54 protein-coding genes and 2 tRNA genes (1 of these 56 running past the window's edge) are annotated in these 57,371 nt (G+C 53.2%); 31 read left to right on the top strand and 25 right to left on the bottom strand.

From position 1 onward, the window contains the following. The 9 genes in view from OGX97_RS19005 to OGX97_RS18965 are tightly spaced (at most 45 nt apart) and all read left to right on the top strand, a layout consistent with a single transcriptional unit that may run on beyond the window. Positions 1-1,761: the 3' portion of a sensor domain-containing phosphodiesterase gene (locus tag OGX97_RS19005; protein ID WP_008785653.1), read on the top strand. The gene continues 450 nt to the left of window position 1, outside the view; the window shows 1,761 of its 2,211 coding nt (coding positions 451-2,211); its start codon lies off the left edge, out of view; it ends in the stop codon at positions 1,759-1,761. 45 nt (positions 1,762-1,806) lie between these two features. Further along, positions 1,807-3,897: a methyl-accepting chemotaxis protein gene (locus OGX97_RS19000; RefSeq protein ID WP_008785652.1), complete on the top strand. Its 2,091-nt coding sequence runs from the start codon at positions 1,807-1,809 to the stop codon at positions 3,895-3,897. Next, positions 3,894-4,961, top strand: coding sequence for a chemotaxis protein CheB (locus OGX97_RS18995; RefSeq protein ID WP_218658983.1), 1,068 nt, complete (start codon positions 3,894-3,896; stop codon positions 4,959-4,961). The genes OGX97_RS19000 and OGX97_RS18995 overlap by 4 nt, the downstream gene beginning before the upstream one ends. Next, entirely contained in the window at positions 4,958-6,370 is a 1,413-nt protein-coding gene (locus OGX97_RS18990) for a CheR family methyltransferase (protein ID WP_218658984.1), read from the top strand. The genes OGX97_RS18995 and OGX97_RS18990 overlap by 4 nt, the downstream gene beginning before the upstream one ends. Positions 6,371-6,381: 11 nt before the next feature. Next, positions 6,382-8,514 (top strand): hybrid sensor histidine kinase/response regulator, encoded by a 2,133-nt coding sequence (locus OGX97_RS18985; protein ID WP_208743790.1) that lies wholly within the window; start codon positions 6,382-6,384, stop codon positions 8,512-8,514. Positions 8,515-8,536: 22 nt separating this feature from the next. Next, positions 8,537-8,896 (top strand): response regulator, encoded by a 360-nt coding sequence (locus OGX97_RS18980; protein ID WP_100271971.1) that lies wholly within the window; start codon positions 8,537-8,539, stop codon positions 8,894-8,896. Between the two features lie 17 nt (positions 8,897-8,913). Continuing rightward, on the top strand, positions 8,914-10,590 hold the full coding sequence (locus tag OGX97_RS18975) for a diguanylate cyclase (protein WP_279850965.1): 1,677 nt from the start codon (positions 8,914-8,916) through the stop codon (positions 10,588-10,590). Positions 10,591-10,601: 11 nt separating this feature from the next. Further along, entirely contained in the window at positions 10,602-11,126 is a 525-nt protein-coding gene (locus tag OGX97_RS18970) for a chemotaxis protein CheW (RefSeq protein ID WP_008785646.1), read from the top strand. Next, on the top strand, positions 11,110-11,469 hold the full coding sequence (locus tag OGX97_RS18965; protein ID WP_003825861.1) for a hypothetical protein: 360 nt from the start codon (positions 11,110-11,112) through the stop codon (positions 11,467-11,469). Before OGX97_RS18970 ends, OGX97_RS18965 begins: the two co-directional genes overlap by 17 nt. Before the next feature lie 59 nt (positions 11,470-11,528). On the opposite strand, the gene OGX97_RS18960 is transcribed toward OGX97_RS18965, so the two are convergent. The 6 genes from OGX97_RS18960 to OGX97_RS18935 form a co-directional block, all read right to left on the bottom strand. After that, a complete protein-coding gene (locus tag OGX97_RS18960) occupies positions 11,529-13,151 on the bottom strand; it encodes a serine hydrolase (RefSeq protein ID WP_191215466.1) in 1,623 nt (540 codons plus the stop codon). A 94-nt stretch (positions 13,152-13,245) separates the two neighbouring features. Then, complete coding sequence (locus OGX97_RS18955; RefSeq protein ID WP_279850962.1) at positions 13,246-13,968, bottom strand: cysteine hydrolase; 723 nt, start codon at positions 13,966-13,968, stop codon at positions 13,246-13,248. A gap of 163 nt (positions 13,969-14,131) precedes the next feature. Beyond that, entirely contained in the window at positions 14,132-14,983 is an 852-nt protein-coding gene (sitD, locus tag OGX97_RS18950) for an iron/manganese ABC transporter permease subunit SitD (RefSeq protein ID WP_032944764.1), read from the bottom strand. After that, positions 14,980-15,837 carry an iron/manganese ABC transporter permease subunit SitC gene (gene sitC / locus OGX97_RS18945; RefSeq protein WP_008785642.1) on the bottom strand — a complete coding sequence of 286 codons (858 nt, stop codon included), beginning with the start codon at positions 15,835-15,837 and terminating at the stop codon, positions 14,980-14,982. Before sitC ends, sitD begins: the two co-directional genes overlap by 4 nt. A gap of 2 nt (positions 15,838-15,839) precedes the next feature. Beyond that, positions 15,840-16,655, bottom strand: coding sequence for an iron/manganese ABC transporter ATP-binding protein SitB (gene sitB, locus OGX97_RS18940; RefSeq protein WP_149384682.1), 816 nt, complete (start codon positions 16,653-16,655; stop codon positions 15,840-15,842). Next, positions 16,652-17,569: a metal ABC transporter substrate-binding protein gene (locus OGX97_RS18935; protein WP_008785641.1), complete on the bottom strand. Its 918-nt coding sequence runs from the start codon at positions 17,567-17,569 to the stop codon at positions 16,652-16,654. Before OGX97_RS18935 ends, sitB begins: the two co-directional genes overlap by 4 nt. Before the next feature lie 187 nt (positions 17,570-17,756). On the opposite strand from OGX97_RS18935, the gene OGX97_RS18930 reads away from it, so the two are divergent. Continuing rightward, positions 17,757-18,101, top strand: a complete 345-nt coding sequence (locus OGX97_RS18930) for a nitrous oxide-stimulated promoter family protein (RefSeq protein ID WP_048236638.1) — start codon at positions 17,757-17,759, stop codon at positions 18,099-18,101. Positions 18,102-18,223: 122 nt separating this feature from the next. Here the strand turns inward: OGX97_RS18930 and OGX97_RS18925 are convergent, their stop codons facing one another. The 7 genes from OGX97_RS18925 to hypA form a co-directional block, all read right to left on the bottom strand. Beyond that, the gene (locus OGX97_RS18925; protein WP_003825890.1) at positions 18,224-18,652 is read right to left on the bottom strand and encodes a TOBE domain-containing protein; all 429 of its coding nucleotides are present in this window, start codon (positions 18,650-18,652) and stop codon (positions 18,224-18,226) included. Positions 18,653-18,696: 44 nt separating this feature from the next. Further along, complete coding sequence (gene flhA, locus OGX97_RS18920; RefSeq protein ID WP_032944751.1) at positions 18,697-20,775, bottom strand: formate hydrogenlyase transcriptional activator FlhA; 2,079 nt, start codon at positions 20,773-20,775, stop codon at positions 18,697-18,699. 219 nt (positions 20,776-20,994) lie between these two features. Further along, positions 20,995-22,005, bottom strand: a complete 1,011-nt coding sequence (gene hypE, locus OGX97_RS18915) for a hydrogenase expression/formation protein HypE (protein WP_235126902.1) — start codon at positions 22,003-22,005, stop codon at positions 20,995-20,997. After that, entirely contained in the window at positions 22,002-23,123 is a 1,122-nt protein-coding gene (hypD, locus tag OGX97_RS18910) for a hydrogenase formation protein HypD (protein WP_003825899.1), read from the bottom strand. Before hypD ends, hypE begins: the two co-directional genes overlap by 4 nt. After that, complete coding sequence (hypC, locus tag OGX97_RS18905) at positions 23,124-23,396, bottom strand: hydrogenase 3 maturation protein HypC (RefSeq protein WP_003037411.1); 273 nt, start codon at positions 23,394-23,396, stop codon at positions 23,124-23,126. Then, the gene (gene hypB, locus OGX97_RS18900) at positions 23,387-24,259 is read right to left on the bottom strand and encodes a hydrogenase nickel incorporation protein HypB (protein WP_003037409.1); all 873 of its coding nucleotides are present in this window, start codon (positions 24,257-24,259) and stop codon (positions 23,387-23,389) included. The genes hypC and hypB overlap by 10 nt, the downstream gene beginning before the upstream one ends. 103 nt (positions 24,260-24,362) lie before the next feature. Beyond that, positions 24,363-24,734, bottom strand: a complete 372-nt coding sequence (gene hypA / locus OGX97_RS18895; protein ID WP_008785634.1) for a hydrogenase maturation nickel metallochaperone HypA — start codon at positions 24,732-24,734, stop codon at positions 24,363-24,365. Between the two features lie 198 nt (positions 24,735-24,932). Between hypA and hycA the strand changes: the two genes are divergently transcribed. The 9 genes from hycA (at position 24,933) to hycI (ending at position 32,811) form a co-directional block, all read left to right on the top strand. After that, on the top strand, positions 24,933-25,391 hold the full coding sequence (gene hycA / locus OGX97_RS18890) for a formate hydrogenlyase regulator HycA (RefSeq protein ID WP_008785633.1): 459 nt from the start codon (positions 24,933-24,935) through the stop codon (positions 25,389-25,391). Between the two features lie 143 nt (positions 25,392-25,534). After that, positions 25,535-26,146 carry a formate hydrogenlyase subunit HycB gene (gene hycB, locus OGX97_RS18885; RefSeq protein ID WP_003825909.1) on the top strand — a complete coding sequence of 204 codons (612 nt, stop codon included), beginning with the start codon at positions 25,535-25,537 and terminating at the stop codon, positions 26,144-26,146. Continuing rightward, positions 26,143-27,969 (top strand): formate hydrogenlyase subunit 3, encoded by a 1,827-nt coding sequence (gene hycC / locus OGX97_RS18880; RefSeq protein ID WP_003825912.1) that lies wholly within the window; start codon positions 26,143-26,145, stop codon positions 27,967-27,969. Before hycB ends, hycC begins: the two co-directional genes overlap by 4 nt. 2 nt (positions 27,970-27,971) lie before the next feature. Then, positions 27,972-28,895 carry a respiratory chain complex I subunit 1 family protein gene (locus tag OGX97_RS18875; RefSeq protein ID WP_003825914.1) on the top strand — a complete coding sequence of 308 codons (924 nt, stop codon included), beginning with the start codon at positions 27,972-27,974 and terminating at the stop codon, positions 28,893-28,895. A 17-nt stretch (positions 28,896-28,912) separates the two neighbouring features. Next, positions 28,913-30,622, top strand: coding sequence for a formate hydrogenlyase subunit HycE (hycE, locus tag OGX97_RS18870; protein WP_003037393.1), 1,710 nt, complete (start codon positions 28,913-28,915; stop codon positions 30,620-30,622). A gap of 9 nt (positions 30,623-30,631) precedes the next feature. Beyond that, on the top strand, positions 30,632-31,174 hold the full coding sequence (gene hycF / locus OGX97_RS18865; protein WP_125363113.1) for a formate hydrogenlyase subunit HycF: 543 nt from the start codon (positions 30,632-30,634) through the stop codon (positions 31,172-31,174). Beyond that, a complete protein-coding gene (gene hycG, locus OGX97_RS18860; protein WP_003037388.1) occupies positions 31,174-31,941 on the top strand; it encodes a formate hydrogenlyase subunit HycG in 768 nt (255 codons plus the stop codon). The genes hycF and hycG overlap by 1 nt, the downstream gene beginning before the upstream one ends. Beyond that, the gene (locus OGX97_RS18855) at positions 31,938-32,348 is read left to right on the top strand and encodes a formate hydrogenlyase maturation HycH family protein (protein ID WP_003037385.1); all 411 of its coding nucleotides are present in this window, start codon (positions 31,938-31,940) and stop codon (positions 32,346-32,348) included. The genes hycG and OGX97_RS18855 overlap by 4 nt, the downstream gene beginning before the upstream one ends. Further along, entirely contained in the window at positions 32,341-32,811 is a 471-nt protein-coding gene (gene hycI / locus OGX97_RS18850) for a hydrogenase maturation peptidase HycI (RefSeq protein ID WP_003037382.1), read from the top strand. Before OGX97_RS18855 ends, hycI begins: the two co-directional genes overlap by 8 nt. A gap of 56 nt (positions 32,812-32,867) precedes the next feature. Here hycI and OGX97_RS18845 read toward each other — a convergent pair whose 3' ends face one another. The 3 genes from OGX97_RS18845 to ascF form a co-directional block, all read right to left on the bottom strand. Further along, positions 32,868-33,107, bottom strand: a complete 240-nt coding sequence (locus OGX97_RS18845; protein ID WP_008785630.1) for a SymE family type I addiction module toxin — start codon at positions 33,105-33,107, stop codon at positions 32,868-32,870. A gap of 172 nt (positions 33,108-33,279) precedes the next feature. Next, entirely contained in the window at positions 33,280-34,704 is a 1,425-nt protein-coding gene (locus OGX97_RS18840) for a 6-phospho-beta-glucosidase (RefSeq protein ID WP_186413062.1), read from the bottom strand. A 22-nt stretch (positions 34,705-34,726) separates the two neighbouring features. Beyond that, positions 34,727-36,181: a PTS cellobiose/arbutin/salicin transporter subunit IIBC gene (gene ascF, locus OGX97_RS18835; RefSeq protein ID WP_235126908.1), complete on the bottom strand. Its 1,455-nt coding sequence runs from the start codon at positions 36,179-36,181 to the stop codon at positions 34,727-34,729. Positions 36,182-36,445: 264 nt separating this feature from the next. On the opposite strand from ascF, the gene OGX97_RS18830 reads away from it, so the two are divergent. The 3 genes from OGX97_RS18830 (at position 36,446) to hypF (ending at position 40,534) form a co-directional block, all read left to right on the top strand. Next, positions 36,446-37,459, top strand: coding sequence for a LacI family DNA-binding transcriptional regulator (locus OGX97_RS18830; protein ID WP_048215688.1), 1,014 nt, complete (start codon positions 36,446-36,448; stop codon positions 37,457-37,459). Positions 37,460-37,604: 145 nt separating this feature from the next. Then, the gene (gene hydN / locus OGX97_RS18825; RefSeq protein WP_003037366.1) at positions 37,605-38,150 is read left to right on the top strand and encodes an electron transport protein HydN; all 546 of its coding nucleotides are present in this window, start codon (positions 37,605-37,607) and stop codon (positions 38,148-38,150) included. A 143-nt stretch (positions 38,151-38,293) separates the two neighbouring features. Beyond that, on the top strand, positions 38,294-40,534 hold the full coding sequence (gene hypF, locus OGX97_RS18820; protein WP_235126909.1) for a carbamoyltransferase HypF: 2,241 nt from the start codon (positions 38,294-38,296) through the stop codon (positions 40,532-40,534). A gap of 161 nt (positions 40,535-40,695) precedes the next feature. Here hypF and norW read toward each other — a convergent pair whose 3' ends face one another. Both norW and norV read right to left on the bottom strand, forming a co-directional pair. Next, entirely contained in the window at positions 40,696-41,829 is a 1,134-nt protein-coding gene (gene norW / locus OGX97_RS18815) for an NADH:flavorubredoxin reductase NorW (protein ID WP_235126910.1), read from the bottom strand. Further along, positions 41,826-43,274, bottom strand: coding sequence for an anaerobic nitric oxide reductase flavorubredoxin (gene norV, locus OGX97_RS18810; protein ID WP_008785624.1), 1,449 nt, complete (start codon positions 43,272-43,274; stop codon positions 41,826-41,828). Before norV ends, norW begins: the two co-directional genes overlap by 4 nt. Positions 43,275-43,465: 191 nt before the next feature. Between norV and norR the strand changes: the two genes are divergently transcribed. Next, positions 43,466-44,986, top strand: a complete 1,521-nt coding sequence (norR, locus tag OGX97_RS18805) for a nitric oxide reductase transcriptional regulator NorR (RefSeq protein WP_182315723.1) — start codon at positions 43,466-43,468, stop codon at positions 44,984-44,986. On the opposite strand, the gene gutQ is transcribed toward norR, so the two are convergent. The 7 genes from gutQ to srlA all read right to left on the bottom strand — a co-directional run bounded on the left by gutQ (position 44,983) and on the right by srlA (position 49,904). Beyond that, the gene (gene gutQ, locus OGX97_RS18800) at positions 44,983-45,948 is read right to left on the bottom strand and encodes an arabinose-5-phosphate isomerase GutQ (protein WP_003825938.1); all 966 of its coding nucleotides are present in this window, start codon (positions 45,946-45,948) and stop codon (positions 44,983-44,985) included. The genes norR and gutQ overlap by 4 nt on opposite strands. Further along, a complete protein-coding gene (gene srlR / locus OGX97_RS18795) occupies positions 45,941-46,714 on the bottom strand; it encodes a glucitol operon DNA-binding transcriptional repressor SrlR (RefSeq protein ID WP_003037350.1) in 774 nt (257 codons plus the stop codon). Before srlR ends, gutQ begins: the two co-directional genes overlap by 8 nt. A gap of 70 nt (positions 46,715-46,784) precedes the next feature. Then, positions 46,785-47,144: a transcriptional regulator GutM gene (gutM, locus tag OGX97_RS18790; protein WP_235126913.1), complete on the bottom strand. Its 360-nt coding sequence runs from the start codon at positions 47,142-47,144 to the stop codon at positions 46,785-46,787. Between the two features lie 55 nt (positions 47,145-47,199). Continuing rightward, the gene (gene srlD, locus OGX97_RS18785) at positions 47,200-47,979 is read right to left on the bottom strand and encodes a sorbitol-6-phosphate dehydrogenase (RefSeq protein WP_003037345.1); all 780 of its coding nucleotides are present in this window, start codon (positions 47,977-47,979) and stop codon (positions 47,200-47,202) included. A 17-nt stretch (positions 47,980-47,996) separates the two neighbouring features. Beyond that, positions 47,997-48,359, bottom strand: a complete 363-nt coding sequence (gene srlB / locus OGX97_RS18780; RefSeq protein ID WP_008785621.1) for a PTS glucitol/sorbitol transporter subunit IIA — start codon at positions 48,357-48,359, stop codon at positions 47,997-47,999. A gap of 13 nt (positions 48,360-48,372) precedes the next feature. Beyond that, on the bottom strand, positions 48,373-49,344 hold the full coding sequence (srlE, locus tag OGX97_RS18775) for a PTS glucitol/sorbitol transporter subunit IIB (protein WP_008785620.1): 972 nt from the start codon (positions 49,342-49,344) through the stop codon (positions 48,373-48,375). Continuing rightward, the gene (srlA, locus tag OGX97_RS18770; RefSeq protein WP_003037339.1) at positions 49,341-49,904 is read right to left on the bottom strand and encodes a PTS glucitol/sorbitol transporter subunit IIC; all 564 of its coding nucleotides are present in this window, start codon (positions 49,902-49,904) and stop codon (positions 49,341-49,343) included. The genes srlE and srlA overlap by 4 nt, the downstream gene beginning before the upstream one ends. Before the next feature lie 264 nt (positions 49,905-50,168). On the opposite strand from srlA, the gene mltB reads away from it, so the two are divergent. The 8 genes from mltB to OGX97_RS18730 all read left to right on the top strand — a co-directional run bounded on the left by mltB (position 50,169) and on the right by OGX97_RS18730 (position 57,370). Next, complete coding sequence (gene mltB, locus OGX97_RS18765; RefSeq protein ID WP_003037336.1) at positions 50,169-51,248, top strand: lytic murein transglycosylase B; 1,080 nt, start codon at positions 50,169-50,171, stop codon at positions 51,246-51,248. Positions 51,249-51,439: 191 nt separating this feature from the next. Continuing rightward, complete coding sequence (gene pncC, locus OGX97_RS18760; RefSeq protein ID WP_048225249.1) at positions 51,440-51,937, top strand: nicotinamide-nucleotide amidase; 498 nt, start codon at positions 51,440-51,442, stop codon at positions 51,935-51,937. 92 nt (positions 51,938-52,029) lie between these two features. Next, positions 52,030-53,094 carry a recombinase RecA gene (recA, locus tag OGX97_RS18755; RefSeq protein WP_003037330.1) on the top strand — a complete coding sequence of 355 codons (1,065 nt, stop codon included), beginning with the start codon at positions 52,030-52,032 and terminating at the stop codon, positions 53,092-53,094. Positions 53,095-53,180: 86 nt separating this feature from the next. Beyond that, positions 53,181-53,681: a recombination regulator RecX gene (gene recX / locus OGX97_RS18750; protein WP_048225248.1), complete on the top strand. Its 501-nt coding sequence runs from the start codon at positions 53,181-53,183 to the stop codon at positions 53,679-53,681. A 128-nt stretch (positions 53,682-53,809) separates the two neighbouring features. Further along, positions 53,810-56,437, top strand: coding sequence for an alanine--tRNA ligase (gene alaS / locus OGX97_RS18745; protein WP_234103170.1), 2,628 nt, complete (start codon positions 53,810-53,812; stop codon positions 56,435-56,437). 238 nt (positions 56,438-56,675) lie between these two features. Beyond that, a complete protein-coding gene (gene csrA, locus OGX97_RS18740; RefSeq protein ID WP_000906486.1) occupies positions 56,676-56,861 on the top strand; it encodes a carbon storage regulator CsrA in 186 nt (61 codons plus the stop codon). Between the two features lie 336 nt (positions 56,862-57,197). After that, positions 57,198-57,290 (top strand) — tRNA-Ser (locus OGX97_RS18735). A 3-nt stretch (positions 57,291-57,293) separates the two neighbouring features. Continuing rightward, positions 57,294-57,370, top strand: a tRNA-Arg gene (locus OGX97_RS18730). Position 57,371 lies beyond the last annotated feature (1 nt).

The raw sequence follows: 57,371 nt of genomic DNA, 5'->3' as shown, positions 1-57,371 counted from the left end.
CGCCCCGATGTGGATAACATTCCGGCGTTGAGTCTGGGCATGCTGGTACGTATTCAGGGGATCATCAACGGTTGCCTGACGGGGATCCCTTTATTTTACAAGATTTACCGCATCATTCGTCGACCGTCTTTCCTGCTGACCTTTCTGCGGGCCATTGCTGAACAGTGTAAAGGCAATATCGGCGTCTACGGCGTTATATCCTGGTGCATCTTGCTGTTTTTTCTGATGTTCTTCTTAACATCACCGGATAATTTGGATGTTTTTTTCTCTATCTATAGCCTGATCCTGTTATTTCCGTTGATGTTGTGGGGAGCAATCAAGATTGGCCACTTGTTCACAATGCTGGTGTGGACGATCGTATTAATCATCTTAGGCAAACATAACGACAGCTATATCGCCAGCGATGTTAACTTCATGCTGCATCAGGCGCTGGTTTCGACGTTGATCTTTGTCTTTTCACTCACCATTGTGATCATGGGGGTACTGGCAAAATTTACCCGTCAGCGCTTTAACCAGGCGCTGCTGTTGGGGCTGACTGACCCGATGACAGGCATGGCAAATTTACGGGCGCTGAAGACGGAGCTATTTACCACTGAACGCGCGACTGTATGTCTGATACAGATCCCCGAGCTGGAGCTTTTTTCGCGTCGTTATGGTTTTCATTTCCGCGCCCGCTACCAGAAGATCCTTGCTGAGCATTTGCGCAGACATCTGGTGAAAAGCGAGAAAGTCTATTACCACGCGGGTTATGATCTGCTCATCCGGCTGGAAAATGGCACCTGGGAGCGGCTATGCGATCTGTATCAGGCCGCCAACAGTTTTCGTCTCTTTTACAACAACCATCGGTTGGGTTTTCGCAGTGGTTTGGGCTATTGCCTGATTAACGATCTGAGCGATGACATTTATCAGTTGGTGGGGAAACTGGGCATGGTGGCGGGTTTATCACTCACCAACGGCAGGCCGGAAAACCTTGAGGCGCAGCATAGCCGAATCCTTGGCAACCACATTGTTGATAAAACGGAAATTCGCACTGCGCTGCAAAATGCGCTGGATAACAATGCGTTTGTCCTGATGGCACAGCCGATAGTCAGTACCCACGGTGAAGCGCCGTATCATGAAATATTGATCCGTATGCTTAACGAACGGGGAGAATTTATTCCACCGAACAGTTTCCTGCCGGTTGCTCATGATGCGGGGCTGGCACCGGATATCGATCTCTGGGTTATCGAAAATACCCTCAAATTTATGCGTAACCACCCGCAGCATTGTTTTTCTATTAACCTGGCACCGGTGACGGTGTGTCGTTCAAATATTGTCATGAAGATCACCCAACTCCTGCACGACTACGCAGTGGAGCCACAGCGGATTATTTTTGAAATAACGGAAGCAGATACGTTATCAGACAAAGAACAAACCGTGGAAACGCTACGTTTAATACGTCAGCTGGGATGTCGGGTGGCAATTGATGACTTTGGCACCGGGTTTGCGAGTCATGCGCGCTTGATGAATATCGAAGCAGATATCCTGAAAATAGATGGCTCTTTTATTCGACGGATCACCGAAAGTGAAATTAGTTACTACATCGTTGAGTCATTCTGCCGCGTTGCTGAAATGAAAAAAATGCAGGTGGTCGCTGAATTTGTCGAGAACGCCACTATTCAGGCCTGTCTGGAAAAAATGAATGTGGGCTGGTTACAGGGATATCACATTGGCAAACCTACGCCGCTGTTCACGCTCGAATCACAGGGCGCTAGCTCCTGATGACCAAAAAAAGAGTAATTTCTTCTCAGGTAGAGAATAAAAATCATGAGTGACATTATTAAAGTAAAAAATCGAACGGCGAATACCACCAGTGAGGGACCGCGCGCTCGACTATTGTCCTGGCTGCACAACATCCATCCCGGTGTGGCGATGAAGCTCGGTATGATTTTGGTTGTTTGTATCGCAACGTTGCTGATTGGCGCCTCTTTTATATTATCGTCTTATCTTTCCAGAGAATTGCAGGTCAATGCGCTGGAGATGATTAAAACCAACACGCGGATATTCCACAACAGTATTTCTAACGAGTTTCAGCGTGTGACTCGTGATGCGGAACATTACAGCAATGTTTATATTAATAATTATCAAAACGTTGCCAATAAACCGCTGCGTTATATGGACTCTACTGAATTAAAAGCGGTGCTGAGCAACCCGAACACCAACGCGCACTTCACCGAATTAACCAGCGTATTTGCCAGTACGTTTATTCTGCAAGGCGAGCAATTTGTACGTGTCAGCAGTACGTTACTGGCGAGTTCAGGCAATACGGCAACAGCAACAGCGCTAGGGCATGATAATCCTGCGTTGCCGCTGCTTTTGAAAAATAAACCCTTTTCCGGTGTGGTCACACTGTTCGGTAAACAGTTTATTAGTCACTACGAACCGATTGCCGACAAATATGGTCAGGTCGTGGGGGCCGTCGCGGTGGGTTTCGACGTCAAACAGAGTTTGCAACCAATCATTCAGCGTTTGTTGAATGTGCATATTGGTAAAGATGGCTACGCCTATGTGCTGGATGCCGGATTTGAACCCGGTCGTATGCTGGTCCATCCCTCGTTGAGCAACCAGCAGGCAATTAATATTACCGATGCTAATGGTTTTAAGCTGTTTGCCGACATGCTCGAACACAAGAATGGCATCACTTACTACAACTGGGTGAGCGGTTATGGCGCATTGCCGAAGACCAAAGTTGCCGTTTATGAATACGTTGAAGGGATTAACTGGATAATCGCCACCACCAACTATGTTGATGATGTCGCCAAGAGCAGCAATCTGGTGCGTAACGGTCTGCTGCTGTTCACCGCGCTGCTGCTGCCCATCATTTTACTGCTGATTGCTGTGGCCAGCCGTTTCCTGATTTCCCGGCGCTTAAACCGTGTCCTGGGGATTGCACAAACCATTGCCGAAGGCGACTTAACGGTGGATGTTCAGGTCGATCACCACGATGAGATCGGCGAACTGCTGAGTGCGGTGGAGATGATGCGTCAGCGTCTGCACTCGTTGGTAGGCGGTATGGTTTCTCATGCAAATTCGGTACATCAGGCATCTTTGCATATTACCGAAGCGGTCGATGGGCAGGCATCAACCAGCGTGGAAACCTCATCTTCAGTGGCTGAAATTACCTCCACCATGGAAGAGCTGTCTGCCTCATCGACACAGATAGCCGAACACTCACGGGCGGTTGTGGATATTGCCAACCAGACGCTCGAGGACTGCAATAAAGGCTCCGAGTCGATGTCGCAATTGCTGATGCGTATGACGGATATTGATACCGACAATCAGCAAAATATGCGTGAAATCATGATGCTTGGTAATAAGTCGACGGAAATCAGTCGCGTGATGGTGATCATTAACAGCGTCGCGGATCAGACGAAACTTATCGCCTTTAACGCAGCGCTCGAAGCTGCCAGCGCCGGGGAAGCCGGTAAGCGTTTCTCGGTGGTGGCGGCTGAAATCCGCCGTCTGGCGGATTCGGTGACGGAATCGACGGTTGAAATTGAAAATAAGATCAACGAGATCCAAAACGCGATTAATCGTCTGGTGCTGAACGCGGAAAAAGGCGGCGAGAGCATTAAAGCGGGCGCAATAGCCTGTAAAGTCAGTGCTGAACATCTGAACGATATCGTTGTTACGGCTGAGCAAACCTCGACGGCGGCGCTACAAATATCGCTATCAACACAGCAACAGAAAACGGCGAGTAATCAGGTGGTCATGGCGCTACGTGAGATCGTTGTTGCCAGTAACTATACCTCGCAATCTATCAAAGACATTCTGGTTGTCAGTCAGGATATGACACAACTGTCGAAAGCGCTGAAAGAGGCTTCGTCCTCATTCACACTGACGGAAACAGATGCATGAATAGCAGCAACATTCGGGTGCTGATCCTCGACCTGGGCAGCGCATCGCGTAATGAGCTGGTCAGGCAACTGGAGGATCACCCGCACATTAAGGTGGTGGGGCAAGCAGCCCATCGCAGACAGGCGATCCGACTGTTGCAACAGCTGATGCCGGACCTGCTGATTCTGACGCTGGATATTTCGAGCGCCGATAACGTCGAGATCGTGGAAACGATCATGGCAACCAGCGCAATCCCGATCCTTGTCATGAGATTTTGTCCAGAGAATCAATGGGATGATGACTACATTTCCCGTGGTGCGTTGGCGGTGTTGCACCATAGCAGTGATTCACCACTCTCAACGGATGCCTTGCATCGTAAAGTAGAATTACTGGTCGGTGTGAAAGTCATTCGACATATCAAGGGATTACGCTATCCAAGCGAACCAGTAATCCCCACTGTACGACCAATGATGGACGTTGCAAAGACGCCGCAGGACTGGCCCTTTGTGCTGGCGATTGCCTGTTCGACGGGCGGGCCGCAGGCGCTAAGTAAGCTGTTACAGGATCTGCCCGGTACGTTTCCGTGCCCGGTGCTTATTGCCCAACATATTGCCGATGGCTTCGCGAAAAATATGGTGCATTGGCTGGATAGCGTGACCGATCTGAAGGTGCGACTGGCGCAGGAGGACGATCGGGTGGAAGCGGGGTATGTGTATATATTGCCGCCGGAGCAGCACCTGATCGTCAAAAGCAACCAGCGTTTAGCGGCGATCCCAAGACAGGAAAGCGACGTTTACCATCCCAGTTGCAACCTGTTGCTGGAGTCGGTGGCTGAGGTGTTTCGCGAAAAAGCCGTCGGACTGATTATGACCGGCATGGGCAGCGATGGCTGCCGCGGCATTGAGCTTATTGTCCGCCGTGGTGGTACAACGCTGGCGCAGGACGAAGAAAGTTCGGTGGTATTCGGTATGAATAAGAACGCGATCGACAAGCAACTAATACACCGCACGATCCCTCTGGATGGCCTTGCTGCGGTACTGCTTTCGATGGCCTGCCACGGGCATGTTGAGAGTATATTGCCATGATCCCTAATCTTCCTGACTATGCGCGCCTGATCAAAGAACGGGTCGGTTTGCACTTCGATAACGCCATGGAAGCATTGCTGAAAACGGCGCTGGGTCGGCGAATGGCCGAGCGAAAAATCAATGATTACTATGAATACTATGAACAACTGCGTAGCTCGCAGAATGAGTTTGATAGTTTCATCACGCTGATTACGATTAACGAAACCTATTTTTTCCGTGAAAGCGATACGCTGGATTTAATCTGCGATAAATGGATCCCGCGTCTGTTGCAACAGCGCAGCGGCCCGGTGCGAATTCTGAGTGCCGGATGCTCTTCCGGAGAGGAAGCCTACTCGTTGGCGATCAAGCTGCATGAGAAATACCTCGGCGGGATGGCCCAGCGCATTGAAATTTACGGCTGTGATATTGACCCGGCAATCCTGGCAAAAGCCCGCAACGCCTGCTATTCAAGCTACTCGTTTCGTGGCGTCGACCCGAGTATTCAGCAACGCTACTTTACCCGCTCGGGAAACCTCTACCGGCTGCATGATGAGATCCGTGAGAAGGTCACCTTCCATCGCACCAACATTATAAAAGAACAGTTACTGCCGGAAGTGGACATCATTTTGCTGCGCAATGTGTCCATCTATTTTGATACGCCAACGCGTCGAGAGCTGCACGGTAATTTGCTGAAGATGTTGCAACCGCAGGGAGCCTTATTTTTTGGCAATGCGGAAACGCTGGCTAACAATTTCGACATTCTGAAGCTGGAGCAGGAAGAGGGGATTTTCTATTTTTGCCACCATCGTGAAGCGGCAAGGGTTGTGCCTGTCCCCAGAGCTGCGGTGCGCATTCCGCAGTCGAGAGCGGTAGTTGAACAGGTTCCTCTGGAGCCCACGGCGCAGCAGAGTAATGACTGGCTGAAGAAAGCACGCGCCAGCCTCGATGAAAAATGTTTTTCTGAAGCTGAAAAGTGTATCGCCTGTGTATTACGTGACGATCCCCGTAATCAGGATGCGCTTTTGATCCAGGGCGTTATTGCCCTCGAACAGCGTGAGTTTTCTCAAACAGCCGGAAACGCACAGCAGATCCTCGCCCAGGATGAGTGGTCGGCAGAGGCCAAAATGCTGCTCGGCCTGGCGATGATGTGGCAACACCAGACCCAGCAGGCCATCGCCTGGTTCAAACAGGTGGTTTATCAGGAACCTGGCTACTGGCCTGCACACTATTATCTGGCTGAAATGTACCGGCAAAGCGAGTTATACCAGCCTGCTCAACGGACTTATCGTGTGGTGATGCAGTTACTGAACGACGAGATAAACAATCCGTCCTCGGTTTGTCGTCTGCGTTTGCCAATGGTATTTCCAGGCAATACGTTTCGTTTCTTGTGTGAACATCAACTGGCGCAATTCGCCCATCAAAGTGGCTAATAAGAGCGATTATGGCTATCGATCTGAAAAAATTCGTTCTGCGCTTTATTGATGAAGGGAGAGGTCATTTGCAGACGATCAGCGAAGGGGCTTTTCTCCTCTCCGCTGATGAGCATACCGACGCCTGGATAGGTGAGATGTTTCGCGCTGCGCATACCCTGAAAGGGGGGGCGCGGATGCTGAAGCTGCAAAGTATTGCCGATGTCACGCATCATCTTGAAGATGTATTGAGTGAACTGCGTGACAACAAACTGACGCCGGACAGGGCGCTGGGCAATCTGATCCATGAGTCTGTGGAGTATCTTTCTGGTCAGCTTACCCAGCTTTTTGTCAGCGAAGGGGATAATCAGTTGCCACCGGCGGATGCCGGGCTGTGCGAACGCCTTGCCCGCGCCAGTCGGGGAGAGGATATCACGCTGGCTGTCGAAACTGCCGGGGCAACAGAAAAACCGGTAGTCCCAGCGCCTACGACACCTTCCAGCATGGATGCCGGTATTAAGCAGGCGGATTTCGTTCGGGTAAAGCTGAACAAGCTCGATGGACTGATCGACATTCTGGGGGAGGTGCTCGCCGGACATGATCGCCTGGAACAGCAGATACAAAACCTGAGTCAACTGGTACCACGGTTACCGGGATTGAGTGCTGAACAGCTTCGCCAGCAGATCCACGACTTTAGCGCCCAGTTAAAAGAAAGCGTTCAGCTCCAGCATTTGCAGATGTTTGAACTGTACGATGTGGCGGCGCGGATCCGTATGCTGCCACTTTCAACATTGTTTGAACCCATTTCGCTGCAGGTCAGCGAACTGGCTTCCACACTGAACAAGCAGGTGGTGTGCCGCTTTGTTGGCGGAGAAGTGGAAATCGACCGCCAGCTCATTGATCGGCTTTCGGAGTCGCTGACGCATCTACTGCGTAATGCCGTCGATCACGGGATTGGTGAGATCGACGAACGTCTGGCGCTCGGTAAATCCACTCGCGGCACGATTACCATCACTACTCAGCAGGACGGCAGCGGGATACTACTGCGTATCGAAGATGATGGCCGTGGTCTGAACTATGAGGCCATCAGCGCGAAGGCGGTCAGTAAAGGTCTTGTTCCCGCTTCAATGGTCGGGCAGCTCTCCGAGCAAGAATGTAATGAGCTGATTTTTCATCCCGGCTTTTCGACCAGCAAGATAGTCTCCGAGCTTTCTGGTCGCGGTGTTGGTCTTGATGTGGTGCGCAAAACGGTGGTGACCGACCTGCAAGGCGATTTGCAGGTTTATAGCCGTCCGGGAGTCGGGACCAGCTTTAACCTGCGGTTGCCTGTTTCGTTAACCATGATGCGGATTTTGCAATTTGAAGAGCAGGGGCACCTGTTTGGACTGGCTGCGCAGTATGTGGTTGAGGTAGTGGAATGCACGCCACAGGGGATCAGCGATATCGCCGGACGTCCTGCCATTATCTTGCATAACGAGTTTATCCCGGTGGTTTGCGTAGGCAGCTTACTGGGCATTCATGAACGCCAGAGCAGCTTTTCAACGCCCGGACAGCGATTAATCGTGGTGCAGAACCAGTACAGCAAAATGGCGCTGCAAGTGGATAAGCTCCTCGATGAACGCAAGATGATGATCAAACCGTTACCGAAGCATATGCAACAGCAGTCGCTGGTCTCCGGGATGGTACAAACACCGGATAACCAACTGGTCAGCATCCTGCACGTTCCCGCGCTGATGGCGATGGCGCAACAATCACGGCAAACCAGTACACCAGCGCCCGCCACGAACGTAACGCAGGATGCCTGGCATGTGCTGGTGGTTGATGACTCACTGAATACCCGTGAGATAGAAAAGAACGTGCTGGAAGCGCACGGCTATCAGGTGACTCTGGCAGAAGACGGGCTGTCGGGGCTGCAAAAAGCGAAACTGACCCAGTTTGATGCCGTACTGACGGATGTCGAAATGCCGTTTATGGATGGTTTCACCTTCACCAAATCGTTGCGTGGGGAGAAAAACTACCAGCATACGCCAATTATCATCGTGACGTCCCGCGCGAAGGAAGAGGACCGGCGACGGGGGATTCAGGTGGGTGCGGATGCCTACATCGCCAAGGGCGATTTCGAGCAGGACAGTTTGATAAAAACATTAAAAATGCTTTTGTGCTGATGGCGCAAAATCGAGAGAGAAAATGCGAATTTTATTAGTTGATGATGATCTTTTTGCGGCTGAACTGGCATCCATATTTTTGCAAATGGACGGCTACGATGTGGTGATTGTGGAAAGCGCGATTTCCGCCCTGGCGTGCCTGGACTCGGATAACAACATCGACCTGGTGATTAGCGATCTGCATATGCCAGAGATCAGTGGGTTGGATTTGCTGGCGCTGTTACGCGCTCAGGATTGGACTAAGCCTTTTATTTTACTGAGTGCCAATGAAGTAACGGGCAGCGACGCTCTGTACGACCGTTGGGTGAAAAAAGATGAAAACCTCGCGGAAAATCTGGGGGCTGCTGTTAATGCGCTACTGCAACCATCTGCGATTAACTGAATAAGCCTACGTGTTTGATGAAACAAGAAAATAAGCATATAGCGATGGCGGCAGCGCAGGAAAAAATAGCGCGTTTGCGGCAGGGATTTCTACGCCGAATTCCCGACATGCTGGCACAAGCGGAAAGATTACTCGTTCAACTGGTCGCAGAGCCTAGCGAAGCCTGTCGCAAACAGCTACATATCCTGCTGCACAGTATTCACGGTTCGGCAGGGTCCTTTGGCTTTAGCCCGCTGGCGAATGCCTCAGCAGAAGGTGAGCGTTTACTAACAGAGCCGGAAACAGAGCAAAGCACATTGCATTACGATGAGCTGCGGCGAATCATCAGGTGGTTGTACACCCTGACCCAGGAGCAGCTCAATCTTGAACATCGTATCAGCGATACGGAGTTCACATTACCGATCACCGCGCAGCGCCCGGAAGAGGGATATGTTCGGCGGGCCAGTAAGCCTATCTACCTGTGTGATGATGATATTGACCAGGTCGAGCTTCTCGCGACCCAACTGCGCTGTTTTGGTTTTACCTGCCATGTGTTCGCGAACACGCAGGATTTCACTCAGGCCGTATTGTCGCAACCGCCCGCCGTGGTGATTATGGATGTTAGCTTTCCGGACAACGCCTACGGTGGACCGCTGGCGATGTCGGATTTGAAACAAAAAGTGGGCAAACCTTTCCCTGTACTGTTCCTCTCGTGTCATAGCGATTTCAATGCCCGCGTCAACGCCATCAAATCCGGCTGTGATGGCTACTACGTAAAGCCTGCGTCTATCACCGATTTAGTCCAGGAACTTCATCGCCTGACTCAACCGTCGCTGAAAAAGCCTTACCAGGTATTGTTGATCGATGACGAACCGGCGGTGGCGGAATACAACGCGGAGATGCTGCGCTTGGCGGGCATGGAAGTGCATGTGCTGGAAAAACCTCACTATCTACTGCATGTACTGAATGCGCAGCCGATCGATCTGGTGTTGATGGATTACCACATGCCGGAATTCAGCGGTGAGGAACTGACAAAACTGATTCGCCAAATACCGCAGCATATTGGCCTGCCTATCGCCTATCTCTCCAGCGAGACCAACAAGCATGCGCAGTTGGGAGCAATGAGCATCGGCGCGGAGGATTTTATCCTCAAACAGAGCGACCCAGAGGAGCTGATCCGCGCCGTATCGATTCGCGCGGAAAGAATGCGCGTCTTGCGTGCACGCATGTCGCAGGACAGTCTGAGCGGGTTATATAACCACTCAACGACCACCCATTTTCTCAAAAGCGCGATTGCCGAGTCGAACTACAGCGGCAACCCGTTTTGTATGGTGATGGTGGACCTGGATCGCTTCAAAAGCGTTAACGATACCTACGGTCATGCGGTCGGTGACCAGGTAATTGTCGGTATTTCGCAGTTGTTCTCCCATCGCTTACGCAGCACCGATATCGTTGGCCGTTACGGTGGTGAAGAGTTTGTCATCATTATGCCCAACACCAGCAGTGACAAGGCCGCGCGCGTGGTCGAACGATTGCGCAGGGATTACGAGCAGGTCACATTTTCCGTTAACGACGCCAGTTTTCACAGTACGTTCAGCGCGGGTATTGCCCAGTGGCAGTTTGGCGATCGGATTGAAACGCTACGCGAACGTGCCGATCAGGCGCTGTATGCCGCGAAACAAAATGGCCGTAACACTTTCTGCATTGCCGAGTAAAAGGAGTCAATATGAGCCAACAGCTGGAGCAGATTCTTGCGCTGAACCATGGTGAAAAGCCGGAGTGTGAAAACGTTGATGAACCCCAGCGTACGCTGGTGTTATTTCAACTGGCGGGTAAAAATTTTGCCTTCTATGGGGCGCAAATTAAAGAGATCCTTGCAGAGCGCCCGATCTCCTGGGTTCCCTGCTGCGCGCCAATGCTTGAAGGGGTCATCAACTATCGTGGACGGGTGGAATCGGTGATGAGACTGGACAGCCTGATCGATAAACCTACCGTTAATTCGGCAGGTAAGCGCACTATTCTGATTGGTTGCGCCGAGAAAATGCAAAGTGGGATCCTGATAGATAAACTGATTGATGTGTTGGAAGTCGCCGAAAGCCAGATTCATTTGCCAGGAGATTCGTTGCCCCCGGCGTTACAAAGCATCGCTGTGGGGGTGGTTAACGTGATAGAAACCTGGTACACGCTGCTCGATCTGAATCTGGTCTTTGAGCGTTATCAGGAGACCAGCGGTTATGACGGCACCCACTAATCTGGCGGCGGTACGTATTACTTTGGGAGCGCTAACGTTGTATATACCGGCAAACCAGGTTGGTGTGTGTTCGTTAGTGACTCAGGTTGTGCCTGAAATCCCCCGATTTAGCCAGTGGCTGGGGATTGCTGATGAGCCGCAGGAGGGATGGCATTTGCATTTACGCGTCCCGGACAGTGGCGTTGAAACCGGCTGGTACCTATGGGGACAACTTGAGAATGTGATGCTCTCCGGCGACATTATTTTTGCCGTACCTCCGCTTCTGGCGCGTAACTGTCATCTGCCTGCGCTTCGTGCCCTGGTGGGACGTGAGGCGTTTAGCCCGCTATTAAGCTGGCGCTGACACGCTGCGGGAGCTTTAACGGTCCCGCAGCATGAGAAGGCTGGGAGTGCTAAATCCCGTTACTGGATATAAGCATCAACAGCCCGACTGACCAGCTTAGTCATAAAGTTGTCAATCTTATCAATGGTCTGCTTGTCCTGAAGATCGTAGGTTTTTGCTACGTCATCCAGGTTTTCATAACCGACCCAAACTCGCCCGATCTTATCCTGCCATACGGAGACACGTAACGGCAGATCCAGCGCGACACCCTGTTTATCCTGCATCAGTTTTGTGCCGACTTTAGGGTTACCAAATACCAGGACTTTCGTTGGCCTCAGGTTCATTCCCGCGCCCTCGGCATTTTTCTCGTGATCAATTTCAGTGAATACCGGAACGCCTTCGCTTTTCAGAATGGCTTTCAGACGGGAGACCGTCTCATCGACAGAGAATTTACTTTCCTGGTTTTTGATCTTCTCTGAATTTAACCCAGAACCCAGCCCGATTTTATAGGCTTCAGCGATATCACGAGCCACCTGAGTCATGTCTACGCCTTCTTTGTTGGTCAGCATTGTCACGCAAACCAGTTCATCACCGGCGGTAAAGCGGCTCAGATAGGCACTAAAGCCACCTGTGGTTCCTTTGATTTCCAGAAAACCAGGATGGCGGGTAAATTCCCAGCCGGCCATGGCAGGCACGACTTTGCCATTTTTCAGTTTTGCCGGGCTATAGATAATGTCGCGTAGCTTTTTGTCTTTAACCAGCGTGCTGCCGGCAAGACCGATATCCCACTTACTGATGTCTTCCGCTGACGACCACAGACCACCGTAGGCGAACAGATTATCAGTGGCGATCGCGCTAACAGGCGCCAGTTTGTCACCCGCTGCGACGTAACCTGTTGCAGGCTCAACAGGGTTGATCCAGTCAATTTCTGACTTAAATTTCGAATGCTGATTATGTTGCTTATCAGGCGTCGGGCGATCAAGGAATGCTTTTGTTGGCATGTCTTTTGCGAACATGGTGCTTTGCAGACCTAACGGCGCAATTTGGTATTTGTTGACGAAGTCTACGTAACTCATTCCGCTGACTTTCTCGATAGCCATTCCTAACAGGATAAAGTCAGTTGCGCTGGAGTTGATATCCGTGCCGTTTTTAAATTCGAGCGGTTTATCTTTAACAAGATCAACCAGCTGCGCAGGTGTATATTTTTGCTCTTGTTTATAGCCGAAAGATCTGAAATCAGGGATCCCGGATGAGTGCTGCATTAATTCCAGAATCGTAATGTTATGCCAGCTTTCCGGCAGGCCAGGCAAATAAACACTCACAGGAGTATTAAGATCCAATTTACCTTGCTCTACCAGTTGCATTACTGCGACTGCAGTAAAAGCTTGCGTGATAGGGCCAATTCCCCACATGGTTTTGGTGGAAGCAAGCTCATCATTGGCAGCCGTTGCCAGACCGTATCCCGCTGAGCGCGGAATATAAGGCGCCTGAACAATCGCCATGGATAAACCCGGCAGATTATTTTTCGCCATTACCTCGGCAATGATCTGATCGATATATTTGCCGTTGACCTTTAATTGTGGATCACCACGGTTAACTAAGTAAGTTGTCTCATTTGTACTGGCAGCGGCCAATACCTGAGTAGCTGAAACAGACATGGAAAGTAAAATACATGCCGAAATAACCTTTAACTTAAGATTCATGGAAAAGCTCCGCGCTTTATGAAATTTATTTTGATGGCTAATGGATGAGCGATGTTGTACATACAATTACCCTCGGTAACCGTACTCATAGCTATTACTTAGCTGCTGCCTTTACCTTTTCAACCGTGGTGTCGGTGTCCCATAAATCATTGGCAATGATGCGGTAGTTGGTTAGAGCGGCGAGATAACCGTCACCTTCCGGAATGTGCGGACCCGCTGTCGCATCTTTTACGACGACAACTTCAAAACCTTGCTCAATCAATTCACGCATATGGGATTCAATACACAGATTGGCAGCCATACCGGCGAGAATGACCTGTGAGACACCGCGTTTTCTTAATTGCAGTACCAGGTCGTTGGTTTCTGGTCCGAAAATCTTATGCGGTGAGGCAATGACCGTTTCGCCATCATAAATATATGGCTTAAACTGCGGTAAAAAGTCTGCGCCGGAATTTTCAAAATTCTCCATCGTCAGTGGACCTTTACGACTGAACATTCCAGTGCCGTGCATAAATGTTTCTCCCGGTGCGGTAGATTGCCATTTATGGTCGTGCGGAAAGTAATAATGTGGAGAAATAAAAACAGGCATTTGTGCTTCTTTTGCCATTTTGAACAACGTCTCGAGATTTTCTACAGTATTATTTTCAATAATGCTGTCTTTAAAAACCTCCCAGCCAATACCCTGAGGACTTAAAAAATCGATCTGTGGATCGACTACCACCAACGCAGCTTCCTTATTATTAAGTGTTATACCTTTGCGTGGTAAGCCATAGGCCTCTGGTTCAGAATAGATTTCTGACATGCTCATCTTGCTCATAAAATTTACCTGTATTTTTATCTAATGTGATAGTGACTATCTGATTATTAAATAGCGCTGGTAAATATGGCATGGTTTCAGAACGGGGCATTTGTTCAGGACGCTGGGAATATTGTCATTACGTATTCTAATAACGATAGTGGGCATATCACTGCCCACTCCGTTAGAGGTCGTATTGCTGGCGTCGCCGTTCTAAACGACGGTCGCGCAGGGTGGAATAAATAAAGGTCATCACAAACAGTAGTGAAAATAGTACGACGATGGTGGGGGCCGGCGCACTGTCGATGAAAAAAGACAGGTACACGCCCATAAACGAGGTAACGACCGACATAATCACCGCCAGCCACAAGGCGTGGGAAAATTTCCGCGTCATTAATATCGCAATGGCGCCAGGCGCAATCAGTAAGGAGATCGACAAAATAATCCCTACTGATTTTAGCGTGGCGACAATCGTCAGGGCGATCATGCACAGCAGGCCGTAATGTAGCAGTGCAGTGTTAAGCCCACTGGCCTTTGCCTGATGCGGGTCGAACGCATGCAGCAGCAGATCTTTCCACTTAAGCCCAATAATAAGCGCTATCCCAAGCGTAATAACCGCGGTTTGTATGATGTCGCTGAACGATACGCCCAGCATGTCGCCGAACAGAATATGATCGAGATGGACCTCTGACTGGATAGAGACGTACAGCACCAGTCCTGCGCCAAACATGCCGGAAAAGACGATTCCCATCAGAGTATCGCGTTTGATGCGGCTGTTATCGTCGAGATAACCCGTCGCCACCGCACAGAACAGCCCGGCGATAAATGCGCCAATTGCCAGTGGGATGCCCGCAATCCACGCCAGTACAATTCCCGGGAAAACCGCGTGGCTCATTGCATCGCCCATCAGCGCCCAGCCTTTGAGTACTAAAAATACAGACAGCAGCGCGCAGGGCACGGCGACAATGGTGGAGATGACCAGCGCATTGACCATAAAACCAAACTGAAAGGGTTCCAGCAGCGTTGTTAAGATCATACTGACTCCTTGTTCACCAGACGGGCGCGGCGGCGATTCGCCAGCAGACCGTGTTTTGGTGCGAAGACAAATGCCAGCAGGAACAGCAGCGTTTGCAGAACGACAATAATTCCGCCGGTTGCACCATCCAGCCAGTAGCTCAGCCAGGCGCCGAAAAAGCTGGTCAGGCTGCCAATAGCTACGGCGATAGTGAGCAGGCGTGGAAAACGATCGGTCAGCAGCCAGGCCGTTGCACCGGGCGTAACCACCAGGCAAATCACCAGAAATGCGCCGACGGTTTGCAGCGCGGCGACCGTGGAAACGGAGAGCAGCGTAAAAAATAACAGCTTCAACCGGCCCGGATTCAGACCGATAGAGCGCGCGTGGTTTTCATCAAAAAAAACCACCATCAGATCTTTCCACTTCAAAAACAGGATTGTTAGCGAAATAACCCCGATGATGGCCAGTTGCAGAATATCTTCTGGCGCAATCGCCAGCACGTTGCCGAGAATAATGGTCTGAATATTCACCGACATCGGATTGAGCGACACCATAAACAGCCCGATACCGAAAAAAGACGAAAAAATCAGTCCGATAATCGCATCTTCCTTCAGGCGCGAACGTTGATTAAGAAACAGCATACTACCCGCCGCCAGTCCGCCGGAAAGGAATGCGCCAAGCGCGAAGGGAAGCCCTAACATATAAGCGCCTGCCACGCCCGGCACGATAGAGTGCGACAGCGCATCGCCAATCAGCGACCAGCCTTTGAGCATCAGATAGCAGGAGAGAAACGCACACAGGCCGCCGACCATTGCCGAGACCCACATGGCGTTGAGCATGTACTGGTAGCCAAACGGCTCCGTTAGCCAGTTCATGGTTATTCCCCCTCGTTTGCCGTGCGTCGCGAAATAAACGGGCGTTCATCATCGGTAATTACGTGCTGTTCACCGCCGCTCAGCGCAACGTGACGCAGTACGCCGCTGAATGCCAGTTCGAGATTCTCGGGGGTAAAGGTGGTATCGGTGGGTCCACTTGCCAGCACCGTGCCCTTAATCATCACCGTGTAATCACAAAACTCGGTGACGGATCCCAAATTATGGGTAGAGACCAGCATGGTTCGACCCTCATCACGCAGTTCACGCAGCAGGTCGATGATCCGGGCCTCGGTTTTTACATCCACGCCGGTGAAGGGTTCATCCAGTAAAATAACCTGTCCGTCCTGTGCGATGGCCCTTGCCAGAAAAACACGCTTTTTCTGCCCACCGGACAGTTCACCTATCTGACGATGGCGATAATCCAGCATATCAACCCGCGCCAGCGCCGCATCTACGCAGGCGTGGTCAATTTGTTTTGGTCGACGCAGCCAGCCCATATGGCCAAAGCGTCCCATCATCACCACATCTTCCACCAGTACCGGAAACGACCAGTCCACCTCTTCTGACTGGGGGACATAGGCGATCAGATTCTGTTTGAGCGCCTTATTTACCGGCTGTTGCAGAATTGAGATTTCCCCCTGCGCCAGGCGGACAAAACCCATCAGCGCTTTAAAAAGCGTTGATTTTCCCGAACCGTTTACGCCGACCAGCGCGGCAATTGAGCCGCCCGGAACCTGAAAAGTGGCGTCCCGCAATGCGGTATGACCGTTGCGATACGTCACCGTAACCTGATTTACGGTAATCGCAGAGTGACTCATGGTTGGCTCTCCAGACCCTTGTTGATGCCGTTAACAATGGTTTGCGTGGTGACGCGCAGTAAATCCAGATAGGTCGGTACCGGACCGTCGGCTGCACTGAGCGAATCGACATACAGCACGCCGCCGTAATGTGCGCCAGACTCACGGGCAACCTGACGCGCTGGTTTGTCGGACACGGTGCTTTCGCTAAATACCGTCGGGATATGATGCTCTCTGATGGCATCGATAACCTTGCGTACCTGCTTGGGCGTACCCTGCTGATCGGCATTGATCGGCCACAGATACAGCTCCTTGAGATTGTTATCACGAGCTAAATAAGAGAATGCGCCTTCGCTGGTGACCAGCCAGCGTTTATCAGCAGGGAGCTTTGCCAGTTCTGTATGCAGTGGCGCCAGGGTCTGCTGGATTTTCGCTTTATAATTCTGCGCATTATTCTGGTAGGTTGCGGCATTGTCCGGATCATATTTGATCAGCGCATCGCGAATGTTATCCACGTAGATCAGCGCGTTCTCTGCTGACATCCAGGCATGCGGGTTTGGTTTACCGTTGTACGGCCCTTCGCTGATGCCCATTGGCTGCACGCCGTTTGAGACCATCACTTCTGGTACGCCGGACAAATTTTGGTAGAAGCGGGAAAACCATAGTTCGAGGTTTAGACCGTTAGAGAGAATAAGCTGTGCGCCTTGCGCCCGTTTAATATCGCCTGGGGTTGGTTGATATTCGTGAATTTCAGCACCCGGTTTGGTGATAGAACTAACGTCCGCCGCGTCACCTGCTACATTGCTTGCCATATCGGCAATCACCGTAAAGGTGGTTACCACTTTGAATTTTTCTTTCGCCCAGGCGGGTGACAGCGTCAGCGCTGTTAACACGCTGGCAAGGAGAAATGACTTCAGATGGGGCAGATGCGGCATAGTATCCCTCGCAACAAGGTGGTTAATTTATCATCGAATATAGCCTTTGCTATGTTATATAGCACATGGCATAAACAAATGAAAATAATTCTTATTTGCGTAGGGTGCTAAGGATGTATCACCTTCAGGTAATAGTTCTGTGCTTAGTTAAGGTGTATTATTTATGCAACTTAATTGTGGAGGCATCATGTCCGGCAAACGCATTGCACGTGAAAAAATGACGATCCAGAGAATGATTTCGCTCTACGAGAGCCAGTGCCCGCAGGCTTCAGGCGAGCCGGGGCATTACGATGCGTTATTTGCCTATGCGCAAAAGCGCCTCGACAAGTGCGTATTTGGTGAGGAAAAACCGGCCTGTAAACAGTGTCCTGTGCACTGTTATCAACCTGCTAAACGCGAAGAGATGAAGCAAATTATGCGTTGGGCTGGGCCGAGAATGCTCTGGCGTCACCCGATTCTGACCGTACGTCACCTGATTGATGACAAACGTCCAGTGCCGGAGTTACCCGAGAAGTACCAGCGGAAAAAATAAGGTCGCTGTGCGCCGGATGGCGGCTGCGCCTTATCTGGCCTACGAGAATAAGTGCATCTGTCGCGTAGGCCCGATGCGCATTGCGCCATCGGGCAACTTAGCCATGCGGTGATGAATGGCGACTACGCTTTGGTGGCAATCAGAATAGCTGAGGCTTTGATCAGCGCAACAACACGGCTTCCCTGACTCAGTTTCATCTCTTGCTGACTTTCGTTGGTGACGACGGCAACAATCTCGAAGCCTGCGTCAGTTTTGATATGTACCGTGGCGTTGACTGCGCCTTCTGTGACCTGGGAAACACTGCCAGCAAACTGGTTGCGGGCAGAGAACTTCAGACCACAGTCTTCAGTTGCCAGCGTCACCCATGGCGCTTTAATCAGGGCAATTGCTTCTTTCCCTTTCGCCAGACCCAGCGCCTGCTGGCTGCTATGGGTTACAATCGCGACCAGTTTTGCGCCGCCAGCCAGCGTCAGTTCAACTTCATCATTCACTGCGCCCGTAGCGACTGCGCTCACCGTACCGGTTAATTGATTACGTGCTGATACCGCCATACTGCCTCCTTTCGTTGAGATATCACCCAGTATAGCCACACTGGCTAAACCAGTGCATCCTTATCAATGCCTAATCGCTTCATGCGTGAGAGTAACGTTGTACGTTTCAGCCCCAGCCTTTGTGCCGCGCCTTTGGGACCGGCAACCACCCCGTTGGTTTCTTTCAGTACGCGCATAATCAACTGGTATTCATCTTCACCGTCCTGTGCGACTTCGGTTGCCACCGGAGGCGTGGACGGCGTCAAAGGGGCAATATCCGGAAGGGACAGTTGCAGCACGTTGCCCCGGGTAAGCAGAACCGCACGTTCTACCACGTTTTCCAGCTCACGCACGTTACCCGGCCATTCCATACAGCTCAGCGTGCGCAGAGCCTCGGCAGGAATACTGTCGATATTGCGTCCCATCCGACGAGCAATTTTAAAGGTGAAGGCTTTTACCAGCAGCGGAATATCTTCCGGGCGCTCACGCAGCGGCGGCAGATGGATCGGGAAGACGTTCAGCCGGTAGTACAGATCGTTACGAAATTCGCGATCGGCAACCATCTTCTTCAGATCGCGGTTGGTAGCGGCGATCAAGCGCACGTCGGTCTGGATCAGCTTATTACTGCCCAGACGTTCAAATTCCTGCTCTTGCAGAACGCGCAGTAGCTTAGGCTGAAGCTCCAGCGGCATATCGCCAACTTCATCGAGGAACAGCGAACTTTTATCTGCCAGCTCGAAACGACCAATCCGCTGCGTGCTGGCACCGGTAAACGCGCCACGCTCATGACCAAACAGATCGCTTTCCAGTAATCCGGCAGGCATTGCCGCGCAGTTCATCTTCACCATCCGACGGGCGTTACGTCCGCTCAGGTTGTGAATGGCTCGTGCGATCAGCTCTTTACCCGTTCCGGTCTCACCCAGAATCAAGACGGTGCTGTCGCTTTGCGCCACCATTTCGACCTGCTTGAGTACGCTGTACATAGCTTCGCTGCGACCAATGATTTCGCCGAACTCACTCTCTACGTTGTTGAGTTGTTCAGTCAACGCCAGGTTTTCATCGACCAGACGTTCCTTCAGGCGGTGAATTTCCTGGTAGGCTAGCGCGTTATCCACGGCAATTGCCACGCGCTCGGCAATCTGGCGCAATAGCTTGAGGTTGGCGGTAGTGAAAACTTTCTCTTCGCACTGTGCCAGCTTGAGTACGCCGAGCATAGTATTGCCGGACATCAGCGGTAGCAGACACAGGGTTTGTAGCTGGTTGCCCCAGGTTTCGAACAGCATGCGTTCGTAAGGGGCAAGGATGTCACGTTCGCTCAGGTTGATCAGCAGCATCTCTTTGCTTTTGAAGACCCGTTCAGAGAGCGTTCCCGCTTCGTCCACTTCACTCTGTTCGTGTGCCGGATGATGTTCATCCAGATAGTGAGTGGAATAGATACTGAGTTTATTTTTGCGATCGCTGCGTAACACGATGCTGATGGCATCGATGTCGAAGTAGTGGTGGATCTCTTTGGCGACTTCGCTGACCAGCTCATCAATATCCAGCCGGGAGAGCACGGCATTGGTGATGGCGACCAGGATGCGAAAGTTGTCACGCTCACGACACAGCAGATCGTAATCGACGTTGTTGCTGACTCTGCTTTGAATTTGTTCAGCAACGACGCCGACTATCTGAGTGAAGGTCTGTAGACGGTTATATTCTTTTTCACTCCACGGACGGTCTTCGTTACGGATGAATTCGCAACCGCCAAAGATGCGCCCATCTGCCGCCAGCGGCAGCAGGCAGTAGTGACCAAATTCAGAATACAGTCCACCTGAAGCCAATTGTGGCCATGTTTCCGTAAACTCATGATAGTTGCAGTGCAACGCATCAGGGCGAGACAAAATACGGCGTACCGGACCATGTGCCAGCACCGTTTCGTCTTCATAATCGATGGGTTTACCATTTTCACGCGTTGCAAAATAACGCGCACGTTGCGTTTGTGCCTGCCATAAGACAATAGCCGCGCAGTCGGCCAGCGCTGAACGCTTGACCAGCTGCGAAAGCGCCTCGCTAAGAGACGGGAGATCGGGCTGCTGTAATAATGTACGAGTAATATCGAACAGGCCTTGCTGTCCGAGGTCACTCATCGGTGTATACGACATATTGCTTTTCCAGGGAAAGCACCGCAGAACGGTGCGAAAACGGTAAATGAATTATAGGTATAAGTCGTAAATTATTGCCGGATGGCTGACCGCAAACTCGCTGGTCACGCAATCCGTAGGCCTGATAAGCAAAGCGCCATCAGGCGTTAATGCAGCGTTAATGCCGGATAGTGACGCAAATGCGTCTTATCCGGCCTACAGCATGCTGCCAACCGGCTGCTAGCATATACGAGGTAATGGTTCGGCGTGTGGTAAATCGAGGGTTCGTTTTACGCCGTAGAGTCCGGCAAGACGAACACCTTTACGTTCAACCACTTCACCAATCATTGCGGCATCACACCCTAACGGATGCGCGCGCAGTGCGGCAAGTACGGTTTCAGCGGCCTGGCGCTCAACGGCAATCACCAGCTTGCCTTCGTTAGCAAAGTTGAGCGCATCCAGACCCAGCAGCTCGCAAACGCCACGCACCGCTGGCTTCACGGGCAGAGCAGCTTCCGACAGCTCAATACCAAATCCGCATGCTGCGGCAAATTCATGCGTGACCGCATTCACGCCGCCACGGGTGGCGTCACGAAGCGCCTTCACGCCAGGAATATCACGCAGCGTCTGGATAAGAGGTGTTAACACCGCGCAGTCGCTGACCAGTTCGCCATCCAAACCCAATTGCTCGCGTAGGTTAAGGATAGTTGCCCCGTGATCGCCAAGAGAGCCACTGACCAGCAGCACATCACCCACGCTGAGAGTCTGTGCACCCCAGTGAATGTTGACGGGAATTGCCCCCATTCCGGCAGTGTTAATGAACAGCTTGTCTGCTGCACCACGCTGCACGACTTTGGTATCGCCAGTCACGATGGCGATGCCTGCTTCGCGCGCGGTTGCTGCCATGCTGTTAACAACGGTTTTCAGTGTCTCCATCGGCAGACCCTCTTCGAGGATAAAACCGCAGGAGAGGTAGCGTGGAATAGCCCCGCTGACCGCTACGTCGTTAGCCGTACCGCAGATGGCCAGCTTGCCGATATTGCCGCCGGGGAAGAACAACGGATCGATAACGTAGCTGTCAGTTGAAAACGCCAGACGATCGCCTTCTGCCACCAGTTGTGCCAGTTCCAGACGCGCTTGATCTTCTTGTTCCGCCAGCCACGGATTCGCAAAAGCCTCCATAAACAGACTGTTGATCAACTGCTGCATAGCCTGACCGCCGCTACCGTGGGCGAGTTGTACGCTGCTCATGCTTCACACTCCTGCTGACGATACTGATACCAGGCGGCACATGCGCCTTCTGAGGAGACCATCAGGGCGCCAAACGCGGTCTCCGGGTTACACGTTTTGCCAAACAACGGGCACTGATGTGGTTTACATCTGCCTGTCAGCACTTCCCCACAACGCGCGCGCGGATCGTCATACACCTGCTGCGGCGCTGGCTGGAAATGTGCTTCGGCATCAAAGCGCTGATAGTCCGGCGTCAGGTGAACGCCAGAGGATTCGATAACGCCCAGACCACGCCATTCGCTGTCACCATTGACGCAGAACACCTCGGCAATGGCCTGTTGCGCTAACGCGTTACCGGCATCCGGTACCACGCGGCGGTACTGGTTTTCTACCTGGCTTTGGGCTGCAATTTTCTGCTCAATTAACATCACTACGCCTTGCAGGAGATCGAGCGGTTCGAAACCGGCGACCACCAGCGGGCGATGGAAATCTGAAGCAATGAAATTATAGGCGTCGGTGCCAATCACCATGCTGACGTGGCCCGGTGCTAAAAAGGCGTCGATACCGTTGTCCGGCTGTTCCAGAAGGCTGCGCAGCGTAGGGATAAGCGTGATGTGCTGGCAGAAAAAGTAAAAGTTCTGCACGTCACGCTGCTTTGCCTGTTGCAGGGTGATAGCGGTCGTTGGCATTGTGGTTTCAAAACCCAGGCCAAAGAACACCACTTTACGCGTTGGGTTTTCCTGCGCCAGCTTCAGTGCATCCATCGGTGAATAGACAATACGGATATCCGCACCGCGCGCCTTGGCTTGCAGCAGGGAGCCTTGCTTACCCGGGACGCGCATAGCGTCGCCAAAGGTGCAGAAAATCACTTCTGGATGGCTGGCGATTTCTACACAGCTGTCGATTCTGCCCATCGGCAGAACGCAAACCGGGCAACCCGGACCATGAATAAACTCCACGTTTTCCGGTAGCAACTGGTCGAGCCCGAATTTGAAGATAGCGTGGGTATGACCACCACAAACTTCCATGATCCGCAGCGGGCGTTCAGCCGTGTAGGAGAGGTGGGCGGCACGTTCGCACAGGTGCTCTATCAACTGCATCACCTGTTCTGGTGCGCGGTATTCGTCAACAAAACGCATTTATTTTTCCTCGCCGTACAGCAACGCGCCGACATCCGGCTCAACGTCAAACATGTTTTGCAGCGCGTCGAGCGTATCGCGCGCTTCAGCTTCATTAATGATGCTCATGGCAAAACCGACGTGGACCAGTACCCACTGGCCGAGGCGCGGTTGACCATGTTCATCACAGCTACCGACCAGCGTCAGGTCGACGTCGCGCTGAATACCGCAAACGTCGACTTTGGCCTGGTTGCCATCAATGGTGCGGATTTGACCCGGAACACCTATGCACATCGCTGCGTCTCCAGCCAGGAGAGCCATTGATCCATCCCTTCACCACTGGTGGCGGAAATTAGGATAATCTCAATCCCCGGGTTCACTTCCCGGGCGCTGGCGATGCATTTTTCAACGTCAAAATTGAGGTACGGCAATAGATCCACTTTGTTGAGCAGCATCAGCGATGCGGCGGCAAACATATGCGGGTATTTCAGCGGTTTGTCTTCACCTTCGGTTACTGAAAGCACGGCCACTTTATGGCGCTCGCCGAGGTCGAAGCTGGCCGGGCAGACCAGGTTGCCGACGTTTTCAATGAACAGAATACCGTTATCGTCAAGCGGCAAACGTGGCGCGGCGTCAGCAATCATTTGTGCGTCAAGGTGGCAACCTTTACCGGTGTTGACCTGAATGGCGGGCGTGCCTGTGGCGCGAATACGGGCGGCATCGTTCACCGTCTGCTGGTCACCTTCGATAACGGCGCACGGCACGCTATCTTTCAGCTTCATCAGCGTTTCGGTCAGCAGGGTAGTTTTACCAGAGCCCGGGCTTGAAACAAGGTTCAGCACCAGATGCTGACGGGCCGCAAAGCGGGCACGGTTGCGCTCGGCGAGGCGGTTGTTTTTGTCCAGTACGTCAATTTCCACTTCCAGCATACGGCGTTGGCTCATACCTGGTGCGTGGGTTCCGGCCTCACCGTGACCGTAGTGCAAATCGCCTTCTTCAGTTTGGCTCGGTGTGAAATTTGAGGTCTTCACACCGGTAATATTCAGCGCCGGACGAGCCGCCGGGGCAAATGGCGCGCTGCGAAACGCCGAGTGGGGATTATGCTCATCACCCTCTATATATAGGTTGCCTTCAGCGCAACCACATGTCGTACACATCGCTCACTCCTGATCTTTTTACTTGCGATACATCTGTTGCCGGATGGCTGCGTTGCCTTATCCGGCCTACAAACGAGCTGTTTCTGTAGGCTGGATAAGACGCTTAAGCGTCGCCATCCGGCGCTGGAGTTTCATCTATTTCAATACGTCGAATCTGTAAGCCGTCATCGGCCACAATTCTCAGCATATCGCTGTTGCATTGCGGACATCGGCGCACGCGTTGCGTCAGTAACGTGACGTATTGCTGACAAGATTCGCACCAACATTCGGCTTCTTGTTCTTCGAGGTGGAGTTTACAACCTTCTGCAAGGGTCCCGCGGCATACCAGATCAAAACAAAAGGAGAGAGCGCTGGTTTCTACGCAAGAAAATGCGCCAATTTTGAGCCAGACCCCAGTTACTCGCTTAGCACCGTGTTGCGTGGCCTGTTGTTCAATCAATTCCAGTGCCCGTTGGCAGAGGGTTATTTCGTGCATACCGCCTCCTGTGAAGTTGCCGTAGTAAAAGCAATAAGCATGCCAGGTTGATTTTTTTCATTCGTGACAATGACGACGATGACGAAATGACATGTCGTCACCCGCCTTTGATTTTTTATCTATATGAAAATTAAGTAATTTAATTTTGGCATGAAATGTGCTTAAGGCTGTTCATCTCTGCTAAACGGGTAACCTGACATGACTATTTGGGAAATAAGCGAAAAAGCCGATTACATCGCTGAACGGCATCGTCGCCTACAGGACCAGTGGCGTATTTACTGCAACTCGCTGGTTCAGGGGATCACCCTGTCAAAAGCGCGTTTGCATCATGCGATGAGCTGCGCACCGGACAAGGATCTCTGCTTCGTCCTTTTTGAACACTTCACTATCTACGTCACGCTGGCGGACGGCTTTAACAGCCATACCATCGAATACTACGTCGAAACGAAAGACGGTGATGATAAGCAGCTGATTGCACAGGCAGAATTGACTATCGACGGTAAGGTCGATGAGCGTATTAGCAACCGCGATCGCGAGCAGGTGCTGGAGCACTATCTCGAAAAAATCGCCACCGTCTACGACAGCCTGTACACCGCGGTTGAGAACAATATGCCGGTGAATTTAAGCCAGCTGGTTGAGGGACACAGCCCGGCTTAAGCCTCGGGTGCTGCCCACTTTGTCATGGTGCGGTCTACATACTGCGTCACGACGTTTTAGGGAATGGGCATGTCGAAAAATGTCGAAATGACATTTGGTAGACATGTTTTCGTCAAAAATGACTATCACCTGAGGAATGCCTGGTGAATCGTTTTGTAATTGCTGACTCCACTCTTTGTATTGGCTGCCACACCTGTGAAGCCGCCTGCTCAGAGACACATCGCCAGCATGGCCTGCAGTCAATGCCGCGCCTGAAAGTGATGTTAAATGAAAAAGAATCCGCGCCGCAGCTTTGCCACCAGTGTGAAGATGCGCCTTGCGCCACCGTGTGTCCGGTTAATGCCATTAACCGCGTTGATGGCGCCGTACAGCTGAACGAAAGCCTGTGCGTAAGCTGCAAACTGTGCGGGATCGCTTGTCCGTTTGGCGCGATAGAGTTTTCCGGTAGCCGTCCGCTACACATTCCGGCAAACGCCAATACGCCAAAAGCGCCTCCGGCTCCGCCAGCGCCTGCTCGCGTGAGTTCGCTGTTGGACTGGGTTCCTGGCGTTCGTGCCATCGCGGTGAAATGCGATCTGTGTAGTTTTGACGAGCAAGGTCCTGCCTGCGTGCGCATGTGTCCGACCAAAGCCCTGCATCTGGTGAGCAACATGGATATTGCCCGCGCCAGCAAACGTAAGCGAGAGCTGACTTTCAATACCGATTTCGGCGATCTCACCTTGTTTCAGCAGGCTCAGAGTGGGGATGCAAAATGAGCGCAATTTCACTGATTAACAGCGGCGTAGCCTGGTTTACAGCGGCTGCGGTTCTGGCATTTCTGTTTTCATTTCATAAATCGCTGAGCGGCTGGATTGCTGGGGTTGGCGGTGCAGTCGGCAGCCTGTGTACGGCAGCCGCGGGTTTTACCGTTCTGACTAATGCGCTGGCAGTGAGCGGCGTGATGCCGTTTATTGGTCACAGTCTGCAAATTACTCCGCTGAATGCTATCTGGCTGATTACACTGGGCCTGTGCGGCCTGTTTGTCAGCCTGTACAACATTGACTGGCATCGTCATCCGCAGGTGAAAGCTAACGGCCTGCTGGTGAATCTGCTGATGGCCGCGGCGGTATGTGCGGTGGTTGCCAGCAACCTCGGTACGCTGGTGGTGATGGCGGAAATCATGGCGCTGTGTGCCGTGTTCCTCACCGGATGCAGTAAAGAAGGCAAACTGTGGTTTGCACTGGGGCGTATTGGTACGCTGCTGCTGGCGGTCGCCTGCTACCTGGTGTGGCAACGTTACGGCACGCTGGAGCTGCGTCTGCTAGACCTGCGCACCCAGGAGCTGCCGCTCGGGTCTGACATCTGGCTGCTGGGCGTGGCAGGTTTTGGCCTGCTGGCCGGGATTATTCCGCTGCACGGTTGGGTGCCACAGGCACACGCCAATGCCAGCGCACCGGCTGCGGCGCTGTTCTCTACCGTCGTCATGAAGGTTGGTCTGCTGGGTATTCTCTCCCTGTCGCTGCTGGGCGGTAACGCGCCGCTGTGGTGGGGGATTACGCTGCTGGTGCTGGGCATGATCACCGCGTTTGTTGGTGGTCTGTATGCGCTGATGGAACACAATATCCAGCGCCTGCTGGCGTACCACACGCTGGAAAACATCGGCATTATTCTGTTGGGTCTGGGCGCTGGCGTGACCGGAATCTCCCTGAATCAACCGGCGCTGATCGCGCTGGGTTTGACCGGCGGTCTGTACCACCTGGTAAACCACAGCTTGTTCAAAAGCGTTCTGTTCCTGGGTGCAGGCAGCATCTGGTTCCGTACCGGTCATCGTGATATCGAAAAACTGGGCGGTATCGGTAAACGTATGCCGGTTATCTCGCTGGCGATGCTGGTTGGTCTGATGGCGATGGCCGCACTGCCGCCGCTGAACGGTTTTGCCGGTGAGTGGGTTATCTACCAGTCCTTCTTTAAGCTTGGCAATAGCGGCGCATTTGTCGGTAGCCTGTTAGGACCGTTGCTGGCGGTAGGGCTGGCAATTACCGGCGCGCTGGCGGTGATGTGTATGGCGAAAGTCTATGGCGTTACGTTCCTTGGCGCACCGCGCACGAAGGAAGCTGAAAATGCCTGCTGCGCGCCAATCCTGATGGGAGTGAGCGTCGTCGCGCTGGCTATCTGCTGCGTGATTGGCGGCGTTGCTGCGCCGTGGCTGCTGCCGATGATCTCCTCTGCCGTTCCGCTGCCGTTGGAAACCGCGAACACCACCGTTTCTCAGCCAATGATCACGCTGCTGCTGATCGCGTGTCCGCTGCTGCCGTTCATCATCATGGCCATTTTCAAAGGCAACCGTCTGCCGTCGCGTTCACGCGGTGCGGCATGGGTGTGTGGTTACGATCACGAGCAGTCAATGGTGATTACCGCGCACGGTTTTGCCATGCCGGTGAAAGAAGCCTTTGCCCCGGTACTCAAACTGCGTAAATGGCTGAACCCGGTATCACTGGTTCCGGGCTGGCAGAATGCGGCTGCACCGGTGCTGTTCCGTCGACTGGCGCTGATTGAGCTGGCGGTGCTGGTGGTGATTGTGGTTTCACGAGGAGCCTGAGAATGAGTGTTTTATATCCGTTAATTCAGGCGCTGGTGCTGTTTGCCGTTGCGCCGCTGCTGTCCGGTGTTACCCGCGTGGCGCGTGCGCGTTTGCACAATCGCCGCGGTCCGGGCGTTTTGCAGGAATACCGCGACATTATCAAACTGCTGGGCCGTCAGAGCATTGCGCCTGCGGATTCCAGCTGGGTTTTCCGCCTGACGCCGTTTGTGATGGTGGGCGTGATGCTGACTATCGCCACTGCGTTGCCGGTAGTGACCGTTGGCTCGCCGCTGCCACAACTGGGCGATCTGATCACCTTAATTTACCTGTTCGCCATCGCCCGTTTCTTCTTCTCTATCGCGGGACTGGATACCGGTAGCCCGTTTACCGCCATTGGCGCCAGCCGTGAAGCGATGCTCGGTGTGCTGGTTGAACCTATCCTGCTGCTGGGGCTGTGGGTAGCGGCACAGGTTGCGGGTTCAACCCATATCAGCAATATCGCCGATACCATTTACCACTGGCCTGCTGCGCGCAGCATCCCGCTGATTCTGGCACTGTGCGCCTGTGCTTTCGCCACCTTTATCGAAATGGGCAAACTGCCGTTCGATCTGGCGGAAGCAGAGCAGGAGCTGCAGGAAGGTCCATTGACTGAATACAGCGGCAGCGGTTTTGCCGTGCTGAAGTGGGGCATTAGCCTCAAACAGCTGGTCGTTCTGCAAATGTTCGTTGGCGTGTTCCTGCCGTGGGGACAGATGGAAACCTTCACCGCCGGTGGACTGCTGCTGGCGCTGGTGATTGCCGTCGTCAAGCTGGTCCTCGGCGTGCTGGTCATCGCCCTGTTCGAAAACAGCATGGCGCGTCTGCGTTTTTGCGCCACTTCACGCGTGACCTGGGCCGGTTTTGGGTTTGCGTTTTTAGCGTTCGTCTCCTTGCTGGTGGCGTGATTTAAGAGAGTTTGAGCATGTCTGAAGAAAAATTAGGTCAACAATATCTCGCTGCGCTGCACCAGGCCTTTCCGGGCGTGGTGCTGGATGAAGCCTGGCAGACCAAAGATCAGCTGACGATCACCGTCAAGGTGAACTACCTGCCGGAAGTGGTGGAGTTCCTTTACTACAAACAGGGCGGCTGGTTATCCGTGCTGTTTGGTAACGACGAACGTCAGCTGTGCGGTCATTACGCCGTTTATTACGTGATGTCGATGGAGCAGGGCACCAAGTGCTGGATAACCGTCCGCGTTGAAGTCGATGCCAATAAACTAGAGTTCCCGTCCGTCACGCCGCGCGTTCCAGCAGCGGTCTGGGGCGAGCGTGAAGTGCGTGACATGTACGGTTTGATCCCGGTTGGTTTACCGGATGAGCGCCGTCTGGTGTTACCGGATGACTGGCCGGACGAACTCTATCCGCTGCGTAAAGACAGCATGGATTATCGTCAGCGCCCGGCGCCGACTACCGATGCTGAAACCTACGAGTTCATCAACGAACTGGGCGACAAGAAAAATAACGTGGTGCCGATTGGCCCGTTGCACGTCACCTCCGATGAACCCGGTCACTTCCGCCTGTTTGTTGACGGTGAGAACATCATCGACGCCGATTACCGTCTGTTCTATGTCCACCGCGGCATGGAGAAACTGGCGGAAACCCGCATGGGTTACAACGAAGTGACGTTCCTGTCAGATCGCGTGTGCGGCATCTGCGGCTTTGCGCATAGCACCGCTTATACCACCTCCGTTGAGAATGCGATGGGCATCGTGGTGCCGGAACGTGCGCAGATGATCCGCGCCATTCTGCTGGAAGTTGAGCGTCTGCACTCGCACCTGCTCAACCTCGGCCTGGCCTGTCACTTCACCGGTTTTGACTCCGGCTTTATGCAGTTCTTCCGCGTGCGTGAAACGTCGATGAAGATGGCGGAGATCCTCACCGGGGCACGTAAAACCTACGGTCTGAACCTGATCGGCGGTATCCGTCGTGACCTGCTGAAAGAAGATATGATCCAGACCCGTCAACTGGCGCAGCAGATGCGTCGTGACGTGCAGGAACTGGTCGATATGCTGCTCAGCACGCCGAACATGGAACAGCGTACCGTTGGTATTGGTCGTCTTGATCCGGAAATTGCCCGTGACTTCAGTAACGTCGGCCCGATGGTTCGCGCCAGCGGCCACGCGCGTGACACCCGCGCCGATCACCCGTTTGTCGGTTATGGTCTGCTGCCGATGGAAGTTCACAGCGAGCAGGGCTGCGACGTTATTTCTCGCCTGAAAGTCCGTATCAATGAAGTCTACACCGCACTGAATATGATCGACTTTGGTCTGGACAACCTGCCGGGCGGTCCGCTGATGGTGGAAGGCTTTACCTATATTCCTCACCGTTTCGCACTGGGCTTTGCTGAAGCGCCGCGTGGAGATGACATCCACTGGAGCATGACCGGCGACAACCAGAAACTGTATCGCTGGCGCTGCCGTGCGGCGACCTACGCCAACTGGCCGACGCTGCGCTACATGCTGCGTGGCAATACCGTTTCCGATGCCCCGCTGATTATCGGTAGCCTCGATCCTTGCTACTCCTGTACTGACCGTATGACTGTGGTCGATGTGCGTAAGAAGAAGAGCAAAGTCGTGCCGTACAAAGAACTTGAGCGCTACAGCATCGAGCGTAAAAACTCGCCGCTGAAATAAGGAATCGCCATGTTTACCTTTATCAAAAAAGTCATCAAAACCGGGGCGCCGACGTCGTCGTATCCGCTGGAGCCGATTGCGGTCGATAAAAACTTCCGTGGCAAACCGGAACATAATCCGCAGCAGTGCATCGGCTGCGCGGCCTGTGTGAATGCGTGCCCGTCGAACGCGTTGACGGTGGAAACCGATCTGGTCACCAATGAGCTGGCGTGGCAGTTCAACCTTGGGCGCTGCATTTTCTGCGCCCGCTGCGAAGAAGTCTGCCCGACAGCGGCGATCAAGCTGTCGCAGGAGTATGAGCTGGCGGTGTGGAAGAAAGATGATTTCCTGCAGCAGTCCCGCTTTGCGCTGTGTAATTGCCGCGTATGTAACCGTCCTTTTGCGGTGCAAAAAGAGATTGATTACGCCATTGCGCTGCTCAAGCACAACGGTGACAGCCGCGCGGAAAACCACCGTGAAAGCTTTGAGACCTGCCCGGATTGTAAGCGCCAGAAATGTCTGGTGCCGTCTGACCGTATTGAACTGACTCGCCATATGAAAGAGGCCAGCTGATGAGCAATTTATTAGGCCCACGTGACGCCAACGGTATTCCGGTACCGATGACGGTGGATGAATCCATTGCCAGCATGAAAGCATCGCTGCTGAAAAGCATCAAGCGTTCAGCGTATGTTTACCGCGTGGACTGCGGCGGCTGCAACGGTTGCGAAATCGAAATCTTTGCTACGCTTTCTCCGCTGTTTGATGCCGAACGTTTTGGCATCAAAGTCGTCCCGTCACCGCGCCATGCGGATATTCTGCTGTTTACCGGCGCGGTAACCCGTGCCATGCGCTCTCCGGCGCTGCGTGCCTGGCAGTCTGCGCCAGATCCGAAAATTTGTATCTCTTACGGTGCTTGTGGGAACAGCGGCGGTATCTTCCACGATTTATACTGCGTATGGGGCGGCACGGACAAAATCGTACCGGTGGACGTGTATATTCCAGGTTGTCCGCCGACGCCTGCGGCAACGCTGTATGGTTTTGCCATGGCGTTGGGTCTGCTGGAGCAAAAAATTCACGCGCGTGCACCGGGTGAACTGGACGAACAGCCGGCGGAAATTCTGCATCCGGACATGGTTCAGCCGCTGCGCGTGAAGGTGGATCGTGAAGCTCGCCGCTTGGCGGGATACCGCTATGGTCGCCAGATTGCTGATGACTATATGACGCAGTTAGGGCAGGGTGAACATCAGGTGGCGCGCTGGCTGGAAGCGGAAAACGATCCGCGTCTGACCGAAATCGTCACGCATCTTAACCATGTAGTCGAAGAGGCGCGTATCCGATGAGTGAAACGGTGGTGTTCAGTCAACTGAGCCGTAAGTTTATTGATGAGAACGATGCGACGCCCGCTGAGGCTCAGCAGGTTGTCTATTACAGCCTGGCGATTGGTCACCACCTTGGGATCATCGATTGCCTGGAAGCGGCGTTAACTTGTCCATGGGACGAATATCTGGCATGGATTGCTACCCTTGCTGAGGGAAGCGAAGCCCGCCGGAAAATGGAAGGCGTGCCGAAATACGGCGAGATCGTTATCGATTTCAACCATGTACAAATGCTGGCGCGCGCGTTCGATGATGCGCGTGCCGTGCAGACCCCGCAGCAGCAGGAGTGGAGCAAGCTGATGCTTAGCATGCTGCACGACATACACCAGGAAAGCGCCATCTATCTGATGGTGAGGAGACACCGTGACTGACGTTTTATTATGTGTGGGTAACAGCATGATGGGCGATGACGGCGCGGGCCCGCTGCTGGCTGAAATGTGTGCTGCAAATCCTCAAGGCAACTGGGTTGTCATTGACGGCGGTAGCGCGCCGGAGAACGATATTGTCGCCATCCGTGAATTGCGCCCGCAGCGTCTGTTGATTGTGGATGCCACCGACATGGGGTTAAACCCTGGTGAAATCCGCATTATCGACCCGGATGATATTGCCGAAATGTTCATGATGACCACCCACAACATGCCGCTGAACTATCTGGTAGATCAGCTGAAAGACGATGTTGGTGAGGTAATTTTCCTCGGCATTCAACCGGACATCGTCGGTTTTTACTACCCGATGACACAGCCGATCAAAGATGCGGTTGATACCGTCTATCAGCGATTAGCCGGTTGGGAAGGACACGGTGGATTCTCCGAGCTGGAAGCACCAGAAGAGTAAACCGTATCAGTGCCGGATGTGAACGACATCCGGCCTGTTTTCCCAGTGTATCCTCGTCATTCAATTGCCTGCTCAATAATTAATTTCCCCTGCATCACTGATACATTCACTGCCGTCCCGGTAGGGAATCCCGCTTGTTCCAGCCAGTCGCCGTTCAGCGTGAGTGAGGCGTGACGACTGATTCGTCGCGTATAACCCGTTTTTGGATCTTCATGGCGTTTTCTGACATAGCTGACTTTCAAGCGACGTACCGGTTTGGTGATTGCCACCGCTGTTTTGCCCTTTTTATCAAACATGCACGCTTCCTTGTGGTGAACGGCCTGGATTAAAAACTACTGAATAAAATGCCAGTAAAAAAGGGGGAGGGCAAACCTGAAACTGGAAGGACGATTCCAAATCTGGAATGTAATAAATGAAATGAAAATAAGCACTTCTGCCGGAAGGCTGTAACCCCCTCCGGCAGATTCGTCATGCCAGATCGGCACCGTTACTGGCGATGACTTTTTTGTACCACCAGAATGATTTCTTACGGGTGCGCGCCAGCGTGCCGTTGCCCGCGTCATCGCGGTCCACATAGACAAAACCGTAGCGTTTGCTCATCTCACCGGTTGAGGCTGAAACCAGATCGATACAGCCCCAGGTGGTGTAACCCATCAGCGGCACGCCATCTTCAATCGCGTCTGCCATGGCGCGAATATGTTCGCGTAAATAGCTGATGCGATAGTCGTCATTGATCTCACCGTTAGCATCGATTTCATCTTTCGCTCCCAGCCCGTTTTCCACCAGAAACAGCGGTTTCTGGTAGCGGTCATACATCATATTCATGGTGATGCGCAGGCCGAGCGGATCGATTCCCCAGCCCCATTCACTGGCGGCAATGTACGGATTACGCAGCGACTTCACCACGTTGGCAGCGCTGGTATTGCCCGTGTTCATTTCAGCGGAGGCGCAGCGCGATGCGTAATAGCTGAAAGAGACGAAATCGACGGTGTTTTTCAGGATGTCGTCGTCTTCCGGGGCTTTTTCGATTACCACGCCTTTTTCGCGAAACACGCGGGCAGAGTAAGCCGGATAGGCCCCGCGCGCCTGCACATCAATGAAGAACAGGTTTTCACGGTCTTTTTCCAGTGCGGTCCACACATCTTCCGGCTTACACGAGTAAGGATAAAAATTACCGCCAGCCAGCATACAACCGACCTGGTTTTGCGGATTAATTTCATGGGCTATTTTAGTCGCCAGGGCGCTGGCTATCAGTTCGTGGTGAGCGGACTGATATTTTACCTGATCCTGATTTTCACCTTCTTCAAATACCAGCCCGGCGCCTGAAAAGGGGCTGTGCAGCATGATGTTGATTTCGTTGAAGGTCAGCCAGTACTTCACCAGACCGTCAAAGGCCTCGAAGCAGGTACGGGCGTAGCGGGTAAAGAACTCCACCATTTTGCGGTTACGCCAGGAGCCGTACTCGGTGACCAGATGCATAGGCACATCGAAGTGACACAGCGTGACTAATGGCTCAATACCGTATTTTTTACACTCGGCAAACACGGCCCGATAAAACGCGATTCCGTCTTCATTCGGCGTCAGCTCGTCGCCGTTAGGGTAGAGGCGGCTCCAGGCAATGGAAGTACGAAAAACCGTAAACCCCATTTCCGCCATTAGCGCGATATCTTCTTTATAGCGATGATAAAAGTCGATCGCCTGATGGCTGGGATAAAATTCGTCATCCCGCAGCGTAAAGCGCTTTTCCTGACCCAGTTTGACGGGCATGCGGTGTGTGCCGTGGGGGAGCATATCGACGGTAGTCAGCCCTTTGCCGCCTTCCCGGTATGCCCCTTCAGACTGGTTGGCGGCCAGTGCGCCGCCCCATAAAAATCCTTGCGGAAAAACAGACATAATTAACCTCAGTTCGTACCAGTCAAATGCTGGCTCCATTGATATTGCCCGGTTGTGCGGCCTGGTTTTTTCTGGCCTGCGCGGCTGCATCTTCGACAGGAATATCTTCAAAGCCGAGAATCAGCGTTAGTACAAAAGAAAGCACTACCGCCAGCGCCATCACGCCAAATACCCAAACGATGGTCATCGGATTGGCCGGATCGAAAAACTGGACGCTGGTGAACAGACCTGGAGCCGCCATGGAGTGGCTTGCAAGCCCGGCCATTCCAGCAACAGCACCGCAGATAAAACCGCTGATAAGGCTCGCAATCAGCGGACGTTTCAGGCGGATTGCCACACCATACAGCGCGGGTTCGGAAATGCCCGCCATGATGGCTGAGGCGGCGGCCGCCAACGCCGTCTGGCGCAGCTCCGGGTTTTTGGTTTTCCATGCCACTGCCAGCGATGAACCACCTAACGACAAGTTGGCACCGATTTCCGACGGCATTACCATGCCTTCTTTTCCGGTTTCGGCAATGGTCTGAATAATGGTTGGCGTAAAGACACGGTGCATACCGGTCATTACCAGCAGCGGCCACAGCGCGCCCATAATGGCCACTGACAGCCAGCCGAGATAGCCGTGGATGGTATAGACCAGCGCTGAAATCGCGCTACCGATCCAGATACCGATCGGGCCAATGATGACGATGGCGAGCGGGGCGGCGATCAGCACGATCAGCATCGGTTTGAGGAAGTTTTTGGTCACCGCCGGAGTTATACGATCGACCCAACGTTCGATGTATGACAAGCACCAGGTCATGACCAGCGCCGGGATCACCGTGTAGGTGTATTTCACCGCCGTCACTGGGATCAGGGCAAACTCAACGTGCTCACCCTGCGCGGCCTTCGCCATCAGGTCGATAAAGCTGGGATGCACCAGTACGCCCGCGATGGCGATAGCCAGCGACATGTTGGTTTTGAATTTGATAGCGGCCGACGCGGCGACCATCAGCGGCAGGAAGAAGAATGCACCGTCGCCAATGACGGTCAGAATGGTGAGCGTGGACGATCCTTTCACCAGCACGCCGGTCATTTCCAGAACCATCGCCAGCAGCTTGAGCATTGATCCGCCGATAATCGCCGGGATCAACGGCGACATTGTGCCGATCAGCGCATCAAGGATCCCCGCGCCAATCCGCTTCAGCGTCAGTCGGGGTTTGATTTGCAGCTCAGCAGGCTGCATGTTGGCAGGCAACAGGCTGACCACTTCACGATATGCCTGCGAAACGGTGTTGCCGATAATCACCTGACACTGGTTTTCGTTGCGCACCACGCCCAGCACGCCAGTGAGGGTTTTCAGCGTCGCGCTGTCGACCTGCGAGTCATCTTTGATAACGAAACGCAAACGGGTCATACAGTGGGTCACTGCTGTGATGTTGTCGACGCCTCCCAGAGCCGTCACAACGGAGCGCGCCAGCGCTGCATAATTCTTGGACATCGGATTTAATCCTGTTTTATCAGTAGAGTACGTTATTTTTTATCCGTTTACGTGGGTCGCTTTTCTGGGTTGATGAAACGCAGATAGGAAACCGGTTCCACAAAATCATGTTTAAATTACATTGACTAATCAAGATTTAATTTTGATCAATTTTTGTAATTGTGACTCCGATCACCAGATGTCAGCGTCTGCGATTTAGCAGCAAGGACAGCGGCAAAACGGTGCAGTACACTGCGTCACATTGAGAGAAAAGGGATGAGTAATATGACCACGATGCTGGAGGTGGCGAAGCGTGCCGGAGTGTCGAAAGCGACGGTTTCCCGGGTGCTTTCCGGAAACGGCTATGTCAGTCAGGAAACCAAAGACCGCGTGTTTCAGGCCATTGAAGAGAGTGGTTACCGCCCAAATTTGCTGGCGCGCAGTCTCGCGGCGAAAACCACGCAGACACTGGGTCTGGTGGTAACAAACACCCTTTATCACGGCGTCTATTTCAGCGAACTGCTGTTTCATACCGCGCGGATGGCGGAAGATAAAGGGCGCCAGCTGTTACTGGCTGACGGTAAGCATAGCGCTGAGGAAGAGCGCCAGGCGATCCAGTACCTGCTCGACCTGCGCTGTGACGCGATTATGATATATCCGCGTTTTCTCAGCGTGGATGAGATAGATGACATCATCGATGCCCACAGCCAGCCGATTATGGTGCTTAATCGACGCCTGCGGAAAAACAGTAGCCACAGCGTATGGTGCGATCAAAAGCAGACCAGCTTTAACGCCGTTACTCAGCTCATTGCCACCGGGCATAAAGAGATTGGTTTTATTACCGGCTCGATGGATTCGCCAACCGGCGTGGAGCGACTTTCAGGCTATAAAGACGCGCTGGCACATCATGGGATCGCGCTAAATAATGATCTGATTGTTAAAGGGAAATGGACGCCAGCCTGCGGCGCAGCGGGTGTGGATACTTTGCTTTCGCGCAAGGTCAATTTTACCGCATTGGTGGCCAGCAATGACGATATGGCGATCGGCGCGATGAAGCAGTTGCACGAGCATGGTGTGAGCGTTCCCGCACAGGTGTCGGTGATTGGCTTTGATGATATCGCCCTCGCGCCATACACTATTCCGGCGCTTTCCAGCGTTAAAATTCCGGTAACAGAAATGATTCAGGAAACGATTGGGCGCCTGATCTTTATGTTAGGTGACGGGGCGTTTACGCCGTCAAAGACCTTCACCGGTGAACTCATTGCGCGCGACTCAGTTGCGCCGCCCGTTTCGCGCTGACAGCTGTCATTTGTCATCGTCACTAGTGACGATGACACGCCCTTCTTGCGTTCTTCAGAATAAAATCCCTTTAAAAACAGCAAATTAAATTCTGGCACGATTTGTGTATGCTTCGGCAGATATTCTGTCATTGCTGGAGAAATTGATGAACCGTTTCATCATTGCAGACGCCAATAAATGCATTGGTTGCCGTACCTGTGAAGTGGCCTGCGTGGTATCCCATCAGGATAACCAGGACTGCGCATCGCTGACCCCTGAAACCTTTTTACCCCGCATTCACGTCATCAAAGGCGTTAATGTCTCCACTGCGACGCTGTGCCGCCAGTGCGAAGACGCGCCGTGCGCTAACGTCTGTCCGAACGGTGCGATCAGCCGTGATAAAGGTTTTGTTCATGTAATGCAGGAACGTTGCATTGGCTGTAAAACCTGCGTTGTGGCTTGTCCTTACGGCGCAATGGAAGTGGTCGTGCGTCCGGTCGTGCGTAACAGCGGCGCAGGTCTGAACGTCCGTGCAGAAAAAGCTGAAGCCAATAAGTGCGACCTGTGCCACCATCGTGAGGCCGGTCCTGCCTGTATGGAAGTGTGCCCGACTCACGCGCTGATATATGTGGATCGCAATAAGCTTGAGCAACTGAGCGCGGAAAAACGTCGTCGCGCCGCGCTGGATTCCACCGCATCTTTGCTGTTCTGATATCTGAAAATCCGCGTAAAATACGGTAGTACTTATGCCGGATGGCGGCTTTGCCTTATCCGGCCTACTGTTCGCATCCACGTAGGCCTGATAAGCGTAGCGCCATCAGGCAAACCGGGATAGATGACTGCGGGAACGACTTAATGACAATAAACAACCACTCCGGCGTACAGCTGCGTATTCGCGGCAAAGTACAGGGCGTCGGATTTCGCCCCTACGTCTGGCAACTGGCGCAGCGCTTACAACTGCATGGCGATGTGTGTAACGACGGTGACGGTGTGGTTGTGCGCTTACAGGAAGATCCGGCGGAATTTATTGCGCAGTTGCATCAACACTGCCCACCGCTGGCGCGCATTGACAGCGTTGAGAGCGAACCATTCGCCTGGACGCAGCAGCCTGCCGATTTCTCGATTCGTCAAAGTGCTGGCGGTACGATGAATACGCAAATCGTTCCGGACGCCGCGACCTGTCCCGAATGCCTTGTAGAAATGAACACCCCCGGCGAACGTCGTTACCGCTACCCCTTTATCAACTGCACCCACTGTGGTCCGCGTTTTACGATTATCCGCGCGATGCCCTACGATCGTCCGTTTACCGTAATGGCGTCATTCCCACTCTGCGCGCAATGTGACAAAGAGTATCGCGATCCGTACGACCGTCGATTCCACGCCCAGCCAGTGGCTTGTCCGGCATGCGGCCCTCATCTGGAGTGGTTCTGTGCGGGTGAGCGAGCGGAGAAAGAAGTGGCGCTGCAGGCGGCGGTATCGCGGCTGAAAGCAGGCGGTATTGTGGCGGTTAAAGGCATTGGTGGGTTTCATCTGGTGTGCGATGCGCGAAATGATAACGCCGTAGCGCTACTCAGGGTGCGCAAACACCGTCCGACGAAACCTCTGGCAGTGATGCTGCCCTCTGATGAGGGATTGCCTGAACCCGCTCGTCGTTTGCTGACTACCCCTGCTGCGCCGATCGTGCTGGTGCAGAAACGCTATGTCGCGGCATTGAGCGAGGGTATTGCGCCAGGGTTAACGGAGGTTGGCGTCATGCTGCCAGCGAATCCGTTACAGCATTTACTCTTACAAGAGATGAATTGTCCGCTGGTGATGACCTCTGGCAACCTCAGCGGCAGGCCTCCGGCCATTACTAACGCCCAGGCGCTGGAAGATTTACATGACATTGCCGACGGTTTCCTGCTGCATAATCGCGAAATTGTGCAGCGGATGGATGACTCCGTGGTGCGTGACAGTGGGGAAATGCTGCGTCGTTCCCGAGGTTATGTGCCGGATGCGGTCGCACTACCACCAGGATTTCGCGACGTGCCGCCGATGCTGTGCTTAGGCGCGGATCTGAAAAATACTTTCTGTCTGGTCCGTGGTGAACAGGCGGTTATCAGCCAGCATTTGGGCGATCTCAGCGATGACGGCATTCAGCAACAGTGGCGTGATGCGCTACGCCTGATCCAGAACATTTATGACTTTACGCCGCAGCGTATCGTGCATGATGCACACCCTGGCTATGTTTCCAGCCAATGGGCCAGTGAAATGGAGCTGCCAACTGAAACGGTGCTGCATCACCATGCGCATGCCGCTGCGTGTCTTGCGGAGCACGGCTGGCCGCTCAATGGCGATGATGTGATTGCTCTGACGCTAGACGGTATCGGTATGGGGGAAAACGGCGCGCTGTGGGGTGGGGAGTGTTTGCGAGTTAACTATCGTGAATGCGAACACCTTGGCGGCTTACCGGCGGTAGCGCTGGCGGGCGGCGATCTGGCGGCAAAACAGCCGTGGCGTAATCTGCTCGCGCAGTGCCTGCGTTTTGTTCCTGACTGGCAGCGTTATCCGGAAACATCGGTGCTGCAACATCAAAACTGGAACGTGCTGGCGCGCGCTATTGAACGGGGAATTAACGCTCCGCTGGCGTCATCGTGCGGACGACTGTTTGATGCCGTTGCCGCCGCGTTGCAATGTGCACCGGAATCATTGAGTTATGAAGGTGAAGCGGCCTGTGCGCTTGAGGCGATGGCATCGCAATGTGATGGCGTTGAGCACCCAGTCACGGTGCCGCTTGATGACAATCAGCTGGACTTAGCGGTTTTTTGGCAGCAATGGCTGAACTGGCAGGCCAAACCAGCAGAAAGGGCATGGGCGTTTCACGACGCGCTGGCGCGTGGGTTTGCCACTCTGATGCGAATGCAGGCCGAAGCGCGCGGGATTAAGACGTTAGTATTTAGCGGTGGCGTAATGCATAACCGCTTATTGTCGGCCCGTCTGGCGTTTTATCTGCGTGATTTTACCTTACTGTTCCCGCAGCGTTTACCGGCGGGCGACGGCGGGTTGTCATTGGGGCAGGGCGTGATTGCCGCGGCGCGAGCGTTGGCGCAAAAATAAAAAAAGCCCCGGGACTGGCGGGGCAAGAAAAACATGTCGGGGCATACCGACAAGTGGCAACGCACATCCATGTGCGTGAGGTTAATAAATCAGTAGCAGCGTTGCCGGGCAAAGTCGCAGGCCGGATAAGACGCGAAGCGGCACCATCCGGCATCCCAGACTTACACAGGCAACGTTTTCAGCAGCGCAAAGGCCTCTTTCATGCGGTCTTCACTGACGACAAACGCACACAGCTGGCCTTCGTCGTTCATCCCTCTGGCGACCATCCCCTGCGCTTCGGCGGCGATGTGCCAGTTTAGATCCCGGCGCTGGGTTTCCCCGGCCAAATGCAGAGGCAGTTCTGGCGTTTTGACTTTTACCAGCATGGCTGGCAGTTTCAATGGCGCATTGCCGCCGAGCAGGTTTTTCGCCAGATACATGGCGCTCAGCTGAATCGGCTGCAGGAACGGGAGCACCTGACCGTTAATCTCCGCACAGTCGCCGAGAGCATAAATGTCCGGGTGGCTGGTTTGCAGGTAGCTATCGACGCAGACGCCACGATTGATGTTCAATCCGGCACGACGCGCCAGTGCGGTCTCCGGGCGTAAGCCGGTGGCGGCGATCACCGCATCGACTTCTACGCTGCGGCTACGATCGAGCGTGGCACAAATACCTGACGCCGTTTTCTCCAGCCCCTGAAGCTGTGATTTCAACAGCAGGTGTACGCTCATATCGGTCAGACGATGCTGTAAGCGACTGCTGACTTCCGGCGGCATCAGCGAAGCCAGAATGCTGGCGGCGTTGTCGATAAGCGTTACCGCTTTACCGGCACGACAGAAATCCATCGCCAGTTCACTGCCAATCAAGCCGCCGCCGACAATCAGTACCCGCTGGGCATCACGCAGCTGTGTTTCACAAGCGCGATACTCTTGTTGGCTGTTCAATGTGAGCATTAACTCACGTCCGGTAACCGGCGGTACAAAGGCTGACGCGCCCGTCGCCAGCACCAGTTTGTCGTACTGCCACTGCTGATCCTGGCTTTTCACTACGTGGGCATCAGCATCGATGTCGGTTACCCAGGTGTGCGGGAACAGGCGCAAATTAAACTGTTCGGCAAACTCCCCCGCCGACTGGCGGGTGAGGTCGTCTGCACGCTGTGACTGACTGATAACATGGCTGAGGTCGGGCTTGTTGTACTCATCCATGCTGTCCGCAGCAATCAGGGTCAGCGGGACATTTGCATCCTGCTTACGGATATTTTTGACTAACTGGCGGGCGGCGAAGCCCGAACCAATAATGACAATTCCGCGGCTCATTTTGCCTCCGTTGCCAGGACGTCGAAGACGTCTTTACCTAATGAACATTCTGGACACAGGAAGTTATCCGGCACGTCGCTCCACGGTGTTCCCGGCGCGACATCCTGCAGCGGTTCACCTTTTGCCGGATCGTAAATCCACTGGCACACGCTGCACTGCATGCTAGGGCCAAGATCGGCGGCAGCCGCAGCGGCGCAAGCGCATTCTTCTTCTTTGGATGCGGCTTTCACGGTTGTTTCCGGCAGTGGCGCAAGCGCCCACTGACGTGCGATTTCACGGCCGTGCTGGCGGCATAGTTCCAGTGCATCCAGGTCCGGACGCCATTTCGCCTTCAGGCTCAGCGACATTTCGAAACCAGCATCCTGCAAACGCGTAGACAAACGGTCTACTGCGCCGCCGCTCCAGCCGTGTGAGCCAAAGGCGCTGGCGCGTTTGTTACGAAAACGCAGGCCGGTCATCTCTTCCACCAAACCGGCGATTTTTGGCATCATCACGTTGTTCATCGTCGAAGTACCGACCAGCACGCCTTTAGAGCGGAAGACGTTAGTCAGAACTTCGTTCTTATCGCTACGGGCGACGTTAAAGATTTTCACTGCCACGTTCGGGTCAACTTCATTGATGCCCTGGGCTATGGCGTCCGCCATCATGCGGGTGTTGTTGGACATGGTGTCGTAGAAAATGGTGATGCGGTCTTCCTGATAATCCGCCGCCCATTTCAGATACATTTCCACGATTTGCGTCGGGTTGTCGCGCCATACCACGCCGTGGGAAGTAGCAATCATATCGACAGGCAGGTTGAAGCCGAGGATCTCAGTAATTTTCGGTGTAACCAGACGGCTGAACGGCGTCAGGATGTTGGCGTAGTAACGTTGGCACTGTTCGAACAGTTCGGTCTGGTCAACTTCGTCGTTAAACAGACGTTCGTCGCAGTAGTGCTGGCCGAAGGCGTCGTTACTGAACAGCACCGCGTCGCCGGTCATGTAGGTCATCATGCTGTCAGGCCAGTGCAGCATTGGCGTTTCAACGAAGATCAGCTGTTTGCCGTTACCAATGTCCAGTGAATCACCGGTTTTCACCACGTTGAAATTCCACTCCGGGTGATGGTGATGCCCGTTGATGGAGTCAATGGCGTTGGCTGTGCAGTAAATCGGCGTGTCCGGGATGCAGGACATCAGCTCAGTCAGCGCCCCTGCATGGTCTTCTTCCGCGTGGTTAATGATGATGTAGTCGATATCCGCGAGGTCAATTTCACTGCGCAGGTTCTGTACGAATTCACGGCTAAACTTGTGGTCTACTGTATCGATCAGGACATTTTTTTCTTCACGGATGAGATAGCTGTTGTAGCTGCTGCCGCGCAGCGTTTTGTATTCAGTCCCGTGGAAATCACGAACTTCCCAGTCACGTTGGCCAACCCAATGAATGTTATTTTTAACCAGAATAGACATAGCAACCTCAGTAATTAATTCAGCGTTTTTCTAAAAAAGATGTTTTGCTTATTGCAGGTTGCGTGCCAACTTTTTATCTTTTTGATTTTAATGCTTTTATTGTTTCCTGCTTATTAAGTGGTAGTCAAAATGACTATTTATTTTATTGTCAATATGACAATATGAATTGTCAAAATGACAATGAGGTAGTCATGAGCTTTTCCGTAGACGTGCTGGCGGGCATCGCCATTGAATTACAAAGCGGTATTGGACATCAGGACCGTTTTCAACGTCTGATAACCACTTTGCGTCAGGTGCTGGAGTGCGACGCGTCGGCACTGCTGCGCTACGAGTCGCGACAGTTTATTCCGCTGGCGATCGATGGGCTGGCGCAAGATGTTCTCGGCAGACGCTTTACTCTGGAAGGGCATCCGCGTCTGGAGGCGATTGCCCGCGCCGGAGACGTGGTTCGTTTCCCTGCCGACAGCGATTTGCCAGACCCATATGATGGTCTGATTCCGGGGCAGGAGAGTCTGAAGGTGCATGCCTGTATTGGGCTGCCGTTGTTCGCCGGTCAAAATTTGATTGGTGCGTTAACTCTGGATGGCATGGAGCCCGATCAGTTCGATGTTTTCAGCGATGAGGAGCTTAGGCTGATTGCCGCGCTGGCGGCGGGTGCGCTGAGCAATGCGCTGCTGATTGAACAACTGGAAAGCCAGAATATGCTGCCAGGTTCGTCAACCAACTTTGAGCAGGTGACGGAAACCCAGATGATTGGCCTTTCGCCCAATATGATGCAGCTGAAAAAAGAAATTGAGATTGTGGCGGGGTCCGATCTCAACGTGCTGATAAGCGGCGAAACAGGGACCGGGAAGGAGCTGGTGGCTAAAGCTATCCATGAAGGTTCGCCGCGCGCGGTGAATCCTCTGGTGTATCTGAACTGCGCGGCGTTGCCGGAAACCGTAGCCGAAAGTGAGCTGTTTGGTCACGTAAAAGGCGCGTTTACCGGGGCTATCAGCAATCGTAGCGGTAAGTTTGAAATGGCCGACAATGGGACGCTGTTTCTCGACGAGATAGGTGAACTCTCGCTGGCGCTACAGGCTAAGCTGCTACGCGTATTGCAGTACGGCGATATTCAGCGCGTGGGTGACGATCGCAGCCTGCGCGTGGATGTGCGGGTGCTGGCGGCGACGAACCGTGATTTACGCGAAGAGGTGCTGGCCGGGAATTTCCGCGCAGATTTGTTCCACCGTCTGAGCGTCTTCCCCCTTTTTGTACCGCCTCTTCGTGAGCGCGGCGAAGATGTGGTGCTGCTGGCCGGCTATTTTTGCGAGCAATGCCGACTGCGGCTGGGTCTTTCCCGCGTGGTGCTAAGCCCCGGCGCGCGTAGCCATCTGCTGAATTACGGCTGGCCCGGAAACGTGCGCGAGCTGGAGCATGCCATTCACCGGGCGGTTGTTCTGGCCAGGGCTACCAGAGCAGGGGATGAAGTGGTGCTGGAGGCGCAGCATTTTGCCTTGCAGGACGAAGGTCCGGCTCCGCAGGCGGCGGAAGTTGTTGCGGAGATCCCGCAACATCACAATCTGCGTGAAGCAACAGAGTCGTTCCAGCGGGAGATGATCCGCCGGGCACTGGCGCAAAATAATCACAGTTGGGCGGCAAGTGCGCGGGCGCTGGAAACAGACGTCGCCAACCTGCACCGGCTGGCGAAACGTCTGGGTCTGAAGGATTAGATAATACCGGCCTGATAGAAATCCTGCAGGTTGATAGCACCGGTGAGTTTACCGTTTTCATCGACCACCGGTGCGGCAGTAATTTTACGCTTCATCAGGATCTCTTTGGCGTCAATCGCGCGGCTCTGCGCCTGCAGCGTAATGCCATTCTGAGTCATAGCTTCGCTAACCTGGGTGGTGAGCGCTCCGCCGCCAACCAGCCAGCGGCGCAGGTCACCGTCGGTAAAGACCCCTTTCACCAGTGACTGGTCGTCGCAGACCGCGACCAGGCCAAGACCCGTACGGCTGAGTTCCAGCATCGCGTCCATCACGCTGGTGGTGAGCTTCACCTGAGGTATGGCATCGTCACGGCGCATCAGATGATGCACTTTATTTAACAGACGAGCGCCCAGCGCACCTGCCGGATGTGAGCGGGCAAAATCTTCTTCGTTAAAGCCGCGCGCCTGCATTACGGCGATCGCCAGCGCGTCGCCCATCATCAACGTATTTACGGTGCTGGACGTCGGTGCCAGGCGCATCGGACAGGCTTCGCGCTCAACGGAAATATCCAGCACGGCTTTGGCTGCCAGACCCAACGGTGAGGTCGGTTTTCCGGTCATTGCCAGCAGTGCGACGGATTTGTCTTCCAGGCGTGGGATGATGAGATCCAGCTCTTTCGCACCGCCGGAGTAGGAGATAAACAGCATGACATCACGGCTTTCGATCATCCCTAAGTCGCCGTGCAGCGCTTCCGCCGGATGCACAAAAAAGGCGGGCGTGCCGGTACTGGCGAGGGTCGCCGCAATTTTTTTGCCAATATGACCTGATTTACCAATACCGGAGACAATGACTTTGCCTTCACAGTGGATAATCGTATTGGCGGCGCGGACAAAATCATCGCCCAGGCGTTCTGGCAGTCGGCTGGCTTCCTGTAGTTCCAGCATTAACGTCTGACGGCCCGCGTTCAGTAGTGCATCACTCATTGGTTTCTCCGGTTATGATCACTTCAATCCCTTTTGCTTCCAGCGCCTGACGAAACGCAGGGTCGATGCCCGCATCGGTAATCAGCTTGTCGACGCTTTCCAGACTGCATACAACATTAGGGCTTTTGCGCCCAAATTTTGACGAGTCAGCCATCAGAATCACTTCGCGAGCGGCATTGCACATCGCTTTACTGACGCTAAACACCTCATTAAAGGTGGTCACGCCGGCATTAAGGTCAATGCCGTCGGTGCCCATGAAGAGTTTATCAAAGCTGAACTGCTCAAAGGCGTTTTCTGCCAGCTGACCGTGAAATGACGCAGATTTTTTGCGAAAGGTCCCGCCGGGCATCAGGATAGTTTGCTCGTTGTCCAGCTCCGAAAGGGCGTTAACAATGTGCAGACTGTTGGTCATGACGGTGATGTTGCTAAAGCGCGTGAGCATCGGCACCATCTGCAGTACGGTGCTACCCGCATCCAGAATAATAGAGTCGCCATCGTGTATAAAACGGACGGCGGCTTCGGCAATCTGCTCTTTTTTATGCGTATTGATTAGCGTTTTGTGATCGATTGGCGGGTCGGATTCGTCTTTATTTAATACCACACCGCCATAGGTACGAATGACGGTTCCGGCATTTTCCAGAATGACCAGGTCTTTGCGAATGGTCGTGCCGGTCGTGTCAAAGTAGTGGGCCAGTTCTTCAACCGAGCATTTGCCCTGCTTTTGCAGATGCTCCAGTATGGCAGCCTGACGCTGACGAGGTTTCATAGGCGTGATTACCCTGACTTAATAAGTTGCAAAATGATAATTTCGCAAGCTATTAGCATTCACAACGAAATTACCCATGTTTCAGTTTAAGCGCCAATGATAGTGCATTCTGTGATAACGGATCATGGGGAAAGATCACATCAGGCTGTAAATCATCAAGATGTTTGCCTATTATCGTGGCAATTTTGCCTGGTCGGGCGAATACCGTAAGACCTTTCATAAATAACGTGTCGGTCACCCGTTGCTGCTCATCCAGCGCAATGGCTACCACCACGCGCGGTTTAAAACGCCCACCGGAGCGACCAACACCAACCCGACCTTGCTGGCAGAGTTGATCAAACGCCCGGTTAAAGCGGGATATTTGCCAGCCACCAAGCGCCAGTTGCAGGCACCAGGCGATTGCGGCGACGGTAATCAGTGCGGAAACCATTATGTACTCCTTTGATTTTGCCGGATAAGCGCAGCCGCCATCCGGCAATTCAACATTAAAACATCACCTGACCGCCGGTCACGTTGATGGACTGCCCGGTGCAGTAAGAGGCTTTTGGACTGGCGTAAAACAGCAGCATGTTCAGTACGTCCTGATAATCGCAGCCGCGTTTAAGCGGAACCTTATCAATGTAGTACTGCTCCACCTCATCTGGCTTAAGGCCCAGCTTGGTCGCATATTGCGGTAATAACGACTGAAACATTGGTGATTTCAGCAGGTTGCCGAGCATCAGCGAATGTACGGTGATCCCATACTCCGCCAGATCCAGCGCCAGCGACTGAGTTAAGCCCACGCCACCAAATTTTGCCGCGCTGTAGCCTGAATTGTGTTTGCTGCCCACTTTCCCTGATTTTGAGTTGATCTGGATAATGCGTCCCTGCACGCCATCGCGGATCATCAGGCGTGAAAATTCACGAGCACAGAGGAAGTAGCCGACCAGATTGACCTGTAGCGAGCGGTCGAAATCCCCAAGCTGAAAGTCGCTGATAAACGCGGCTTTAGCGATACCCGCACTGTAAACCAGCAGATCGACACGACCGAATATTTCATCCACTCCGCGCGACAGCGCCAGCACGCTCTGTTCGCTGGTGGCATCTGCGCCAAAACCGTACGCGGTACCTTCGCCAAACTCGGCGTTAATTTCTTGCGCGACGTTGGCAGCTTTATCGCTTTGAATATCCACCACCGCGACGCGGTATCCTTCTGTCGCAAGCCCACGGCAAAGGAATGCCCCCAGGGTCTGGCCTCCACCAATGACAACGGCAACCTGATTCATTTTTATCTCCTTCAATCTTAAGCAACAAACTTCAAAATACAGCCCGGGGTGATACCGTCCGGGACGGGGCCCGCAACGTGTACAGTGCCGGGGAATTCCGCTTCGCTCTGCCCGTCAAAGCGCAGGGTGATATGCCCGAGTTCACGTAAGTTTTGTTCCGCCACGCTGCCAACGGCGGTGACCGGGTAGTGGTGCTGGCCCAGTTCAAACTGGATCCCTGCTTGTAAAGAGCCGTTCAGGTCCCCGTGGCAATGGATGAAACAAAACTCTTCGATATCCGCTGGCGCGCCTTCACGAAAGGTAATCAGCATCTGGTCGCACAGTGCATCCGGGGCGCTCTGGCCGATACGGGTGATGGTGGTTTGATAAATGACGGTCATTTTTGAGTGCCCCTTATTGGTAAATAAAGCCAGAAACAAACCAGGCGATGAGAACGGTAGGCGCGCCGGTCAGAAAACGGCTCACCAGTACGGATGGCACGCCGACGCGGACAGTGTCCTGACGCGCTTCGGCCAGCGACAATCCGACCGGAATAAAGTCACATGCAGCCTGGGCGTTAATGGCGAACAGGGCAGGTAGCGCCAGATGCGGAGGAATGTTCCCCAGACCAATCTGTACACCGATCAGCACGCCGATAACCTGGGCGATAACCGCACCGGGGCCGAGGAAAGGCGACAGCAGCGGGAAAGAGCAGATCAGCGCCAGAGTAACCAGTCCCAACGGATGGCTGGCCAGCGGCGCGAGTCCATGGGCAATCCAGTCTCCCAGACCCGAAGCCATAATGATGCCGATCAGTGCCGAGACGAACGCCATAAATGGCAGAATAGTTTTCAGGACGGTATCGATGGTGTCACGTCCGGACTGGAACAGAACCGCAACGGCTGAACCCATGCCCATTCCCACTTTTGCCAACAGGCCGTCGCTTTGTTCGGTAATCTTTTTACTGGTGTCGTAATCGCGACCGATAGTGCTGCTTGCAGGTTGAGGTGCAGCGGATGCCTCGCCGACTATCGTGATGTTTTCTTCTTTCACGCCAGAGACATAGATATCTTCGACAATGTACTGAGCCAGCGGGCCGGATTTACCCGTAGCGTGAATATTCACCGTCGGTATACGGCGTTTGGGATAGATCCCACAGCGCAGCGTGCCGCCGCAGTCGATGATCGCCACACCAATTTCGTTCTCCGGCGGCTCACCTTCTTTGAAGCCATCAACTGCCTGCCAACCGGTCAGGCTTGCTATCCTGTCGACTATTGCGGGGCGAGTTCCGGCGGTGATATAGACAATTTTCTTGCCCGGAATGGCATCCAGTTCAAGGGGGCCACCCCAGCCGCCGGTGCCTTTTTCAATACGAATACGTGTCATGATGTTGCTCCCGCCAGATGCACCTTCTGCTCAAGTTGAATGCCCATTTTTTTCTCAAAGATAGTGGTGGTGAAATCGGTCACCCAGCCGCGGAAGAAGTTAGTCACCAAACCGACCAGCAGGTAGCTCACCGCCAGTGGGCCAAGTGGAAGCCCAAGCGTGGTCAGGCCGCTGGCGATCCCCAAATAGACAAACAGTTCGCCGGGGTTGATGTGCGGGAATAAGCCGTTCATGGAATGGCAACTGTAAGAGGCGGCGGCGTAGTAGCTGGGCTTGTATTTTTCTGGCATAAAGCGACCCAGACTCAGCGTCATCGGGTTACAAAATACAAATGTGCCGATGCACGGCAGCAGCAAATAGCGGGACAGTGGATTCCCGGCGCAGCGCTGAGCAAAACGTTCAATACGCTGCTGGCCGATAAAGTTAATCAGCGCATTCATGATGACCAGCAGGCTAATCAGCAGGGGAAGAATACCGGTCACCATACCGGTAAACACTTCTCCGCCTTTCTGGAACAGCCCGATAAACCACTCAGCACCGAGTGTGATGGTGTCGATCATTATTCTCTCCTGTAGGGATTTTAGTTATCTTGCCAAACGGTGGCTAATTTTAATCAGATCGAAAGATATAAAAGTGTTATTTTGATCTCAAAATGAAAGATAAATATTTTAATTTGAAAGTTATTGCGTGAAGGCTCGCAAATGTGAAGGTCAGAGATGAAAGGGGATGTAAATTCTGTGAAGGAGAGCGACTACCGCTTCCTTGTATGGCGGAGGATGCTTTACCATACTTCTCCCAGGCTGAATTTGTTTAATGGATGTCTCATGTTCAAGCGTCGTTATGTAGCGTTACTCCCCCTTTTCGTACTGCTCGCTGCCTGTAGCAGCAAACCTAAACCTTCAGAGACTCAAACGACTACGGGTGCGCCATCCGGCGGCTTCCTGCTTGAGCCACAGCACAACGTCATGCAAACGGGCGGTGATTTTGCCAATAATCCGAACGCGCAGCAGTTCATCGAAAAAATGGTGAACAAGCACGGCTTTGACCGCCAGCAGCTGCAGGAGATCTTGTCGCAGGCCAAGCGTCTGGACTCGGTATTGCGTTTGATGGACCGCCAGGCACCGACGACTCAACCGCCAGCCGGTCCTAACGGCGCATGGCTGCGCTACCGCAAACAGTTCATCACGCCTGACAACGTGCAAAATGGCGTAGCCTTCTGGAATCAATATGAAGATGCGCTGAACCGTGCGTGGCAGGTCTATGGTGTTCCGCCGGAAATTATCGTTGGCATTATCGGCGTTGAAACGCGTTGGGGCCGCGTGATGGGTAAAACGCGGATTCTGGATGCGCTGGCGACGCTGTCGTTTAACTATCCTCGTCGTGCGGAATACTTCTCTGGTGAACTGGAAACCTTCCTGCTGATGGCGCGAGATGAAAGCGACGATCCGCTCGATTTGAAAGGTTCTTTCGCCGGCGCGATGGGCTACGGCCAGTTTATGCCGTCTTCCTATAAGCAATATGCCGTTGATTTTAATGGTGATGGCCACATTAACCTGTGGGATCCGGTTGATGCCATCGGTAGCGTGGCGAATTACTTCAAGGGCCACGGCTGGGTGAAAGGCGATACGGTCGCGGTGCCGGCAAATGGTCAGGCACCTGGGCTGGCGAACGGCTTTAAAACCCAGTACAGCATTTCTCAGCTTGCTGCGGCGGGTCTGACGCCACAGCAGTCGTTGGGTAATCATCAGCAGGCCAGCCTGCTGCGCCTGGATATTGGTACCGGCTATCAGTACTGGTATGGATTGCCGAACTTCTACACCATCACCCGCTACAACCACAGTACCCACTACGCGATGGCCGTGTGGCAGTTGGGTCAGGCGGTCGCGCTGGCGCGCGTGCAGTAATCGCTCCACCGGCCTACAGGAAGAAATCTCTTGTAGGCCGGATAAGATGCCCTGACATCGTCATCCGGCAGGTCTTATTTATGCAACGGAGCAATTTTTGGAATCCCCCTCGTAAAACGTTCTCTCCATCCCCACATTGGTTATGAAAGTGCTATCTTGTCCGGCATATTTTTTAACTGACAGAGGCTGAAATGACCGACAGTGAACTGATGCAGTTAAGTGAGCAGGTTGGCCTGGCGCTGAAAGCGCGTGGGGCGACCGTTACGACGGCGGAGTCCTGCACCGGCGGCTGGGTGGCCAAAGCGATTACGGATATTGCCGGAAGCTCCGCCTGGTTTGAACGCGGGTTTGTGACCTACAGCAACGAAGCCAAAGCGCAGATGATTGGCGTGCGCGAAGAGACGCTGGCCCAGCATGGGGCGGTGAGCGAGCCTGTGGTAGTGGAGATGGCGATTGGCGCGCTAAAAGCTGCCCGCGCGCATTTCGCGGTCTCGATCAGCGGTATTGCCGGGCCGGATGGCGGCAGTGAAGAAAAGCCCGTGGGTACCGTATGGTTCGCCTTTGCCAGCGCGAGCGGCGAGGGGATTACGCGTCGGGAATGCTTCAGCGGCGATCGCGACGCGGTACGTCGACAGGCGACCGTCTACGCGTTACAAACCCTGTGGCAACAATTTCTACAAAATACTTGATACTGTATGAGCATACAGTATAATTGCCTCAACAGAACATTATCTATCACGTTTCGCGGTTTAACCCGAAAGCGGCATGACAGGAGTAATTAATGGCTATCGACGAAAACAAACAGAAAGCGTTGGCTGCAGCGCTGGGTCAGATCGAAAAGCAATTCGGTAAAGGCTCCATCATGCGCCTGGGTGAAGACCGTTCCATGGATGTGGAAACTATCTCCACCGGTTCGCTTTCTCTGGATATCGCATTGGGCGCGGGCGGTTTGCCAATGGGCCGTATCGTCGAAATCTACGGGCCTGAATCCTCCGGTAAAACAACGCTGACCCTGCAGGTTATTGCCGCTGCGCAGCGTGAAGGTAAAACCTGTGCATTTATCGATGCGGAACACGCGCTGGATCCGGTCTATGCCCGTAAGCTTGGCGTTGATATCGACAACCTGCTGTGTTCTCAGCCGGATACCGGTGAACAAGCGCTGGAAATCTGTGATGCGCTGGCGCGCTCCGGTGCGGTTGACGTTATCGTTGTCGACTCCGTTGCCGCATTGACGCCGAAGGCAGAAATCGAAGGCGAGATTGGCGATTCTCACATGGGCCTTGCGGCGCGTATGATGAGCCAGGCAATGCGTAAGCTGGCCGGTAACCTGAAGCAGTCCAACACGCTGCTGATTTTCATCAACCAGATCCGTATGAAGATTGGCGTTATGTTTGGTAACCCGGAAACCACTACCGGTGGTAACGCCCTGAAATTCTATGCGTCTGTTCGTCTGGACATCCGTCGTATTGGCGCGGTGAAAGAAGGCGACAACGTGGTCGGCAGCGAAACCCGTGTTAAGGTTGTGAAAAACAAAATTGCAGCGCCGTTCAAACAGGCTGAATTCCAGATCCTTTACGGTGAAGGCATCAACTTCTACGGCGAACTGGTTGACCTGGGCGTGAAAGAGAAGCTGATTGAAAAAGCCGGTGCATGGTACAGCTACAACGGTGAGAAAATCGGTCAGGGTAAGGCGAATGCGACCAACTGGCTAAAAGAAAACCCGGCAACTGCGAAAGAAATTGAGAAGAAATTGCGTGAGTTACTGCTCAATAACCAGGATTCAACGCCTGATTTCTCCGTTGATGACAGCGGCGAAGACGTAAAAGAAACGAACGAAGATTTCTGATAATCTGTTTTGAATCGCATGTTGTGAATCACATATAGTAAAGGGCTGCATATCATGCAGCCCTTTTTCATTTCTGAAGGCTTACTATGACAGAAGCAACTTCCCGCCGTTCCGCTTATTCCCGACTGCTTGACCGCGCCGTACGCATTCTGGCGATGCGCGACCACAGCGAGCAGGAACTGCGGCGCAAGCTGGCCGCTCCGGTGATGGGGAAAAATGGACCAGAAGAAATTGATGCCACGCCGGAGGATTACGACAAGGTCATCGCCTGGTGTATTGAAAGTCGTTATCTGGATGATGATCGTTTCGTGCAGCAGTTTATCGCCAGCCGTAGCCGCAAAGGTTATGGACCAGCCCGAGTGCGCCAGGAATTAAACCAAAAAGGGATCGCACGTGAAGCTATCGAGCGGGCCATGCGTGAGTGCGAAATTGACTGGGCAGTGCTTGCACGCGAGCAGGCCATTCGGAAGTACGGTGAACCTTTACCTGTCGATTTTTCAGATAAAGTAAAGGTCCAGCGTTTTTTGCTCTATCGCGGCTATCTGATGGAAGATATTCAGGCAATATGGCGAAATTTTGACGATTGACCGCATACGGGATTTTACTTCCCAGTAAAGAAAACTTATCTTATTCCCACTTTTCGATTGCCAGAGGCGCAGTTTGCGTGCCGATGCTGGTAATGACATTTCGTTAGCTTGATTTCTTCAGGATAATTATGAGCAAGAGCACCGCTGAGATCCGTCAGGCGTTTCTCGATTTTTTCCATAGTAAAGGACACCAGGTAGTTGCCAGCAGCTCCCTGGTACCGAACAATGACCCTACTTTGTTGTTTACCAACGCCGGGATGAACCAGTTCAAGGATGTTTTCCTTGGCCTCGACAAGCGTAATTATTCCCGCGCAACCACCTCGCAGCGTTGTGTACGTGCGGGCGGTAAGCACAATGACCTGGAAAACGTCGGTTACACTGCACGTCACCACACTTTCTTCGAAATGCTGGGCAACTTCAGCTTCGGCGATTACTTCAAACACGACGCTATTCAATATGCATGGGAACTGCTGACCGGTGAAAACTGGTTTGCCCTGCCAAAAGAGCGTCTGTGGGTAACCGTCTATGAAACTGACGATGAAGCCTATGAAATCTGGGAAAAAGAAGTCGGTATTCCGCGCGAACGTATCATCCGTATCGGTGATAACAAAGGTGCGGCTTATGCTTCAGACAACTTCTGGCAGATGGGTGATACCGGTCCTTGCGGTCCATGTACCGAAATTTTCTACGACCACGGCGACCATATCTGGGGTGGACCTCCGGGAAGCGCAGAAGAAGATGGGGATCGCTACATTGAGATCTGGAACATCGTCTTCATGCAGTTCAACCGTCAGGCTGACGGCACCATGGAACCGCTGCCGAAACCGTCCGTGGATACCGGTATGGGTCTGGAGCGTATTGCGGCCGTGCTGCAACACGTTAACTCCAACTATGAAATCGACCTGTTCCGCTCATTGATCGAATCCGTGGCGAAAGTCACTGGCGCAACCGATCTGAGCAACAAGTCTCTGCGCGTTATCGCTGACCATATCCGTTCCTGTGCATTCCTGATTGCCGATGGCGTTGTCCCGTCGAATGAAAACCGTGGCTATGTGCTGCGCCGTATCATTCGTCGCGCGGTACGTCATGGCAACATGCTGGGCGCGAAGGATACCTTCTTCTACAAGCTGGTTGGTCCGTTGGTGGACGTCATGGGCTCTGCAGGTGAAGAACTGAAGCGTCAGCAGGTTATGGTTGAACAGGTTCTGAAAACCGAAGAAGAGCAGTTTGCGCGTACTCTGGAGCGTGGTCTGGCGCTGCTGGACGAAGAACTGGCAAAACTGTCTGGCGATACGCTGGATGGCGAAACCGCATTCCGTCTGTATGACACCTACGGTTTCCCGGTTGACCTGACGGCAGACGTTTGCCGCGAGCGTAACATTAAGGTTGATGAAGCGGGCTTTGAAGCTGCAATGGAAGAACAGCGCCGTCGTGCGCGTGAAGCCAGCGGTTTTGGCGCAGACTACAATGCGATGATTCGCGTTGATGGCGCCTCTGAATTTAAAGGCTACGAGCACCTGGAACTGAACGGCAAAGTGACCGCGCTGTTTGTTGATGGTAAAGCGGTAGACGCAATTAACGCAGGTCAGGATGCCGTTGTCGTACTGGATCAGACGCCGTTCTATGCGGAATCTGGTGGTCAGGTTGGCGACAAGGGTGAGCTGAAAGGCGCAGGCTTCGCGTTTGCCGTTAGCGACACGCAGAAATATGGCCAGGCCATTGGTCACATTGGCAAGCTGTCTGCGGGTTCTCTGAAAATTGGTGATGCGGTACAGGCTGATGTGGATGAAGCCCGTCGTGCGCGTATTCGTTTGAACCACTCCGCAACGCACCTGATGCACGCAGCGCTGCGCCAGGTTCTGGGCACACATGTGGCACAGAAAGGTTCGTTGGTTAACGATAAACTGCTGCGCTTCGACTTCTCTCATACCGAAGCAATGAAGCCTGCTGAAATCCGTGCCGTTGAAGATCTGGTGAACGCGCAAATCCGTCGCAACTTGCCGATTGAAACGAACATCATGGATCTCGAAGCGGCAAAAGCCAAAGGCGCAATGGCACTGTTTGGCGAGAAATATGACGACCATGTGCGCGTTCTGAGCATGGGTGATTTCTCTACCGAGTTGTGTGGCGGTACTCACGCCAGCCGTACGGGTGATATCGGTCTGTTCCGCATTGTGTCCGAGTCAGGTACTGCGGCAGGCGTTCGTCGTATTGAAGCCGTAACCGGTGAAGGTGCTATCCAAACCGTGCATGCTGAGAGCGATCGCTTAAGCGATATTGCGCAGCTGCTGAAAGGCGATAGCCAGAATATCGGTGACAAAGTTCGTTCCGTGCTGGAGCGTACACGTCAACTGGAAAAAGAATTGCAGCAATTGAAGGAACAGGCTGCGGCGCAGGAGAGTGCAAATCTTTCCAGCAAAGCGGTTGATATCAACGGCGTGAAGTTGCTGGTCAGCGAACTCGCGGACGTTGAGCCGAAAATGTTGCGTACCATGGTTGATGATCTGAAAAATCAACTGGGGTCTACCGTTATCGTTCTGGCAACGGTAGTGGAAGGTAAGGTTTCTCTGATTGCGGGTGTGTCTAAGGACGTGACAGATCGCGTGAAAGCAGGGGAACTGGTTGGAATGGTCGCTCAGCAGGTCGGCGGCAAGGGTGGCGGTCGTCCGGACATGGCGCAAGCCGGTGGTACGGATGCAGCGGCTCTGCCTGCAGCGTTAGCCAGTGTGAAAGGCTGGGTCAGCGCAAAACTGTAATAATTATAAGCGTAAGTCGACGCTGCGGACTTCAATCCGCAGCGTTTGAATCAACGCTATCGACAACGATAAAGTCAGGTTGAAGTTGTGTATATCGGCTAAACTTAGGTTTAACAGAATGTGATGCCGTGACTGCTTACACTTAGGTGTTTGTCATCGCTTACTTTTTGGCGTTATATGATGGATAATGCCGGGATACAGAGAGACCCGACTCTTTTAATCTTTCAAGGAGCAAAGAATGCTGATTCTGACTCGTCGAGTTGGTGAGACCCTCATGATAGGCGATGAGGTCACCGTGACAGTTTTAGGGGTGAAGGGCAACCAGGTGCGCATTGGCGTAAACGCCCCGAAAGAAGTTTCTGTCCATCGTGAAGAGATCTACCAGCGTATCCAGGCTGAAAAATCCCAGCAGTCCAGTTACTAAGGTTTTCGCGTCTCACCTTTCTGGTGAGGCGCAACCTGATTGAGTTACTCTTTTTCTTCTCTTTTCTTCTTTGTCTTCCCCATTTTTTCGATTCCACTGCGCGTAATGCCTTTTCCTGCGAAGTTTCCGTTTGTTCACTCCTTCAGGAAATTGCCAATTTATCTGTTGATAAAACACTCTTTTTGCCGTTTTTACAGACTAATTGCGCGTGAAATGTGCAAACGATAAAAGCTCTGGAAAAATTGTTTGACTTATAAGTCCCAGAAAGTAATATGTGCGCCACGCAGCGACGATGAGCAGAAACAAGTTCTTCGAAGCACTCGCAAGAGGCGTGTTGGTGAGGTGGCCGAGAGGCTGAAGGCGCTCCCCTGCTAAGGGAGTATGCGGTCAAAAGCTGCATCCGGGGTTCGAATCCCCGCCTCACCGCCATTTGCATCCGTAGCTCAGCTGGATAGAGTACTCGGCTACGAACCGAGCGGTCGGAGGTTCGAATCCTCCCGGATGCACCAT

The organism is Citrobacter sp. Cpo061, from assembly GCF_030332845.1.
GTDB classification, from domain to species: Bacteria; Pseudomonadota; Gammaproteobacteria; order Enterobacterales; family Enterobacteriaceae; genus Citrobacter; species Citrobacter portucalensis.
This window is presented reverse-complemented; position numbering and strand designations above follow the sequence as displayed.

Excerpts from the sequence above, each read along its gene's own strand:
- OGX97_RS19000 (WP_008785652.1), top strand. The coding sequence starts at position 1,807 with ATGAGTGACATTATTAAAGTAAAAAATCGAACGGCGAATACCACCAGT.
- OGX97_RS18995 (WP_218658983.1), top strand. The coding sequence starts at position 3,894 with ATGAATAGCAGCAACATTCGGGTGCTGATCCTCGACCTGGGCAGCGCA.
- OGX97_RS18990 (WP_218658984.1), top strand. The coding sequence starts at position 4,958 with ATGATCCCTAATCTTCCTGACTATGCGCGCCTGATCAAAGAACGGGTC.
- OGX97_RS18985 (WP_208743790.1), top strand. The coding sequence starts at position 6,382 with ATGGCTATCGATCTGAAAAAATTCGTTCTGCGCTTTATTGATGAAGGG.
- OGX97_RS18980 (WP_100271971.1), top strand. The coding sequence starts at position 8,537 with ATGCGAATTTTATTAGTTGATGATGATCTTTTTGCGGCTGAACTGGCA.
- OGX97_RS18975 (WP_279850965.1), top strand. The coding sequence starts at position 8,914 with ATGAAACAAGAAAATAAGCATATAGCGATGGCGGCAGCGCAGGAAAAA.
- OGX97_RS18970 (WP_008785646.1), top strand. The coding sequence starts at position 10,602 with ATGAGCCAACAGCTGGAGCAGATTCTTGCGCTGAACCATGGTGAAAAG.
- OGX97_RS18965 (WP_003825861.1), top strand. The coding sequence starts at position 11,110 with ATGACGGCACCCACTAATCTGGCGGCGGTACGTATTACTTTGGGAGCG.
- OGX97_RS18960 (WP_191215466.1), bottom strand. The coding sequence starts at position 13,151 with ATGAATCTTAAGTTAAAGGTTATTTCGGCATGTATTTTACTTTCCATG.
- OGX97_RS18955 (WP_279850962.1), bottom strand. The coding sequence starts at position 13,968 with ATGAGCAAGATGAGCATGTCAGAAATCTATTCTGAACCAGAGGCCTAT.
- sitD (WP_032944764.1), bottom strand. The coding sequence starts at position 14,983 with ATGATCTTAACAACGCTGCTGGAACCCTTTCAGTTTGGTTTTATGGTC.
- sitC (WP_008785642.1), bottom strand. The coding sequence starts at position 15,837 with ATGAACTGGCTAACGGAGCCGTTTGGCTACCAGTACATGCTCAACGCC.
- sitB (WP_149384682.1), bottom strand. The coding sequence starts at position 16,655 with ATGAGTCACTCTGCGATTACCGTAAATCAGGTTACGGTGACGTATCGC.
- OGX97_RS18935 (WP_008785641.1), bottom strand. The coding sequence starts at position 17,569 with ATGCCGCATCTGCCCCATCTGAAGTCATTTCTCCTTGCCAGCGTGTTA.
- OGX97_RS18930 (WP_048236638.1), top strand. The coding sequence starts at position 17,757 with ATGTCCGGCAAACGCATTGCACGTGAAAAAATGACGATCCAGAGAATG.
- OGX97_RS18925 (WP_003825890.1), bottom strand. The coding sequence starts at position 18,652 with ATGGCGGTATCAGCACGTAATCAATTAACCGGTACGGTGAGCGCAGTC.
- flhA (WP_032944751.1), bottom strand. The coding sequence starts at position 20,775 with ATGTCGTATACACCGATGAGTGACCTCGGACAGCAAGGCCTGTTCGAT.
- hypE (WP_235126902.1), bottom strand. The coding sequence starts at position 22,005 with ATGAGCAGCGTACAACTCGCCCACGGTAGCGGCGGTCAGGCTATGCAG.
- hypD (WP_003825899.1), bottom strand. The coding sequence starts at position 23,123 with ATGCGTTTTGTTGACGAATACCGCGCACCAGAACAGGTGATGCAGTTG.
- hypC (WP_003037411.1), bottom strand. The coding sequence starts at position 23,396 with ATGTGCATAGGTGTTCCGGGTCAAATCCGCACCATTGATGGCAACCAG.
- hypB (WP_003037409.1), bottom strand. The coding sequence starts at position 24,259 with ATGTGTACGACATGTGGTTGCGCTGAAGGCAACCTATATATAGAGGGT.
- hypA (WP_008785634.1), bottom strand. The coding sequence starts at position 24,734 with ATGCACGAAATAACCCTCTGCCAACGGGCACTGGAATTGATTGAACAA.
- hycA (WP_008785633.1), top strand. The coding sequence starts at position 24,933 with ATGACTATTTGGGAAATAAGCGAAAAAGCCGATTACATCGCTGAACGG.
- hycC (WP_003825912.1), top strand. The coding sequence starts at position 26,143 with ATGAGCGCAATTTCACTGATTAACAGCGGCGTAGCCTGGTTTACAGCG.
- OGX97_RS18875 (WP_003825914.1), top strand. The coding sequence starts at position 27,972 with ATGAGTGTTTTATATCCGTTAATTCAGGCGCTGGTGCTGTTTGCCGTT.
- hycE (WP_003037393.1), top strand. The coding sequence starts at position 28,913 with ATGTCTGAAGAAAAATTAGGTCAACAATATCTCGCTGCGCTGCACCAG.
- hycF (WP_125363113.1), top strand. The coding sequence starts at position 30,632 with ATGTTTACCTTTATCAAAAAAGTCATCAAAACCGGGGCGCCGACGTCG.
- hycG (WP_003037388.1), top strand. The coding sequence starts at position 31,174 with ATGAGCAATTTATTAGGCCCACGTGACGCCAACGGTATTCCGGTACCG.
- OGX97_RS18855 (WP_003037385.1), top strand. The coding sequence starts at position 31,938 with ATGAGTGAAACGGTGGTGTTCAGTCAACTGAGCCGTAAGTTTATTGAT.
- OGX97_RS18845 (WP_008785630.1), bottom strand. The coding sequence starts at position 33,107 with ATGTTTGATAAAAAGGGCAAAACAGCGGTGGCAATCACCAAACCGGTA.
- OGX97_RS18840 (WP_186413062.1), bottom strand. The coding sequence starts at position 34,704 with ATGTCTGTTTTTCCGCAAGGATTTTTATGGGGCGGCGCACTGGCCGCC.
- ascF (WP_235126908.1), bottom strand. The coding sequence starts at position 36,181 with ATGTCCAAGAATTATGCAGCGCTGGCGCGCTCCGTTGTGACGGCTCTG.
- OGX97_RS18830 (WP_048215688.1), top strand. The coding sequence starts at position 36,446 with ATGACCACGATGCTGGAGGTGGCGAAGCGTGCCGGAGTGTCGAAAGCG.
- hydN (WP_003037366.1), top strand. The coding sequence starts at position 37,605 with ATGAACCGTTTCATCATTGCAGACGCCAATAAATGCATTGGTTGCCGT.
- hypF (WP_235126909.1), top strand. The coding sequence starts at position 38,294 with ATGACAATAAACAACCACTCCGGCGTACAGCTGCGTATTCGCGGCAAA.
- norW (WP_235126910.1), bottom strand. The coding sequence starts at position 41,829 with ATGAGCCGCGGAATTGTCATTATTGGTTCGGGCTTCGCCGCCCGCCAG.
- norV (WP_008785624.1), bottom strand. The coding sequence starts at position 43,274 with ATGTCTATTCTGGTTAAAAATAACATTCATTGGGTTGGCCAACGTGAC.
- norR (WP_182315723.1), top strand. The coding sequence starts at position 43,466 with ATGAGCTTTTCCGTAGACGTGCTGGCGGGCATCGCCATTGAATTACAA.
- gutQ (WP_003825938.1), bottom strand. The coding sequence starts at position 45,948 with ATGAGTGATGCACTACTGAACGCGGGCCGTCAGACGTTAATGCTGGAA.
- srlR (WP_003037350.1), bottom strand. The coding sequence starts at position 46,714 with ATGAAACCTCGTCAGCGTCAGGCTGCCATACTGGAGCATCTGCAAAAG.
- gutM (WP_235126913.1), bottom strand. The coding sequence starts at position 47,144 with ATGGTTTCCGCACTGATTACCGTCGCCGCAATCGCCTGGTGCCTGCAA.
- srlD (WP_003037345.1), bottom strand. The coding sequence starts at position 47,979 with ATGAATCAGGTTGCCGTTGTCATTGGTGGAGGCCAGACCCTGGGGGCA.
- srlB (WP_008785621.1), bottom strand. The coding sequence starts at position 48,359 with ATGACCGTCATTTATCAAACCACCATCACCCGTATCGGCCAGAGCGCC.
- srlE (WP_008785620.1), bottom strand. The coding sequence starts at position 49,344 with ATGACACGTATTCGTATTGAAAAAGGCACCGGCGGCTGGGGTGGCCCC.
- srlA (WP_003037339.1), bottom strand. The coding sequence starts at position 49,904 with ATGATCGACACCATCACACTCGGTGCTGAGTGGTTTATCGGGCTGTTC.
- mltB (WP_003037336.1), top strand. The coding sequence starts at position 50,169 with ATGTTCAAGCGTCGTTATGTAGCGTTACTCCCCCTTTTCGTACTGCTC.
- pncC (WP_048225249.1), top strand. The coding sequence starts at position 51,440 with ATGACCGACAGTGAACTGATGCAGTTAAGTGAGCAGGTTGGCCTGGCG.
- recA (WP_003037330.1), top strand. The coding sequence starts at position 52,030 with ATGGCTATCGACGAAAACAAACAGAAAGCGTTGGCTGCAGCGCTGGGT.
- recX (WP_048225248.1), top strand. The coding sequence starts at position 53,181 with ATGACAGAAGCAACTTCCCGCCGTTCCGCTTATTCCCGACTGCTTGAC.
- alaS (WP_234103170.1), top strand. The coding sequence starts at position 53,810 with ATGAGCAAGAGCACCGCTGAGATCCGTCAGGCGTTTCTCGATTTTTTC.
- csrA (WP_000906486.1), top strand. The coding sequence starts at position 56,676 with ATGCTGATTCTGACTCGTCGAGTTGGTGAGACCCTCATGATAGGCGAT.